The following is a 57,671-nucleotide window of genomic DNA, read 5'->3' on the forward strand; positions in this document are numbered from 1 at the left end:
GTTTTCTAATATGGAACAGACAACAGGATTGAACCTGTAACTCACTCGATAACGAGAACCAAGGTATCTGAAGTAAAAGAAGAAAGCGGCTTAGAGTTAACCGATGATCTATATAGATCCACAACATGTGATTGCTTATTCGGATGGAGAGGTTCGACAACAGTTTTCCATTTGTTCTGCTTGTTCCATTGTGGGAGGGAAATTAATATTGAGTTCCGAGTCAACTCAACTCAACTTTTTTGAAAAAGATGAGCTGAAACAATTAGAGATGCATCCTGCACAACGCATTCGCATTCGTGATTTCTTTCTAAACTCTGCAAAAACCTATATTCGGTAATGTAATAGCGAGGTGTACTTTTTGCCGAATTATTCGACCGAAATAATTTAAAAATTCAATCATTTTTAGGTGAGTATGAATCCATTGTCAAAGTTCGGTCGTCATGGATCACGCTCCATCTCCGAGTTGGACTACAATCGAAGTAGAAATGACGACCCAGCCGCTCGCAAAAGGGCTGTGGAACTCTGCTACGCCTCAAACAGTCCTCGCCCGGATTTTGCTAACACGGCTGGCTCTCGTAGCCCAACAGTCGTTCCGCTGCGAACCATTGCCTCCCTGTTCATCGTATGAATGCTTATTTGTTATCTTGTATAAATATGAGTTTTGAAATGACTTCTAGCAACAGCTAGATAACGAAGACCTAAGTCAATGCCCATGATTTTCTCATCTTGAGTCGATTCCACATTCCAAGTGATTGGAATCGCAAAATACCATTTCTTTTTCTTTTGATAGAGCTTTCCAGCTCCTTGTTTAACGGTTCCGTTGATGATTTTGTTCAACCATGCAACTTGGAAGTCGCTAATATGGTCAAAAACCATAACTTAGCTAAATCCATCACAGATGCTTCTTGGTCAGAATTTGTAACCATGTTGGAATACAAGGCGGAATGGTTCGGAAGAACCATTGTGAAAGTAGGGAAAACCTTCCCATCCAGCCAATTATGTTCTTGCTGTGGCTACAGAACAAAGAAGTGAAAACCTGAACCTTAGAAAGTGGGAATGCCCTGAATGTCATACAGAACATGACAGGGACATTAACGCTGCTACTAACATCTTGCAAGAAGGTATAAGATTAATTGCCGCTGGGATGGCGGTATAGCTTGGTTAATATCCCGTCAGTAGATGGGAGTTCCCAAGAATCCCCCACCTCTTAGCGTTAGCGTAGGTGGAGGGAGTATTCAATATATTCTGATCATCCAATCTTTATCGCTCCTCTAATCTGAAATATTCGGGAAATTCTTGCAAGGCAATATGCCAAGCTTGCTCATACTCTTGATCTGTTAGCTCTTGTAACTCCTCGTCAACAATGGCAAATAAGAATGGTTGTTTTTGGCTATCTTTTGCATCCTGATAAATACCGATTAATTGATTCTGATATGGGAAAGTAGCAACCAAATGGACCTGAAACAATTCCTGATCCATTTCTAGTGTTTGGAAGAAGACAGCTTCGATCTCTTGTAACACTCGCTCCCGATAAGTTTCACCAGGATATTTAACAGTGATGGACTCCTCATTGTCATCTTGGACAATATATATATCTTTTCTAAGCTCTTTTTTCCAAATGACAAGTAAATGTTTAATATGATAATGAAAAAATAAATATTGGTGTGGTGAAGAAAAATGTATATTCAAATAAACCCCTCCTGATTCTAGTAGTCTTATTTTATCAAATTATGTAATATAACCGAAATCATCATAGCTTTTTTTATTAGTGACCTAAGGAGTTTAAAAAGATGGAAGTGAAAATGATAGAAGCTGAGGATACATATCCATTGCGCCACAAAATATTGCGTCCAGGGGAACCGCTTGAGACATGTTGGTTTGATGGTGATTTTGCAGAAGAAACATTTCATTTGGGCATATATGATCAGAGCTTATTGGTTTGCATAGGGTCTTTTTATCAACACTCACATCATACGATTCATAGTGTAAAATCGTATCAGCTTCGAGGAATGGTTACAGAACCAGCATATCAAAAAAGGGGTTTTGGACGAGAGATCATTCAAGCTGCTAAAGTAATTTTAAAAGAACAGTCTGCTGAGCTGCTTTGGTGTAATGCTCGATTATCAGCACGTTTCTACTATCAAAAACTGGGTTTTCAAGAATATGGGGAGGTTTTCCAGAATCAATATGGAATTGATCATATTGTGATGTTTACAAAGTTGGATGCCATCAGTCCGCAATCTAGATTTTGCCTAGTCTAATTTAACAAGACCTCTTCCATATTAGATGAAGAGGTCTTTCACGAAAAATGAATTAGTCGTCTACGACTTGGATATAGCCAATCATTGGCCCTTGAGTAGTTGCATTTTGGTGATTATGACAAATGAGTGGATAGGTGCCTTCACGTGTTGGGGTGAATTCTACAGTAGTAACTTGACCTTTTTGTACAACACCTCGAACTTGCGTGTCAGGGATGGAAAAATGATGTTGCGCCCCATTTAGCCCATGTAAATGGAGACGAACAGGTTGCTCTTTCTTGACGACAATGGTTCCTGGATCCCAGCGATATACTTCAGTTCCATGGCTTTTAAATTCAACCGTGAATAAATGGAATTCTTGAACTGGCTTTAATTCACCTTGGCTAAAGCGATCTTTACCTAAGTATGATTGAAGAAGAAAAGCACCTAAAGCAAAGCATATGAGTAAATAGCCCCAGAAACGGTAGGATTTTAACAATTTAATCGACTTCCCTTCTGATGGAAAATGTTATGTTTATTTATCGACCAGAGAGTGATTTTTCATTCTTATTGTCAAGAGATTGACAGAATGATGTTTGTCGATCATGATATACTAGATAATAGAAGATCACGGAACGGAGGGTATCAAGATGCGTCCCGAAGAACATGAGAACAAAGAAAATGATTTTACCGATTTTCTTGCTGCCGCGACCGCAGCTACCGTCATTTTAATGGGTGTTTTTGTAATTGTAACGATTGTACAACTTGTGATGTAAGATACATAAAATGAACCGATCCGCATACTTTTGGATCGGTTTTATTGTGTAAGGTGGTGTATATGGGGATGAAAAAACAAAGTAAAACGATTCGTCAAGTGAAACCACGAACACAAGGTGTTACGATGGTGATGGATAAAGGTTTAGGGGTTCATGCTTTTACGGATTGGGCGGAAATGGTTGAAGAATATGTTGATTTTGTTAAGTTAGGATTTGGTACAGCAAGATTGCTCAAACAGGCGCACTTAACAAAGAAGCAGGTGATCGCCAAACAGTGCCAAATTAATCTTTATCCTGGTGGAACATTGTTTGAGTATTATGCTGCTCAAAATAAAGTTGAACGATATTTTGAACTAGTCATACAATGGGGATTTTCTTGGATTGAGATTTCAGATGGTTCTTACTCCTTTTCGAAAGAACAGCGGGAAAAATGGATAAAAGCAGCAAAGGAAAAAGGATTGCATGTGATAACAGAGATTGGGAAGAAAGAAGCTGGAGTCGTCATCCCTTGGAAAGATTGTTGTACCCAATATAGGCGTGATTTAGATGCAGGTGCTGATTATGTAATCATAGAAGGACGTGAGAGTGGAATGAACATTGGGATGTATGACCAAAATGGAGAACTTGATCATACATATGTGCAACAGATCATCAAACAAGTGGGTGGAGAACGAATGATTTGGGAGGCACCACTCAAAAAACAGCAAGTAGCTCTTCTGCATTTGATCGGTCAAAATGTAAATTTAGGAAATATCGCTCCAGATGAAGCATTATCGGTTGAGGCACTACGCCATGGTTTGAGAGCCGATACATTTGGATGGTGGTGATAAAGGCAATGAAAGTTTCCGCTGTTCCTTTTTATCAGGTATTAGATGTTTCAATGTGTCAAGATCGAACAGTCATTTTACTAGATATTTTCCGAGCTACTAGCTTTATTGTGACGGCAATCTGGAAAGGTTGCCAGTCCGTTATTCCTGTGGAGTCAGAAATAACTGCGTTTGAACTAGCTAAACCTGAAGATTTACTTGCAGGAGAATATATGGGGAAGCCGATTGCTAATTTTGATATTGATAATTCACCTACGGCTTTATTAAACATGAAACTAAATGAAAAACGAATCATTCAGAGTACGACAAATGGAACAAGAGCCATCCAAAGAGCGCAACAGGCTTCCTCCATCTTAATTGGTTCATTTTTAAATTTACAGGCTGTTGTTGATCAAGCAAGGCAATTAGAAAATGATATTTTATTACTCTGTGCAGGAACCAGGGGTCAGTTTTCTCTTGAAGATGGTTTGGCTGCAGGATTCATCATAAAGGGATTAATAGAAGGAAGTGCAAAGATTGAGCTGGATGATTTTGCTAAAATTCTATTAATAAAGGCTTCATCAGTTCAGTATGATTGGAGAGCATGGTGTTTGGAAGGAGTTGCTGGAAAGCGCTTACAGAGTCGAGGGAAGAAGTCTGATCTTGATTATTGTTTGAGATTGAATGATTGCGATATAGTGCCGCAAGGTAAATGGATAGAAATCTTCCAAAAGGATATAAAAAGAAACATTTGTATAATAGATTAAACGATTGTAAAATTATATATAAGATTTAAGACGTATTCTTGGGGGGAAGGGAAATGGGAAAACAGCTAAAGGAGACCCATTCTGAAGAAGTATCTGTTGTTAAAGATGAGTTTCAAGATCCCCAATCCACATCATCATTGGTTGTATTGGAAAATTTCGGCGATAAAATCCATCATCAGGATCAAAGTGATGAAATACCTCCAGTTTCATTAGAAGTTGCTGCACATGAAATTGATAGAGCGCAGCAAAATGCTAAGAAGTTAAATCAGATGGAACAAGATACGAAAAAAAATAACCCAGAGCAAACCAAACAAAATCTCTTAAAAGAGATGTTAAAGAGGGCTAAGGAAAAGAAAAAGCGGGCAGCTGAAAATCGAAAACAGACTGAGTTACGTTTAAAAAATCAGATGACTCATTTAGAAGAATTACTTCAAAACTTCTCCGCAAAACTTACCCATATTAGTCAATCAAGGAAGACCTCAGATAATTTAGCATCTTTTTTTGTTTTGGTCAAGAAGGTGAACCATCTTGTTGATACATTAATTGTCCTTTCCCAACGTGGCATAAAAGTTCCACGTGTCCCTTCAGTAAGTAGTGTTACACAAAATGTTCAATCTCATCAGATCAAACATCAACGAAATCAAATTAGGCAAAAAGGAAAGGAATCCCGTAAAAAGAAATACCCCAATTTTTCTTTTAGATTAAGTAAAATCACACAAAAAATCAGAGAAAAAACAGGGTTTATAAAGGATAGAGGGGGAGAAAGATCGAGGTAATAGAATATGGGTGAAAAGCAATCATTAAATGAAAAAATGAATATGCTGATTCCAGTCTATACTGGAGAATGGAATCAGCAGAATTTTACGCCTGATCAAATGCGTGAAGGATTGGAAGGATTAGAAGAACTCTCAAAGCAACTCGAAATCATTCATCATATTCGCGAACAACCTCTAGCGAACCAAGAGAGAATTTTAACAGAAATTTGTGAGTTGATCAAACCTTTAGCGGAAAAACTGTCAACATTAACGGTACAATTGGATGAACAAAAAGTTCAGCCTAAGGATCAAGCAGAAGATTATACAGATTTTTTACGGGTCTGGCCAGTTGAGGTTCACTATAAGGGAAAATTGTTGAGTGCTATAGAGAAAGACCATCCGAATAGAAAAAAAATACAGTTACAGGAATTATTTGAACGGGTTACTGAATCAGAGCAAGACTTTTTAGCTAATGCGAAAGAGATTCGTGCGATTGTTTCCAAAATAAGCAAAAGTTTATTAATGGTGAACAGTCAACTAAATCAAACCGTACAAGATGATGTGCGACAAGCCATAGAGCGACAAGCGATATTGGAGGTACATCGCTTTTTACAAGATGTGGGTCAACAATGTACTGATTATCAGATGATTAAGGAGAATCCTGAAACTTGGAAAGGCTTACGACTAGATGGGAATCTGGGTTTTCGTTCATCCGGTCAGCGTAAAGATGGACGATCTGAACGTTAAATGTTAAGATTTTTTTACTGAAAATTGAACAGCCTTTTATTTCGGGACGCTTTGGTCAATGAAGGGAGTTGGCAAAGCGTTCTTTTCTGCGCTATACTTGCAAATAGTGCAAGTGGTTCGCCCAAGAAAATGGGCGAAGCAATGATGGGAGGATAGGGAATGAATGTTCATGAATATCAAGGTAAACAAGTATTAAAACAGTATGGTGTAGATGTGCCAAATGGATACGTTGCTTTTACATCTGAGGAGGCAGTAGCAGCAGCTGAGAAGCTATCCGGTGATATAAAAGTAGTAAAAGCGCAAATTCATGCAGGAGGCCGTGGAAAAGCGGGTGGCGTGAAGTTAGCGAAGAATATAGACGAAGTTCGTACCTACGCGACAGAGTTACTAGGAAAGGTACTGGTCACGCACCAAACAGGACCAGAAGGAAAAGAGGTAAAGCGTCTTCTGATTGAAGAGGGCTGTCCAATTGAGAAAGAGTATTACATAGGTGTAGTAATAGATCGTTCAACGAACCGTGTTGTGATGATGGGTTCAGAAGAGGGTGGAACGGAGATTGAGGAAGTAGCAGAGAAAACACCCGAAAAGATTTTTCGCGAAGTGATCGATCCTGCTGTAGGATTGTTACCGTTCCAAGCGCGTAGACTCGCATACAATATTAATATTCCTATCGATAAAGTAAATAAAGCTGCTCGCTTCATGATGGCGCTTTATCAAGCATTTGTTGATAAGGATTGTTCTTTAGCAGAGATTAATCCACTTGTGACGACTTCTGATGGTCGTGTAATGGCATTAGATGCAAAGTTAAATTTTGATGCCAATGCCATTTTCCGTCATAAAGATATTGCTGAATTACGTGATCTTGATGAGGAAGACCCTAAAGAGATTGAGGCTTCAAAATATGATTTGAGCTACATTGCACTTGATGGAAATATAGGATGTATGGTTAACGGTGCTGGACTTGCCATGGCTACGATGGATATTATTAAGCATTTCGATGGAGAGCCTGCAAACTTTTTAGATGTTGGTGGAAGCGCAACAGCTGAAAAGGTAACGGAAGCATTTAAAATTATCCTGTCTGATCAAAACGTGAAAGGCATCTTTGTTAATATTTTTGGTGGAATCATGAAGTGTGATGTGATTGCAACAGGTGTTGTAGAAGCAGCAAAACAAGTAAAACTAGATCGACCCCTTGTGGTTCGACTTGAGGGAACAAATGTTGATCTTGGAAAAGAAATCTTACAGCAATCAAGGTTAGATATTATTGCTGCTGATTCAATGGCAGATGGCGCACAAAAGATTGTTGAACTAGTGAAATAAAATCTTGTTCATACGACAGTTTTCTAAGGATGAAAGGTGGGCTTTCGTTGAGTATTTTCGTAAATAAGGAGACCAAGGTCATTACTCAAGGGATTACGGGGGCTGCAGGTCTTTTCCATACAAAACAAGCAATTGAATATGGTACAAAAGTGGTTGGTGGGGTTACACCTGGTAAAGGTGGGACTGAGATTGAAGGCGTTCCTGTGTTTAATACGCTAGAACAAGCAGTAAGCGCAACTGGTGCAACTGCATCTGTCATTTATGTACCACCAGCATTTGCTGCTGATGCAATCATGGAAGCAGCAGATGCAGAGCTTGATTTAGTAGTTTGTATTACAGAAGGTATTCCTGTACTCGATATGGTAAAGGTGAAACGGTATCTGGAAGGGAAAAAGACACGTTTAGTTGGACCCAACTGTCCAGGGGTGATTACGCCTGGTGAATGTAAAATTGGAATTATGCCAGGATATATTCATTTGCCTGGAAAAGTAGGTATTGTATCACGTTCTGGAACTTTGACTTATGAGGCTGTTCATCAATTAACAACTCGAAACATCGGACAGTCGACAGCGGTTGGAATTGGTGGAGACCCAGTCAATGGTACCAACTTTATTGATTGTCTAGCTGCTTTTGAAGCAGATGAAGATACTGAAGCTGTTGTCATGATTGGAGAGATTGGTGGAACCGCAGAAGAAGAGGCAGCGGAGTGGATCAAATCCAACATGAGTAAACCTGTCGTCGGTTTTATTGGTGGCCAGACTGCACCTCCAGGAAAGAGAATGGGACATGCTGGTGCAATTATCTCTGGTGGAAAAGGAACAGCAGCAGAAAAAATTGCTACTTTGGAGCGTTGTGGTGTTACAGTAGCACCTACCCCTGCGGTAATTGGGGAGACATTGGTGAAGCGTTTAGAAAACGATGGTTTATTAGCCCGAGTTCAAAAAGAAGTGATCTAATCATTCATTATAAACATCTGGGGTTCCGACTACTTAAGTTAGGGACCCTATTTTATTCTGAGAGGAGGATATGCCTTGGATAAAAAGATGAGTCTTATATATTTACATCATCTTTCGAACTGGCATGTAATCAATCATTGTTGGAAAGCAGGTTGGCGTCCTGGTCAGGAGTTATCAAAAACTATCATAAATAGTTTGAATCATACGAAAATAAAACCGGATACAATCAAGAAGTTAACAACACAATATACAATTGAAAAAATGGAGCGGCTACAACGATATTTGGAGTCACAACTGATCGATGTGATGACGATTATGGATGATGATTATCCACCACAACTACGAGAAATTGCTCAACCGCCTTGGGTTCTTTACTTACGCGGGGATCGAACGTTACTTTCTTCGTCTTCTATGCTTGCAGTCGTCGGGTCAAGAAAACCTACCCACTATGGAGTCCAATCAACAAAGCTACTCGTAACTGAATTAGTTCAACATGGATATATCATCGTAAGTGGTTTGGCCTATGGCATCGATGCTACTGCACATTCAACTGCTCTAAAAGAACAAGGAAAAACAATCGCTGTATTAGGTAGCGGTATTGATGTGATATATCCAAGAAGAAATCAACAGCTTTATCATGAGATTATAGAGACAGGTTTAGTAATCTCGGAAGCTCCGACTGGTACAGCGCCGATTGCCGCCCTTTTCCCACAACGAAATCGCATTATTAGTGGTTTGTCACGCGGATGTCTTGTGATCGAGGCTGCTGCAAGGAGTGGTTCCCTCATAACGGCTTATCATAGTTTGGATCAAAATCGGGAAGTGTTTGCAGTGCCTGGACCGATTTCTTCATTACAAAGTGAAGGAACGCTTCAATTAATCCAGCAGGGAGCGAAATGTGTTATAAAATGCCAAGATATTTTAGAAGAATTTGAAGGATCGATGGTTGCTGCTACAATCGAAACAAAACAGTGTGAGTTGCCAATTATGGAGGATGATGAAGGTGTTTTGTATCAGCAAATACCCCATACTCCAATTGATTTAAGTCAATTATATGAAAAAGTGGCTGTTCATTTTACTTTTCCTCGCTTCCATCAAGCGATTCTTTCATTAGAGATGAAAGGGTATATTGAATCAGTTCCTGGAATGAAGGTAGTACGATGTAAATAAATAGTTTTATCGGAAGATCAGATTCCTGTACTCGCCTGAATAAGATAAAAAGATCATTTAGGATGCTAATTTTTGTATGCTTTGTTGATTGTTTGACAAGGCTAAAAACTGCTGGAATAATAGGAACATCTGATTTTTTGAGGGGAGGGCTTTTCTAGATGGCAGATTCATTGGTAATTGTCGAATCGCCTGCTAAAGCCAAAACCATTGGAAAGTATCTAGGGAAAAAATATATTGTGAAAGCTTCCATGGGGCATGTACGGGATTTGCCAAAAAGTCAGCTTGGCGTTGATGTGGAGAATTACTACTCTCCGAAATATATTACTGTTCGTGGAAAAGGAAATATCCTTACCGAACTTAAAAAAGCACGTAAAAAAGTGAAAAAAGTATATTTAGCGGCTGACCCCGATCGGGAAGGGGAGGCTATAGCTTGGCATTTAGCACATAGCTTAGATGTCCCCCTTACTGAAAAATGTCGAGTAGTGTTTAATGAAATTACAAAAGATGCCGTAAAAAACGCTTTTAAAACCCCTAGAAATATTGATATGGACCTTGTGAATGCGCAGCAGGCCAGGCGAATATTGGATCGATTAGTCGGTTATGGGATTAGTCCATTGCTTTGGAAAAAAGTGAAAAAAGGATTGAGCGCTGGGCGAGTACAATCGATTGCGGTTAAATTAGTGATTGATCGAGAGAAGGAAATTCGCCAATTTAAACCAGAAGAGTATTGGACAGTTACAGCTATATTAATCAAAAATTCTGATACCATTGAAGCGAAATTTGTTGGATATGGTAAAGAAAAGAAAGAACTAAAGAACGAAGAAGAAGTGCATAGATTACTTGAAGCAATTAAAGGGAAACGGTTCCGCGTCGAATCGATTAAAGAGAGTCAGCGACGTCGAAATCCTGCACCTCCTTTTATTACCAGTACACTTCAACAAGAAGCAGCACGTAAGCTTAGGTTTCGAGCACAAAAAACGATGGCAGTCGCTCAACAGCTTTACGAAGGAGTAGAACTTGGAAAACAAGGAAGTACGGGCTTGATTACTTATATGCGCACCGACTCAACCAGAATTTCAGCTACTGCACAAGAAGAGGCTGCGGGGTTTATTCGAGATACATATGGCGAAGCTTATCTTCCTAAGAAACCTCGTACAGCAAAAAAGAAATCAAATGCTCAAGATGCCCACGAGGCTGTACGTCCCACTTCAGTTTTACGGACACCTGCTTCTCTTAAAGAATATCTATCACGTGACCAATTACGACTTTATCGATTAATCTGGGAACGTTTTGTTGCAAGTCAAATGGCATCAGCAGTACTTGATGCAGTTGCGGTCGATATACGTGTAGGAGAAGCATGGTTCCGGGCGAATGGTTCGAAAATCAAGTTTCCTGGTTTTATGAAAGTATATGTAGAAGGTAGCGATGACCAAAAAGCGAAAGAGGAAAGTTTTTTACCTGCTTTAGAGGTTGGCGAATATTTAAAGAAAAAAGATATCGTTCCCAAGCAACATTTTACTCAGCCGCCTCCACGTTATACAGAAGCGCGCTTAGTGAAGACTTTAGAGGAGCAGGGGATTGGTCGACCGAGTACTTATGCACCTACGTTGCATACGATTCAACGAAGAGGCTATGTTTTGTTAGAAGAGAATCGCTTTATCCCCTCTGAGCTTGGAGAGATCGTGATTGGCTTGATGGAAGAATTTTTTCCAGAGATTTTAAATATTGAATTCACCGTAAATATGGAAGCAGATCTAGATCAGATAGAAGAAGGAAGATTAAATTGGGTTCACATTTTGGATCAATTTTATAAGCCATTTCAGCAGCGATTAGGGAAAGCTGAGGAAGAAATGGAAGAAGTAAAGGTAAAAGATGAGGTATCAGATGAGCTTTGTGAAAAATGTGGGAGTCCGATGGTATATAAATTAGGACGTTATGGGAAATTTTTAGCATGTTCTGCTTTCCCAGATTGCCGTAATACAAAACCGATTTTAAAGCAGATCGGTGTTAATTGTCCGAAATGCGAAAAAGGACAAGTGGTAGAGCGTAAAAGTACTAAGAGAAAACGTACTTTTTATGGATGTGATCAATTTCCTGAATGTGACTTTGTCTCATGGGATCGTCCAGTTCCGCAAAAATGTCCTCGGTGTGGTAGTCTGATGGTAGAGAAAAAGAAGAAAAATGGGACCTTAATTCAATGCACACAATGTAATAATGAAGAAGAACAAGAGAATTAAGTATTTAGCTTGATGGTAGATGGAGGTTATAAGGAATTGAGTCAACATCAGACATATGTCACTGTAATTGGGGCAGGATTAGCCGGTAGTGAGACTGCTTGGCAAATAGCCAAAAGGGGAGTACAGGTTCGGCTTTATGAGATGAGACCTGTAAAGCGAACACCTGCACACCGTTCTGATCAATTTGCCGAATTGGTATGTAGTAATTCTTTGCGAGCAAATGCACTTACAAATGCTGTAGGCATTTTAAAAGAGGAAATGAGACAGTTGGATTCATTGATCATGAAGTGTGCTGATCGTCATGCTGTACCTGCTGGAGGAGCATTGGCAGTAGATCGTGAAGCATTTTCAGCAGAGATCACTTCAACTCTGCGGCATCATCCGTTGATTGAAGTGCTGAATGAGGAAATGACAACTCTACCTACTGGGGTAACAGTAATCGCTACAGGGCCCCTTACTTCGCCAACTTTATCGACTAAGTTGCAGGAATTGACAGGGGAAGATTATCTATATTTTTACGATGCTGCTGCACCAATTGTGGAAAGAGAAAGTATAGATGATGAAAAGGTTTTTATTGCTTCTAGATATGATAAAGGAGAAGCTGCATATATTAATTGTCCGATGAATAAAGAGGAATTTGAACGATTTTACGAAGCATTAATTCATGCTGAAACCGCACCTTTGAAAGATTTCGAAAAAGAGATTTACTTTGAGGGTTGTATGCCAATTGAAGTTTTGGCAAAAAGAGGACCAAAGACTTTATTATTTGGAGCATTAAAGCCGGTAGGATTGACAGATCCTCGTACAGGAAGACGTCCTTATGCCGTAGTCCAATTGCGTCAAGATAACCAATCAGGTACACTTTTCAATATCGTTGGTTTTCAAACGCATCTGAAATGGGGAGCTCAGAAGGAAGTATTTCGTCTTATTCCAGGTCTGGAAAATGCGGAGATTGTTCGATATGGGGTCATGCATCGAAATACATTTATTAACTCACCACGTTTACTTAAACCAACGTATCAGTTTCGATCACGTGATGAATTGCTTTTTGCGGGGCAAATGACAGGTGTAGAAGGTTATGTGGAATCTGCTGCATCTGGCTTGATTGCTGGAATCAATGCCGCAAGAATGATGAGCAGACAAGAACCAGTTGTTCCACTACCAAGTACCGCAATGGGTAGCTTAGCTCATTATATTACGCAAGCTGATCCAAAGCATTTTCAACCGATGAATGCTAATTTTGGACTTTTTGAACCTTTAACAGAGCCATCGCGTTCTAAGAAAGAGAGAGCAGAGCAGTATGCGAAACGCGCCATTGAACATATTCAGCTTTTTGTAGGTCAAATTGATCATTCATGATATGACTGATCGTTAACTGAGTTTTGAAAATAGAGAAATCGCAGTTCCCATATAAAACAGTGTTCTAGTCATTGTAGATATGGGAATAGGAGGGTTCCGACATATGCAATCCATGCATGCAACAACTATCTTTGCGGTTCGGCATCGGGGCAAAGCAGCCATTGCTGGAGATGGTCAGGTTACATTTGGTAATCAAATGGTAATGAAGCATAAAGCGAAAAAAGTGCGTAGACTCTATAAAAATCAGGTGTTAGCTGGGTTTGCAGGTTCAGTTGCCGATGCCATTACATTGTTTGAAAAATTTGAAGCAAAGTTAGAAGAGTATCATGGTAACTTACCTCGAGCAGCAGTTGAGTTGGCAAAAGAATGGCGAGCAGATAAGATTTTGCGAAAATTAGAGGCGATGCTGATTGTACTCAATCAAGACCATATGTTATTAATTTCGGGAACTGGCGAAGTGATTGAGCCCGATGATGAAGTGATGGCGATTGGGTCAGGGGGTAGTTACGCTTTAGCGGCTGGACGCTCTTTGGTTCGTTATGCTAGTGATCTATCTGCAGCGGAGATCGCCAAAGCGGCGCTTACGATAGCAAGTGAGATTTGTGTATATACCAATGATCAGATTGTGTTGGAGGAGTTATCATGAATAATCCACAGGAAAAATGGACCCCTAAACAAATAGTAGCTGAGCTTGATCGTTTTATTATTGGGCAAGATCAAGCGAAACGTTCAGTAGCCGTTGCATTGCGGAATCGCTATCGCCGCAGCCTGCTGTCAAGGGAAATGCGTGAAGAGATCGTTCCTAAGAATATTCTTATGATTGGCCCAACAGGAGTTGGAAAAACTGAAATAGCTAGGCGATTAGCTAAGTTGGTTGGCGCACCTTTTATTAAATGTGAAGCAACCAAATTTACCGAAGTAGGCTATGTTGGTCGCGATGTTGAATCCATTATTCGTGATCTGGTAGAAACGGCTGTAAGAATGGTAAAAGCTGAAAAGATCGAACGAGTAAAACCTGAAGCAGCACAACTTGCAGAGGAGAGGATTGTAGAAATCCTTGTTCCAGGCAAACGTGCCAATCGTGGTTTTAAAAACCCTCTTGAGATGATTTTTTCTGCTGGTCCACAAGAAAAAACGGATCATGATGATCAACCAGGACTCAGAGAACGTCGGGAGCGTACGAAAGCACGTCTGAAAAACGGGGAACTGGAAGAGCAAATCATTGAAATTGAAGTAGAAGAACAATCATCTTCCATGTTTGATCTTTTTGCAGGTGCAGGGATCGAACAGATGGGGATGAATATGCAAGAGATGATGGGTCAGTTCTTGCCCAAGAAAAAGAGAAAGCGTCGCTTGACTGTCCGAGAAGCCCGTGAAATTCTGATCCAAGAAGAGGGTCAAAAGTTGATCGATATGGATCAAGTCACACAAGAATCGGTAGAACGTGTTGAGCAATCAGGGATTGTCTTTATCGATGAACTTGATAAAATTGCCGGAAAAGATCGATCAGGTCCGGATGTATCACGAGAAGGTGTTCAGCGCGATATTTTGCCGATCATAGAAGGGTCAACAGTTATGACAAAGTATGGGGCAGTGAAAACGGATCATATTTTGTTTATTGCAGCAGGTGCATTTCATGTGGCAAAACCATCTGATTTAATCCCTGAGTTACAAGGTCGTTTTCCAATTCGCGTGGAGCTCTCGGATTTGACTGGAGATGACTTTGTTCGAATCCTAACAGAGCCACAAAGTGCGTTAATTAAGCAATATACTGCCTTATTAGAGACAGAGAAGATTACAGTTGAATTCACGACTGAGGCGATTCGTGAGATAGCACATTTAGCAGCTGAAGTAAACCATACCATTGAAAATATTGGGGCTCGAAGGCTTCATACAATACTTGAGCGGCTTTTAGAAGAGTTATCTTTTGAAGCACCTGATCTTGGAGCAACAAATATTACAATCACACCTGAGTATGTGAAAGATCGTCTAAAGGATATTGTAGGGGATCGGGATTTAAGCCAATATATCCTGTAAGCCAATATCAGTATTCATTGGTTGTTTGTGAATTCTCTTCAAGAAAAGAGTGCTAACCTTTATATTTTTAATAGAGATCTTATGGTTTGTTAGAGAGCGTTATAAATTCCTGATTACTCTTGCGAAAGAACAAGGCTCTATGGTATATTCATCATTGTTGTAAAACACACGCTGAGGGATGTTATAGAGGGTTGCCACTCACATGGTTCTCTATAAACTATGATCTTAGCGGAGGTGCAAACCAAGGGAGGATTTTAAGATGGCAGTTGTATCAATGAAGCAACTATTAGAAGCAGGTGTTCATTTTGGACATCAAACAAGACGCTGGAACCCTAAGATGTCCAAATACATCTTTACTGAACGTAATGGGATTTACATTATTGATTTGCAAAAAACAGTAAAGATGATGGAGCAATCCTATCATTTTGTACGTGAGATTGCTCGTAATGGTGGAACCGTCTTATTTGTCGGAACTAAGAAGCAAGCTCAAGACGCTGTCAAAGAAGAAGCAATACGTTGTGATATGTTTTATGTAAATCATCGTTGGTTGGGTGGAACATTGACCAATTTCCAAACCATTCGTAAACGGATTGATCGATTGCATCAGTTGGAGCGGATGGAGGAAGATGGAACATTCGCAGTTTTGCCTAAAAAAGAAGTTGTCTTACTCAAAAAAGAACAGGCTAAACTTGAGAAGTTCTTGGGTGGAATTAAGCAGATGGAAAAACTTCCAGATGCAATCTTTATCATTGACCCGCGCAAAGAGCGAATTGCTGTTGCTGAAGCGAGAAAGTTGAATATACCCATTATCTCTATTGTGGATACAAATTGTGATCCAGATGAGATTGATCATATTATTCCTGGAAACGATGATGCGATTCGAGCAGTTCGACTTTTCACATCTAAAATTGCAGATGCTGTTTTAGAAGGAAAACAAGGCGAACAACAACAAAGCAGCAGTGCTTCTTAAAATAGACTCATCAAATAAGAATGGGGCGTAGGGCTCTGATTGAGTCTTCCCCCGTTTTTAGTAGTGTACAAGGAGGTTGACATATGACAGTTTCAGCATCGCTAGTAAAGGAACTCCGCACCAAGACTGGTGCAGGTTTTATGGATTGTAAAAAAGCACTTACAGAGACAAATGGTGATATTGAAAAAGCGATTTCATATCTTCGTGAAAAAGGAATTGCTTCAGCAGCCAAAAAAGCAGATCGTGTCGCTGCTGAAGGGATTGTTGAATCCTACATACATGCAGGCGGACGGATTGGTGTATTATTGGAAGTGAATTGTGAGACAGATTTTGTAGCAAAAAATGATAACTTCCGCGCGTTTGTTAAGGACGTAGCTATGCAAATCGCTGCTTTAGCTCCACAGTATGTTCGTCGAGAAGATGTGCCAGAAGACATATTAGCTAAAGAAAAAGAAGTGTATCGCCAACAAGCACTTGAAGAAGGAAAGCCTGAGAAATTTCTTGATAATATCATCAATGGTCGGTTGGACAAGTTTTATAAACAGGTGTGTTTGCTAGAACAAGAATTTGTCAAAAATGATCCAGATCATAAGGGTCGCACCATTGATCAATTGGTCAAAGAACAAATTGACTTAATCGGAGAGAACATTACAATTCGCCGTTTTGTTCGATACGAATTAGGCGAAGGAATTGAAAAACGCCAGGATAACTTCGTCGAAGAAGTGATGTCTCAAGTGAAAAAGGCTTAATGGCACATACCAAGGGACACATCAACGTGTCCCTTTTTTACAATTACAAGGCATAAACAAAGGGAGGAAATAAAATGGTGTCTGATGTAAAATCAAAGGCAAAAGAAAAAATGGATAAAACAATCCTTGTATTAAAACAGGATCTAGCAACAATTCGGGCTGGGAGAGCCAATCCAGCAATTTTGGATAAAGTAACAGTAGAATATTATGGAGCTGTCACTCCATTAAACCAAGTGGCGAATATTTCCAGTCCTGATCCGCGGAGCTTACTCATTCAACCTTGGGATCAGTCGATCCTTGCCGAAGTTGAAAAAGCAATTTTGCGTTCGGAACTCGGCTTTACACCTAGTAACGATGGTAATGTCATTCGCATTGTGATCCCTGCACTAACAGAAGAGCGTCGAAATGAATTGATAAAGGTTGTGAAGAAGACAGGAGAAGAATCAAAAGTTGTGATTCGTAATATTCGACGCGATGCCAATGATGGAATTAAGAAATTGGAAAAAAACGGAGACATTCCAGAAGATGATGCACGCCGAGGGCAGGACGAAATTCAGAAACTCACAGATCAATTTATAAAGGAAATCGACCGAATTATTGCTAATAAAGAAAAAGAAATGTTGGAGATATAGTGGAGAATCCTTCACCCACGGGGTGGGAAACTGTGGGTGAAGTTATGAATTGAAACAGGTTTCATAGCGGAGGAACTAATATGTTAAAATCGTTTAAACGACTTGTTAACCCGACAGCTAAGACAAAACGGGATGAAGAAGCGCTAATCTCGTCGATTAAGCAGCATCCACTACCCCAACATATTGCGATTATTACGGATGGAAATGGTCGATGGGCGCGAAAAAGGGGTCTGCCTCGTACGGCTGGTCATGCTGCTGGGATGATGCGGATACGTGAAATCATTCGAAGTGCAGATGAAATAGGTCTGCCAGTTTTAACATTCTATTCTTTTTCAACCGAGAACTGGAAACGACCTCGGAAAGAGGTTGAGTACTTAATGCGTTTGCCAATTGAGTTTTTAAAGAGTGACTTAAAAGAATTAATTGAGCGTAATGTGAAAGTACAGATGCTAGGTGATAAACAGCAAACTCCACAAGAAACTTATGCAGCATTGCTTGAATTTGAAAAACAGACTGCGCAGAATACAGGTTTGATTCTTAATTTTGCGATCAATTATGGATCGCGTGGCGAAATTATTCATGCAGTACAACAGATGATTCAAGATGCAAAAAATAATCAAATCGATGCAGATATGATTGATGAGTCGTTATTTAGTCAATATTTATTGACAAAGGGTTTACCTGATCCTGACATGGTCATTCGTACGAGTGGTGAAGTCAGAGTTAGTAATTTTCTTTTGTGGCAAATAGCTTATAGTGAGCTATGGTTTACAGATGCACTATGGCCGGATTTTACTTCTTATATGTTATTTGAAGCGATCCAGGAGTTTCAAAGTCGTACGCGTAGATATGGCGCCGTAACCTAAAGGCAGGAGAAGAGTGAATGAAGCAAAGGGTAATAACAGGAATCATCGGAGCCGCTGGATTCCTCTGCCTATTATGGTTAGGCGGATGGTGGTATAGTGTCCTGGTATTCATTTTAGCAACTGTTGCCTACTTGGAGTATTGTCGCATGAAGCGACTACGATGGGATATGCCACAAGTCCTGATCAATCTTTTGATCGTTTGGGCGTTGCTGTTAGCCGGATTAAAAAGGCAGCAAGTGCTTCCCCCTATATCTTTGTTTGATGAGATTAATATTCTTTTGATCGGTATGATCTTGCTTTTTATTCTTATGCTTTTTAGTAGTAATTCTTTTAACTTAGAACAGATGGCATTTCTATATGTAGGTTCAATATACATAGGTTTTGGTTTCTCATTTATGTTAGAGCTAATGTGGTCTGAAAATGGGACTTTTTTCTCTCTTTTGATCATTCTCGTAATCTGGGCAACGGATACAGGAGCATATTTTGTTGGAAAACATTTGGGCAAACATAAGTTATGGCCAGCAATTAGTCCAAATAAAACAATTGAAGGATCATTAGGCGGCATTGGGTTAGCATTAATCATTAGTGTACTCTTTGCAATAGCAGTACCTCAATTTTTACCGCTTTTCACCATTTTGGCATTTGGATTTACAATATCAGTAATTGGTCAAATTGGTGATTTGGTTGAATCAGCATGGAAACGAACTTCAGGGGTAAAGGATTCTGGAACACTTTTGCCCGGACATGGGGGAATTCTAGATCGATTCGATAGTCTCTTGTTTTCATTTATTATTTTACATTTTTTACAACAGATTTAGGGGAGGTACATTCGTTGCCAGAGCGAATTAGTATTCTAGGATCAACAGGTTCGATTGGTTGTAATACGCTTGAAGTGATCCGACAGCATCCAGAGGAATTTGAAGTAGTGGCATTGGCAGCAGGTACGAATGCTGATGAAATGGTTCAGCAGGTGAGTGATTTTTCACCAAAGATGGTTGTAATGGCCACAAAAGAAGCAGCGGAAAAAGTGAAAAGTGAAATAGATCAAAATGTACCAGTCTTTTACGGTACAGATGCATTAATCGAAGTTGCAACGCATCCTGATGCTACATATGTGGTCTCCTCAATTGTTGGGAGTATTGGTTTACCCCCTACTCTTGCTGCAATTGAAGCAGGAAAAAAAATTGGTTTGGCCAATAAAGAGACTCTGGTAACTGCAGGACATATTGTTGTTGATCTTGCAAGAAAAAAAGAAGTATCTTTAGTACCGATTGATAGTGAACATTCTGCTATCTACCAATGCTTAAATGGAGAGCAGAAGTCAGAGGTCAAACGATTGATCTTAACAGCCTCTGGAGGATCTTTTCGGGGTCTTTCCCGTGACCAGTTAACCAACGTAACGCCAAAAGATGCACTTAATCATCCTAACTGGTCGATGGGATCAAAAATTACAATCGATTCTGCTACAATGATGAATAAGGGATTAGAAGTGATTGAAGCTCATTGGTTGTTTGGCTTCCCATATCATCAAATTGAGGTAGTGCTTCATCCACAAAGCATCGTACATTCGATGGTTGAATTTGTAGATGGAGCGATCATGGCTCAATTAGGCACTCCTGATATGTGTGTCCCAATTTTATATGCGCTTACATCCCCCCATCGTAAATCTTTAACAAATGAGCGCTTAGATTTCACCCAAGCGACTCAATTAGATTTTCGACCTCTCGATTTTGAACGATATCCTTGCGTGCGCATGGCATATGAAGTGGGAAAAGTCGGGGGAACCTTGCCTGCTGTATTAAATGCAGCAAATGAAGTAGCTGTTGATCGATTTTTAACAGGGCAACTTTCCTTTTTAGGCATTGAGGAGGTTGTACAACAGGCGATAGAAGCACATAATGTGATAAAAGATCCTAGTCTTGAGGAGATCATGGACGCGGATCAGTGGGCAAGACAATTGGTGGGACAGTTGAAAAAATAAAGTTAAGGTAGTGAACGATCATATGCTTACAATCATCACATTTATTTTGATCTTGGGTTTGTTAGTCTTTATTCATGAAATGGGGCATTTTCTATTTGCTAAACGTGCTGGAATATTGGTACGAGAGTTTGCCTTAGGCTTTGGACCAAAGATTTTTGCTAAAAAAGTTGGCGAAACACTTTATGCGATTCGAATTCTACCCTTAGGTGGTTATGTTCGGATGGCAGGTGAGGATCCTGAGATTCACGAGTTGAAAACAGGAGTATCCGTATTTTTGCATTTAAACGCAGATCAAGAGGTTACTGAAGTCTATCTGTATGAGCCAAACGAAACATCAAACGATGAAGTTCAAATAGGAAGAATTTTACATTATGATTTTGAGCATGAACTTACCATTCAAATAGAGAATAGTCAAGAGCAAAAGCGTCAATTTTCTATGAATCCAAAGGCAACCATTCATTATAGCCCTAAGAATGTGATTCAGATTGCTCCATGGGATCGTCAGTTTGGTTCTAAAAAAGTAGGTCAGAAAGCGATGACTATCTTTGCAGGACCATTGTTTAATATTATTTTAACAGCTTTCCTTTTTACACTTTTTGTCGCAGTAGCTCCAATTCAAGATTTAACGATTGGAAAAGTTTTACCTAATTTGCCCGCCAAGCAAGTCGGCATTCAAGCTGGAGATAAGATCGTTGCTATTGATCATAGTCGGATTTGGACAAATGATTCGCTTCACTATTATTTATTGAGTACAAAGGGTAAAAGTTTTGATATCACTGTCGAACGTGCCGGGAAAAATCTTACTTTTCCTATTCAACCAGAAAAAACAAAAGAAAATAGGTACATGATTGGAGTGGCTTTTGCGCAGTCAAAGGTCGGGCCTGTGCAGGCTGTGATCGAAGGTGGGAAGTTGACTGTAGATTGGACACGGATTATGCTTGATAGCTTAGGGAAGTTAGTAACTGGTGATATGTCTATTAAAAGCTTGGGTGGACCAGTAGAGATGGGGCGTTCAACTGGTGAAGTGGCGAAAGCTGGATTACAGCCATTAATTAAATGGACAGCCTTACTTAGTTTGAACCTTGGTATTATCAATCTGTTGCCAATCCCTGCTCTAGATGGAAGTCGCTTACTCTTTATTGGTTTAGAAGCTATACGTGGAAAGCCTATCAATCCGAATAAAGAGAGTTTGGTTCATTTTGTTGGATTTGCTTTTTTGATGATGTTAATGCTGATCGTTACCTATAACGATATAGTTCGCATTTTCTTTGCTTAAAGATCGCCATAGCATAAAAGATAAACGCCTCACTCATAAAAGTGAGGCGTTTGTTTTATCCAAATGTGTTTATCGCTTTTGAAAAGTGATTGGTAATGAAGCTAAGCTGTAAACAAGTGTGCTTGGTTGTACGGATAAGCTGGCATGATCTTGTAAACGAATCTTTTCAATATGTTTAAACAACACCTCAAATGCTACTCGTGCCTCAAGTCTGGCAAGAGGGGCTCCAATGCAGTAATGGATTCCATGGCCAAAACTTGTCATTCCTTGAGTGTCGCGGTTAATATCAAAAATTTCAGGGTTCGGAAAGATAGTTGGATCATGATTTGCAGAACCAATCCACGCAATAACATACTCACCTTTTTTAATCTTTTGACCGTTAATTTCAGTATCTTGCTTTGTAATACGGAACATACTTTGCACAGGAGCTCGATAACGTAACACTTCATCGATTGCTCTTGGTAGATCACTAGGATTTTCGATCAACCGGTTTTGAAGTTCAGGATGTTCAATAAAAGTTAGCATAGCGCTGCTAATCAAATTTGCCGTGGTCTCATTACCAGCAATTAATAACACAATGCAAAAACCAATCACTTCATCGGTCGTTAAGTGTTGACCATCCGATTCTGCTTCAATCAATTCGCTGATTAGGTCATTTTGAGGAGTGACTTTTCTTTTTTCTACTAATTCCCTAAAGACATTTTCTAAGCTCTTTTGTGCAGAGAAATATGCTTTCACAGCCTCTTCAATGCTAACGCCTTCAATTTCGCCAGGATTAGAAGTTATGATTGTGGACCATTTGTGGACTTGAGGATGAGAATCGGATGGAACACCTAATAATTGACATATAACGCTTACAGGAATAGGGACTGCATATTCTTTGACAAATTCTATTTTTCCTGATTCCAAATGAGGCTGAAGTAGCTCTTCACATAGTGTTCGAACCCATGGTTCTAATTTGTTAATTACTTTAGGGATAAATGCTTTGGAAATAAGTGAACGCAATCTTCTATGTACAGGTGGGTCTCTTGAAATGAGCGCTTTACTTGCAAGATGATCATCACTCTGAGGGGCATATTCATTTGAAAATGTGTTGTATTCGCTCAGGACTCTCTTAACATCCTCATAACGGAAAACTTGCCAGGCGCCTTGATCACCCCAATTGAGCATGAACTCTGCATCATAATAAACGGGCATTTCTTGTTGCATTTTACGATACCACTTAAATGGGTCTAGTGATGGTGATGGGACCATGATGTGATCTCTCCTTAGCCCAATTTACGGATGGTGACTATTGCATATCCGAAGTAAAGGGTGATTATTTTTCTAATCTATACCCATATATAACGATTTTAATCATTTATGCTATAAAAATATTTTATTCCGGTATCGAGTCATAAGGATATAGGCTTTTTTCTTGTCCATAAAATATCGACATTTTCGCATCGAGTTGAGTAGCTAGCATATTTACTTTCTGTCCTGCAGGTGAATGGATAATTCGATCCATAGCATGAGCATCTTCGTATATAACATCGAAAATAAGCTGCACACTTTGCACATCTTGTGCTAATTCGGTGCTGATAGGGCTGATACTGGTTATATCAACACGAACAATTCCTGGAAGACTTAAAAAATATGGGCAAATTTCTTGGAAGAAAAAACGTTCAAACTCTTTCATATCTGCAATATCTGAAAACATAACAACAGCTTTATACATGTGTACGATATCCTTTCTTTATTATATTGCGGCTCGGAAGAGAGTGAATGCACTAAAAGAAATAATTTGTTAATAGATATATTGATACAATATATCTATGTAATTATACAAAAGTAACGTTTTAATATATATAATATTTTTGAAAATATCGTCTTAAAAATAATATCAGTATGTATCCCTAAATGGGAGACACACTGATATTTATTCATCTATGATTTATCGAATATTTCTGGCTTCCTCTTCGTATTCCTTCTCTTTCTTCTCGTCACGAAGTGCTACGCCCTCTACATACATGTTTACTTCCACTACATTTAATCCAGTCATATTATAAATCGCATTTTCAACAGCGAGCACTACGTCTTTATATATTTCGGGAACATTGCGACCATACTCAACAATTACTTTAAGATCTACAGCTACCTCTTGTTCTCCAACTTCTACAGCTACGCCTTTTGAAAGATTTTTTCGTCCAAGTCTTTCCGCAAAGCCCTCGACTACTCCGCCACTCATTGCTACAATACCATTGATTTCACTTGCAGAGATACCAGCAATCGTTTCAATGACTTCTGATGAAAATTTCAATCCTACACCTCGTTGTTTTTTTTCAGCCACCACATTACCTCCTTGTTAATTAACTATATAAATTATATTCGTTTTTGGAAGAATAAACTCCTTTTTTTCCACCGCTTTCAGAATAGTAGACAAAACGGAATTGCACTCGATTCTACGAGTGTGCTATAATGTTTTTGGCTATACTTAAGTGTAGATATCTCTGACATGAAAGAGTGGGTATGTGCCCACTCTTTGTACTTGTTGTGGGGGATTGATGTGGTTAGGAAAGAGGAGTGGATATAACTTGAGTCGCCAAGTAATCGAAATTGTGGAGAAGATCGCCAAGCCGATTGTCAAAGAAGAAGGGTTAGAATTATTCGATATTGAATACAGCAAGGAAGGTGCAAACTGGTTTTTGCGTGTCTTTATCGATTTACCTGGAGGAGCAGTAAATCTAGATCATTGTAGTAAAGTGAGTGAGAAGTTAAGCAAAGAGCTTGATCGAGTCGATCCGATCCCAACCGCATATATGTTAGAAGTTTCATCACCAGGTGCGGAAAGACCCTTAAAAAGAGAACATGATTTTCAACGTGCAATTGGCAAATATGTCTACCTTTCTACATATGCACCTGTTAAAGGTGAAAAAGAGTTTACTGGTACACTAAAATCGGTGGAGCAAGAGTCTTTAGTGGTAGAAGTAGAGGGAGAGAGGTATCAGATTCCACGTAGTCAAATTGCGAAGGCGAGACTAGCTATTCTTCTATAGTATTGAAAGGAGGAAACATTACGATGAATGCTGAGTTCATCGAGGCACTCAATCAGCTTGAGAAAGAAAAGGGAATTAGTAAAGATATTTTAATTGATGCAATAGAAGCCGCATTAATCTCAGGTTATAAGCGAAATTTTCATTCAGCACAAAATGTACGTGTTGATATCGATCGTCAGACTGGGGCAGTTCGGGTTTTTGCTCGAAAGACTGTTGTTGAAGAAGTGCTGGATCCAAGATTAGAGATATCATTAGATGCAGCTCGAGAGATCAATTCAGTGTACCAGTTAGATGATATTGTAGAGATCGAAGTTACTCCAGCCGATTTTGGGCGGATTGCTGCACAGACGGCAAAGCAAGTTGTGACTCAGCGAATTCGCGAAGCTGAACGGAGCATTGTATATCAAGATTTTATTGATCGTGAAGAGGATATTGTAACAGGTATCATTCAACGGGTTGATTCCCGTTATTATTATGTCGATTTAGGTAGAGTGGAAGCTCTGTTGCCGATTTCAGAGACATTACCAGGTGAGCGATTTCGTCATAGTGATCGAGTAAAAACATATATTACAAAGGTTGAAAAATCTACTAAGGGGCCTCAAATTTTTTTATCTAGGACACATCCAGGATTGCTGAAACGGTTATTTGAATTAGAAGTTCCTGAGATATATGATGGAGTGGTAGAGATTCGTTCCGTATCTCGGGAAGCAGGATATCGTTCAAAAGTGGCGGTTCATTCACGTGATGAAAATGTGGATGCAGTTGGAGCATGTGTAGGACCTCGTGGAGTACGTGTTCAAACGATTGTCAATGAACTTTGTGGTGAAAAGATTGATATTGTTCGATGGTCAGATAATATTGAAGAATGGATTGCTAACTCATTAAGTCCTTCGAAGGTCATTTCGGTCACAATCTATGAAGATGAGAAGATGGCGCAAGTGATTGTACCTGACCACCAATTATCTTTGGCAATTGGTAAAGAAGGGCAAAATGCTCGATTAGCAGCCAAGCTAACCAATTGGAAAATCGATATTAAGAGTGAATCAGAAAGTGAAGAGAAAATAGTTGAGTTACCAACTGATCATACGGAGGAAATATCACCTGCTGATGAGGAGGTGTGATCAATGAAACAACGAAAAGTTCCATTACGTAAGTGTGTGGTCACACAAGAGTTATTTCCTAAAAAGCATTTGATCCGCGTTGTTCGTACACCTGAAGGTGAAGTTATGATTGACCCAACTGGTAAGCAATCAGGTAGGGGAGCTTATCTTTCCGCCTCGGTAGAGACCATTCAGCTTGCTCAAAAAAGAAAATCACTAGAAAGAGCTCTGAAGACTTCAATTCCAGAAGCGTTATATGAGAAACTAGTGGAACATGTGAAGCGGTTGGAGCTTTATGGATAGATTCTTCCAAATACTAGGATTAGCAATGAGAGCCCGAAAAGTGACTTCCGGTGAAGAATTAGTATTGCGGGAACTTCGAACAGGCAGGCTCCATTTAGTCGTGATGACAGTTGACGCAGCAAAGAATACTGAAAAGAAGATTTTAGATAAATGTAAATCGTATGATGTTCAAGTACTTAGATATGGCACAAGAGAAGAGCTTGGAAGGGCAATCGGCAAATCAGAGCGTGTGGTCTTAGGGATAAATGATGTCGGCTTTGCTCGGATGATCAAAAGCTCGTTCAGTAATTGATGGGGGTGAGCGTTTTGAGTAAAATGCGTGTTTACGAATATGCAAAGCAGATGAATATGAGTAGTAAAGAAGTCCTGACAATTTTAGAACGGATGGATTTGAAAGTTAACAACCATATGAGTGTAATGGATGAAGGAATGATGCTTAAGGTGCAACAATTTTTTAAAAATGTAAAAAGTGGCGAGGAAAACAAACAAAAAAGTCAATCAGTAGAGCAAAAGAAGGGTCAAACTTCAACAATGACAACAACAAGTGGTAAAAAGCAGAGCAATCAAAATCAAACATCGAATGACCGTAGCCAGCAAACACAAAAAGATCGTAACAAAAGAGGGAAATCGCAGTCGCGTAATAGTAATCGTCCTAATAATGCAGGTCGTTTTGGAGGTAAGAATCACCGTAGAAGAGGGGACCGCCGCCAGTCCGGTTTCGTAAAGGAGAAACAAGCGCCTGTATTACCAAAAGAAATTCAAGTTACAGGTCCGCTTACTGTCGGTGAGTTTGCCAAACAGTTGCGTAAAGAAGCATCTGAAGTGATTCGGAAATTAATTTCGTTTGGTACAATGGCGGCGATTAATCAAGAAATCGATGTGGATACAATGATTTTATTGGGAGAAGAGTTTGGAATCAGAGTTGTCTATAAAGAGATTGTTGATGAATCTAATTTTGAAGAATTAGAGGAACATGATGATCCAAATGATCTCGTTGAACGTCCACCTGTGGTCACGATTATGGGACATGTTGATCATGGAAAGACCACATTGTTGGATACCATTCGAGAATCAAAGATAACATCAGGTGAGGCTGGCGGAATTACACAGCATATCGGTGCTTACCAAATTGAAAAAGATGGTCGGAAAATCACATTCCTCGATACACCTGGGCATGCTGCATTTACTACAATGCGCGCTCGTGGTGCTAAAGTAACGGATATCACAATTTTAGTAGTCGCAGCGGATGATGGTGTAATGCCACAGACGATTGAAGCGATTAACCACTCGAAAGCCGCAAATGTCCCAATAATTGTAGCCGTAAATAAAATGGATAAACCTGATGCTACTCCAGATCGTGTGATGCAACAGTTAACAGAATATGGAGTAGTACCAGAGGATTGGGGCGGAGAAAATATATTTGTGCCCATTTCAGCACTAAATGGAACAGGAATCGATGATCTATTAGAGATGGTTTTACTTCAAGCCGAAATATTAGAGCTAAAAGCGAACCCAGAAAAACCTGCTCGTGGTGTTGTGATTGAAGCTGAGTTGGATAAAGGGAAAGGAACCATTGGAACAGTTCTTGTCCAATCTGGGACATTGCGAGTTGGAGATGCTATTGTTGCAGGAAATCATTTTGGTAAAATTCGGGCGATGATCAATGATCGCGGCCGTCGAATTAAAGTGGCTTCACCATCTACTCCTGTGGGGATCTTAGGTCTTTCAGACGTACCAAATGCCGGTGATGCCTTTATGGTGTTTGAAGATGAGAAAAAGGCCCGTGCAATCGCTAGTCAAAGAGGATTGAAGGAGAAACAAGCAGCACAAGGTACACAGGCAAAAGTTACCTTAGATGATCTATTCAAGCAGATTCAAGAAGGTGAAATGAAAGAGTTAAATGTGATTATAAAAGCCGACGTACAAGGTTCTGCTGAAGCATTGCAAGGATCGCTAGAGAAAATTGATGTAGAAGGTGTTCGTGTAAAGATCATTCACTCGGGTGCAGGAGCAATCACAGAGTCAGATATTATTTTGGCCTCTGCTTCAAATGCAATCATAATTGGTTTTAATGTGCGACCTGAACCGAATGCTCGAGCTATGGCAGAACGTGAACAAGTTGATGTGCGTCTTCACCGAGTTATTTACAACGTGATTGAAGAAATCGAATCTGCAATGAAAGGATTGCTTGATCCTGAGTTTGAAGAGCGTGTCATTGGTTCGGTTGAAGTGCGGCAAATTTTTAAAGTTTCCCGTGTTGGAACCATCGGCGGCTGTTATGTTACTGAAGGGAAAATTGTTCGCAATGCGCATATTCGCTTAGTTCGGGATGGTATTGTCATTCATGAAGGGAAGTTAGATACGTTAAAACGTTTTAAAGATGACGCTAAAGAAGTAACCCAAGGTTATGAGTGCGGAATCACATTGGAAAATTATCATGATATTAAAGAGGGAGATGTGATTGAAGCATACGTAATAGAAGAAGTGAAACGTACTTGAGCTATCATGTAATCCTGCGAGAGTTCTCTTGCCGAGTGCATGGTGTGCATTCATTAAAAGAAAAACGTAGCTTAGTACAGAGTTTTAAGATGCGTGTGCGAAATCGGTGGAATCTTTCTATTGCTGAAGTGGATTATCAGGATCAGTGGCAAATGACGACTTTGGCTATTGTTGGGATTGGAAACAATAAGCAGAAAGTAGAACAAGAGCTAGATCGAGCTGCTCACTTGCTGGAGCAAGTTGCCCAATTAGAAATTATAAGCGACGAAATTACTCTCCTATGAGAGTCATCTAAGGAGGTGTCGGCTTTGGCCCGCATTCGAGTGAGCCGTGTCGGCGAACAAATCAAAAAGGAGTTATCGCAAGTTATCCAGAGGGAGATCAAAGACCCACGAATTGGATTTGTTACGGTGACTGGGGTTGAGATGAGTGGAGACCTACAAGTAGCAAAAGTTTTTATAAGTGTGATGGGGCAGGAAAATACGAAAGAAGAGTCTTTAGCCGCGCTAGAAAAAGCAAAAGGATATTTGCGTTCTGAAATTGGAAGAAGAATTCAGCTTCGTTATGTTCCTGAACTAACTTTTGTCATGGATTCCACGCTGGATCAGAGTGAACATATTGAACGTTTGTTACATGATGTTCAAAAGGAGAACGATCATGAATGAATGATCGCATAGAAAAGTTAGAACAAGCAATTTTAGCGAAAAAGCATTGGTTGGTTGTTTCACATCTTAATCCAGACGGTGACGCATTGGGTTCTACATTAGCGGTCAAACACATTTTGGAACAGTGGAATATCGAACATACATGTTTAAATCTGTCCCAAATTCCTAATAAGTATCAGATTTTACCTGGTATTGATCAGATTTATCAACCAACAAACCTGGATGAGACGTTTGATGCAGTCATATTTGTAGATGCAGCAGATCGTGAACGAATTGGGATAGCATGCGAACAATGTATAAAAGAGGATGCTTTTATCATCAACATTGATCATCATGCAACAAATGATCAATATGGTATGATCAATTGGGTTGAGACAGAGGCATCAGCAACAGCGGAGATTATTTATCAATGGGTAGAATATTCTAATAGAATCGATTGGAACTCTTTTCTAGCGACATCTGTTTATACAGGTATTTTAACTGATACGGGAGGATTTCGTTATTCAAATACCACTCCCGATGTGATGCGCTATGCATCAAACTTGTTAGAAAAAGGTGTTCAAGGTCATGAATTAGCGGATATTCTCCTAGAAACGACAACATTGCCTGCATTAGAGCTATTACAAAGAGCATTGACCCATTTGCAAGTGGATGGTTCCATTGCTTGGACTCAAATAGATCAACACGAGTTAAACGAGGCAAATGCTGTAGAATCCGATACTGCTGGCATTGTAAATTATGCACGTAACCTTGAAGGCGTAGATGTGGGTATCCTTTTTCGAGAAGTGGAACCTGATGTGATCAAAGTGAGCCTCCGATCAAGGTTGGAGACGGATGTAGCCTCGATTGCCAGTTATTTTGGTGGTGGTGGACACACAAGGGCGGCTGGATGTACAATTAAAGGCAAACTACCGCAAGTGGTTGAGCGTGTGATTAAACATGTACAGAAGGAACAGGGGCGTGCTTAAAGATGTTTCATGGTATTCTGCCTGTATGGAAACCAAAAGGGTGTACTTCACACGATGTGGTAGGAAAGATTAGGCGATGGTTCGGACAAAAAAGGGTCGGTCATACAGGCACGCTTGATCCTGAGGTGGAGGGCGTGCTTCCGATCTGTTTAGGGCAAGCTACACGCCTAGTTGAATATATACAATCCCTTCCTAAAACTTATTACGGAACGATGAAGTTAGGAATTGCTACAGATACAGAAGATCAAACTGGACAAACCATTGCTCAACAAAAGGTTGAAGAGTTGGATTATCAACAAGTTCTTAAAGTATTTGCCAAATTTACAGGAATCATTGAACAAATTCCCCCTATGTATTCAGCCATAAAGATCGATGGAAAGCCACTTTATACATTAGCTAGAGCTGGAAAGCAGATTCAACGAAAAGCAAGGAAAATTGAGCTTTATCAATTTGACTTACTAGATTTGCGTCGAGATGCTTATCCAGAAATAGACTTTCGAGTAACTTGCTCCAAAGGAACTTATATTCGTACACTTTGTGTTGATGTGGGAAAATCTTTAGGTGTTCCTGCGCATATGAAAAGTTTGTTACGAGAAAAAAGCGGTCCTTTTCATCTGAAAGATTGTTTAACTTTTGATGAGTTAGAGCAAACTGTCAAGACTGATCATTTAGATGAATACATTGTCCCATTAGATGAAGTGCTGGGGAATCTACCCTGTATACTCATTCCAGAATCAGAGATGAAACACGTTTATGATGGATGGGAAATATTGATTGAAGATTATTCTGGCAAATCTCCACTTGTACGTGTATATTCAGAGACAGGTGAGTTTGCTGCTATTTATCGACTTGATGAATTTGGTATGGCACGAGCGGAAAAAGTCTTTCGGGATGTGAACTAGACATGAAAACGATACATCTTACCTATCCTAATATTCATAAAGTTGATTCTTCTGTGATTGCTTTAGGATATTTTGATGGTGTACATCGCGGGCATCAAAAAGTGATTCAAACTGCAAAGAATTTAGCGAAAGAAAGGAAAGCTGCTTTGTCAGTGATGACTTTTCATCCTCATCCGAAAGTGGTGCTCGGTCAATTGAAGCATGTTCGTCATCTTACACCTCTCTCGGAAAAGGAACGTTTGTTTAAACAAATGGGCGTAGAGCAGCTTTTTATTGTGCAGTTCGATGAATTATTTTCTCAGTTGACTCCACAGAAATTTGTTGAACGAGTGCTCAGTCCTTTGGCTGTAAAAGGTGTTGTGACAGGGTTTAACTTTCATTTTGGAAAAGGTGGACAGGGAAGCGGGGAAGATTTAGCGAGAATCGGAGCAAATATATTTGAAACAAAAATCGTTTCGCCTGTATTGGATGATCAGCTACCGATCAGCAGTACTCGAATCCGTGATGCTTTATCAATTGGCGATGTTACTAGCGCAATGCGTTTGTTAGGGCGTGCTTATGCTTTTCATGGTCGAGTCGTTCATGGTGATCAAAGAGGTCGTGTCATTGGTTTTCCAACTGCTAATATTGAACCGAGCGATGCTTACTGGATTCCTAGCCGAGGGGTCTATATAGTGAAAGTAAAGAATGAACAAAGTCAATTTTATGGAATGATGAATATAGGCATTCGTCCTACTTTTGATCATCCTGAACCTCGTGAGGTTATTGAGGTTCATCTATTAGATTTTCAAGGTGATCTCTATGATCAACAATTAACTATCGAAGTTATTCATCATTTGCGGTCGGAGAGAAAATTTAGTTCAGTAGATCAATTGCTACAACAACTGAATATAGATCGAGAACAGACAGAGCAATGGATTTCTGTGCAGGCAAGTAAAGAATAGATAGCATATTTTTATTCCAATCACTGGTTTGCTTTCCAAAATATCAGTTTGCCTCGCTTTACACTTTCTCTTTAGGTATGCTATACTTTTTTCGTATTGGTCAAAACCTGGTCGCGGATGTACGAGTACCTCAACGTAAATCTGGGATCAAGGGGTTTTTAGATGAGGAGGTGAAGGGATGAGTTTATCCCTGGAGAAAAAACGTGAAATCATTGCTGAATATAAGACGCATGATTCAGATACAGGGTCGCCAGAAGTACAAGTTGCTATTTTGACGTATCGCATCAACGAATTAAATCAACATTTACGTGAGCATGATAAAGATCATCATTCTCGCCGTGGATTGCTTAAAATGGTTGGACATCGCCGTAACTTGTTGAATTATTTGAAGAAGCTAGATGTCACTCGCTATCGTACTCTGATTAAAAGGCTTGGATTGCGCAGATAGAAGCGGGCATTGTCCCAAAAGCGGGCTAATCCCCGCTTTTTTCCTTATGGAAATTTAGTAGAAGGAACATACTGTTAATGCGCAGAAGTATGGATTGTGCGCCTGTCTGTTTTTTAGAAAGGAAGTGATTCATAAATGGAACCTACAGTTTTTACAACACAGTTTGCAGGGCGCCAACTTTCAGTAGAGGTAGGGAAGTTTGCTGGTTTGGCAAATGGATCTGTGATGGTTCGCTACGGTGAGTCAGTGGTATTGGCAACTGCCACAGCATCGCAGGAGCCAAAGGACACCGACTTTTTTCCGCTAACAGTTAACTATGAAGAACGGCTGTACGCAGTGGGAAAGATACCAGGTGGTTTTATTAAACGTGAAGGGCGTCCTAGTGAAAAAGCTATTTTGGCTAGTCGATTGATTGATCGCCCCATTAGACCTCTTTTTCCAGACGGATTTCGAAATGAGGTGCAGGTTGTAACAACAGTGATGTCAGTTGATCAAGATTGTTCAACTGAGATTACAGCAATGGTGGGGGCATCTGTCGCGTTGACGATTTCGGATATTCCTTTTTCTGGACCGATCGCTGGTGTGATTATCGGGCGGATCGATGGTCAATTAGTCGTAAATCCAACCGTTGAAGAGATGGAAAAGTCTGATCTCCATTTAGTCGTAGCAGGTACATACGAGGGGATCAATATGGTAGAAGCTGGTTCTGATGAAGTAGCTGAAGAAGAGATTCTTGAAGCTATCTTGTTTGGGCATGAACAGATTAAAAAACTTGTTCAATTCCAAGAAGAAATCCAGCAAAAGGTTGGCAAAGAGAAAATGGTACCAGCTCTTTATCAATTTGAAAAAACTTTGGAAGATGAAGTACGTAATCAAGCTACAAAATCATTGACAGCGGCAGTTCAAGTTGTTGAGAAGCTAGCTCGCCAAGCTGCAATCGACCAGGTGAAAGAGGATATTTTAGCAAAATATCAAGAAAGATTTGGCGATCATTTTGATGATAAAGAAAAGGAATTGAATGCGATCCTTGACCAGATTGTCAAAGAAGAAGTTCGACGGCTGATTGTAGAGGAGTCCAAACGTCCAGATGGACGAACCCCTGAAGAGATTCGTCCACTATCGAGCGAGATTGAGATATTACCTCGTACACATGGATCAGGACTATTTCGACGTGGACAAACACAGGTACTTAGTGTGTGTACACTTGGTGCATTAGGTGATGTGCAAATTTTGGATGGGTTAGATTTGGAAGAATCTAAGCGTTTCATGCACCACTATAATTTCCCGCCTTTTAGTGTTGGTGATACACGTCCAATCCGTGCACCAGGTCGTCGGGAAATTGGTCATGGAGCCTTGGGTGAGCGAGCATTAGAAGCTGTTATCCCTTCAGAAGATGAATTTCCATATACAATTCGCTTGGTATCTGAGGTACTAGAATCAAACGGTTCCTCTTCTCAGGCTAGCATCTGTGCTTCAACACTTGCACTCATGCATGCTGGCGTTCCGATCAAGGCACCAGTTGCTGGGATTGCCATGGGCTTAGTGAAAGAGTCGGATCAAGTAGTCATTTTAACCGATATCCAGGGTATGGAAGACCACTTGGGAGATATGGATTTTAAAGTTGCTGGTACTGAAAAGGGTGTAACAGCTCTGCAAATGGATATTAAAATTTCAGACATTGATCGTTCAATTTTAGAACGAGCATTAAAGCAAGCTAGAGTAGGTAGAATGGAAATTTTGGAAAATATGCGAAGCTGTATTTCAGAACCTCGGACCGTGCTATCTCCATACGCCCCTAAAATTCTCACTTTAAGAATTCATCCTGATAAGATACGTGATGTAATTGGTCCTAGTGGGCGTGTAATTAATAAAATCATCGAAGAGACTGGTGTGAAAATCGATATAGAACAAGATGGCCGAATCTATATCGCATCTCCTGATTCTCAGAAAAACCAACAAGCTAAAGAGATTATTGAAGACTTAGTTCGTGAAGTAGTCGTAGGTGATATTTATCTGGGAACTGTGAAGCGGATTGAGAAATATGGAGCATTTATTGAACTGTTCCCTGGAAAAGAAGGGCTTTGCCATATCTCACAGCTAGATACTCAACGTGTAGCCAAGGTACAAGATGTAGTTAAAGTTGGTGATTCGATCACAGTCAAAGTGACAGAGATTGATGATCAAGGTCGCATTAATCTCTCACGTAAAGTTCTTCTGAAAAAAGAAGAATCTAAGAAGCCATCAAAGTCATAGCATAAGATGATCCGGCAAAGAGTCAGAGCGATCTGTCTCTTTTTTCATTTTTCAGGTCATACCGTTTTACCATAAGTCATAGATTGATAGAAAAATGGTTTCGGTGGAGGAACGGTATGATGAATTTCTTATTAAGAATATTCGGACTGGGGTTGACGGTAGTATTTGTTTTTTATATTGCTGAATCAGATACGATTAATGATTATATAACGTATGTAAAAGCAGGAAAAGTAGAATCCGTATTTTGGCAGGATCAGGGTGATAAAGATTTAAGAGCAGCTATTCATGCAGGAGCGAAAAAAAAGAATCGACCAGCAATTGATGCTAGAATCGATCCGGTATGGAAACTAATCCCTGGATATAATGGGATTCAAGTTGATGAAAATAAAACATTCCAAAAAACATGGCGAAAAAATAATCACAAGAAAATAGAATGGGTATATCGTGAAATAAAGCCAAAAATCACGATCAACCATTTTCAGCAAGTTCCGATATATCGAGGCAATGAACAAAAACGCTCTGTCGCTTTGATGATTAACGTAGCATGGGGAACAGAATTTTTACCTCAGATGTTGGAAATTTTAGAAAAGGAGCATGTAAAAGCCACCTTTTTCTTAGATGGTTCTTGGCTATCAAAGCATCAAGCAGACGCAAAGAAAATCTTACAAGCTGGACATGAGTTGGGAAATCATGCGTATTCTCATCCCCTTATGAGCCAAATATCTGAAGCTAGAATGGAAACAGAAATCGCCAAAACAGAAAAATTACTTGGTCAATGTTGTAAACAAAGAAGTCGATGGTTTGCCCCACCAGCAGGTGATTTTAATCAAACTGTGGTTGATGTAGCTGAAAGTCATCAGATGAAGACAGTTTTATGGACAGTTGACACAGTAGATTGGCGTAGAAGTACCTCAGTATCCGATATGACGAGGAAAATTGATGAAAAAGTGAGTAATGGAAGTCTGATTTTAACTCATCCGACAAATCGAACTGTAGAAGCTTTTCCAAAGTTGATTCAAATAATAAAGAAAAAAGGTTTGAAATTGGAGCGTGTTAGTGATGTTCTCTCTTCAAATAGGTAGATAAGGGCTGGAAAAAAGAGAAAAAAAATGATATTTTGGATTGAGCGTCAGGTGAGATCGTTAAACCTGAATGAGCATAAGAAAATGGAGGATCTCAGTGGTTGCTAAACATATATTAAGAAACGGTTTGCGTGTCGTTTCGGAATCAATTCCCCATGTTCGATCAGTTGCTTTGGGGATCTGGATTCATACTGGATCAGAAAATGAAACAGAAGGAAATAATGGTATTTCTCATTTTTTAGAACACATGTTATTTAAAGGAACGGAAAAAAGAAATGCGCGTCAACTTGCAGAAGCTTTTGATGAAATTGGTGGTCAAGTGAATGCATTTACATCAAAAGAGTTAACCTGCTTTTATGCAAAAGTTTTAGATCAGCATTTTTCCATAGCATTAGATATATTAACAGATATGTTTTTGCATTCTCAGCTATTAGCTGAAGAAGTTGAGCGGGAGAAAAAGGTGATCACTGAGGAGATTCGTATGGTAGAAGATACTCCTGATGATCAAATACATGACCTTTTGGCAAAGGCTTCTTATGGAAGCCATTCACTTGCTTATCCGATTCTTGGCTCAGTTGAGAATGTAAATCGCTTTTCGCGGGACGATTTAATGTTTTATCAACAGCAATTTTATCAACCAAAACGGGTGGTTGTAGCAGTAGCTGGAAATCTAGCAGATGATTATTTAGAGCAGATTGAGCAGGCTTTTCAGTCATTTAAGGAGCCTGATCTTTCACCATTACACGCAGCTTCCCGACCTATTTTTACACCTTCCGTTTATCATAAGAAGAAAGAGATTGAACAGACTCATATTTGCCTTGGTCTACCTGGTCTTGCCCTAGACGATGCACGAATCTATCATATGATTCTTCTCAATAATATCTTAGGTGGCAATATGAGTTCACGTCTCTTTCAGTTAATTCGTGAAGAGAAAGGGTTAGCCTACTCAGTTTTTTCTTTCCATTCTGCCCACCGCCAAACGGGTTTATTTACTCTTTATGCCGGTACAGCACATGGACAGGAAGATGAAGTGATTCAATGTATTTATCAGATTTTTGAACAGTTAGTTGCAAAAGGTTTTTCATCATCTGAGTTATGGAAAGCAAAAGAGCAGTTAAAGGCTAACCTAATGATGGGTTTAGAAAGCACACATAACCGGATGAGTCGCCTTGGGCGAAATGAAATATTATTGAATCGTCATTTAGAACTGGATGAAGTAGTTCAGATGGTGGAAGAGATATCGCTAGAAGAGCTAAATCAGTTAGCCAAAGAAGTGGTCACGGCACCAGCCTCATTGGCCATTGTTTCTCCAAGTGGGAAGGTACCAAAATCGTTTAGGAGAGATAGCATTGATACAAGTTTCGATCATTCAATTTGAACATGCAAAGGATTTACCATTACCAAGACAAATGTCTTCAGGAGCAAGCGGGTTCGATCTGGTCGCCGCAATTGATCAGCCTTTTAAGTTAGAGCCTGGAAAACGACATTTAATCCCGACGGGAATCGCCTGCTCAATGCCAAATGGGATAGAGGCACAAGTACGTCCCCGAAGTGGTTTGGCACTGAAGCATGGGGTTACGGTTTTAAATACACCTGGAACAATTGATGCCGATTACCGAGGAGAGATTGGCGTTATTTTAATCAACCATGGTGAAGAGCCTTTTCTCATTCAACGCGGCGATCGAATTGCCCAGCTTATATTCCAAGCAATTTCTCCCGTTGAACTGCAAATAGTAAATAAGTTGGAAGAGACTATGCGGGGTGCTGGCGGATTTGGTCATACCGGTATATAAAGAGGATTTGAAACAAAACTGCTGTATGATTTCAGCAGTTTTGTTTTTTTATAGGAAGATTGGTCATATGATTAGACGAGAACATGGTTGGAGGAGAAATTTATGCGTTGGAGTGAATTGATGACTAAAGAATGCATTGATTTGACAAATGCTGAGCGAGTTGGCGATTTTACACGTGCGGATCTACAGATTGACCCGAGAACAGGTCGGATTGAAGCGATTGTCATACCATCAACACGATCATGGTTTGGAAAAAAAGAAGAGGACCAGAAGCTGAGATGGTCGGCTATTCAGACGATAGGCGCAGATCTTGTCATTATTGATATGAGAAGAATTTGAGACTCCTCACGCATAAAAGCGTGGGATTCTTGGGTAGTTTGCGCACTCCATTCATTTCTGCTTTGTGCAACTCCCAAGCTAGGGGCTGACCCATCGGCCCATCCCATGCAGTGATACAACTTCTGTTGCATGTACCTACATGGGTGGCATACCTGTTACCAGTACGCTAGTTTCGGTTCCATCAATCACTCTTATGGTTTTACCAAGCGGGAGAGTTTAGTTCGCCGCTTGAACCTCATACCATAACGTACACAGGAACAAAACCTGCTACAAGCAGGATGAGCACCGCTCATGCGTTCGATTATACAAAAAATGGTTGCTCTTAGCAATCCCTTGAAAGGGATTACCGAGCAACGTCATCTTTCATCCCACGATTCAAACCGTGGGCTTTCAGCTGGCAGATTTCTGTAAACGATGTTGAACACCTTCAACCACCCATACATATGATGTAGCAAGGATATATGCCTTACTGTATCCACTGCTTGTCAGGGAAAGGGGTAGGGAATGAATGCTCACAGGCAAACATGTTGTCTTTCTTGGTGGAGATGCACGTCAATTAGAAGTGATAAAACGATTTATTGAATTGGATGCACAAGTAAGCCTAGTTGGCTTTGATAATTTACAAACACCACTTAGTGGAACGATGCAACGTGAATGGAATACTACTGTACTTGAAAAGGCGGATATTTTAATTCTCCCCATTGTAGGAACAGATGATCAGGGGAATGTTGCGAGTGTTTTCTGTTCTGACAATCTAACTTTAACTAGAAAACATATGCAAGCATTGCCTAAAGGAAGTCTAATATTTACTGGAATGGCACGACCTTACTTAACTCAGCTCTGTGCAGAATTTGACATTCACCTTTTTGAATTACTAGATCGAAATGACGTTGCAATCTATAATTCAATACCTACTGTTGAGGGTGCTTTAATGATGGCGATTCAACATACAGATATAACATTGCATCATGCAAATTGTGTTGTCTTAGGATTAGGGCGTGTGGGCTTATCGCTTGCCCGTGTATTACATGCAATTGGGGCAAAAGTAAGCGTTGGCGTACGATGTCCAGATGATATTGCTCGCGTTTTTGAGATGGGTCTCATACCTTTTCAAATCAAACAATTGGAACAACATGTCTCTCATGCGGATATCATATTTAATACTGTGCCAGCGCTTGTTGTCCAGACATCTGCGATTAATAAAATGCAACATGATGTTTTGATAATGGATCTTGCTACAAAACCAGGTGGAGTTGATTTTAAAGCTGCTGAAAAGAGGGGCATTAAAGCACTTCTTTGTCCCAGCCTTCCAGGCATCGTTGCTCCCAAGACGGCTGGGAAGATATTGGCTCAGGCGATTACAACGTTGATTGATGAAGTGATGATTAAGGAGGGCTTGGAAGCATGAATTTTCATGGAAAAACAATAGGTTTTGCTCTGACTGGATCACACTGTACACATGATGAAGTCTTACCGGAGATGAAACGATTGGTTTCCTTAGGCGCTGATGTTATTCCAATCCTGTCCCATACTGTAGCCACTGTTGATAGCCGTTTTGGAACTGCGGAAGATTGGAAGCAACGTGTGATTGAGATTACAGGGAATACACCGTTGATGACTGTTCCAGAAACAGAGCCATTAGGCCCTTCTCAAAAATTGGATTGCTTAGTGATTGCACCTTGTACGGGTAATACAATGGCTCGTCTTGCCAATGCATTGACAGATGGGCCAGTATTAATGGCGGCGAAAGCGCAAATTCGAACACATCGTCCTGTTGTTCTAGCCATTTCAACAAATGATGCATTAGGTTTTAATGCGGCTAATATAGCAAAGTTATTACCTGCAAAAGATTTTTACTTTGTCCCCTTTGGTCAGGATAATCCTGAAAAGAAACCAAAATCAATGGTTGCCCGTATGGAAATGATTCCAGAAACTTGTTTTGAGGCGATTGTTGGGAAACAAATTCAGCCATTAATAGTTGAAAAATACCGTGACTTAACCTCATAATAGAGAATGAAATTTTAACGTAGATGTTTAAGCCCTAGGATCATGATCCAAGGCGTTAAGGGCTTACAATAGAGCTTGTTGCAAGTTCAAGAAACAGCCGCAGCAGTTCTGTAGAAATTATGGTTCTTTGGGAGGAGTTAAGAGATGTCAGACAATGAATATCGTGTAGCCGTTGTAGGTGCAACAGGTGCTGTTGGAGAACAGATGATTAAGTATTTAGAGCAACGTAATTTTCCTGTAAAAGAATTACGACCTTTAGCTAGTAAACGTTCAACTGGAAAAACTGTCATGTTTCAGGGACGTGAAGTAAAAGTTCAAGAGACGACACCTGATGCGTTTGAGGGGATTGATATTGCTCTATTTAGCGCTGGCGGAAGTGTGAGTAAAGCGATTGCAAAAGAAGCTGTGGCACGCGGTGCTTTAGTAATCGATAACTCGAACGCTTTTCGGATGGACCCAGAAGTACCATTGGTTGTACCTGAGGTGAATCCAGAAGCAATTGCCCAAAACAAGGGAATTATTGCAAATCCTAACTGTTCGACTATTCAAATGGTTGTAGCACTGAAGCCCTTATATGATCAATTTGGCATCGAACGCATCATTGTCTCAACGTATCAGGCTGTTTCTGGCGCTGGTATGAACGCTAGTAAAGAATTAGATGCACAGACACAGGCGTTTATCAGTGGTGATCAAGTACCAACTCAAATTTTACCAGTTGGAAGCTTAGATAATCATTATCAACTAGCTTTTAATGTGATTCCACAAGTTGATGTTGGTCAAGAAAATGGATTTACATTAGAAGAAATGAAAATGGTTCGTGAAACAAAGAAAATTTTTAATGATGATCAGATAGGTGTAACAGCTACATGTGTACGTGTACCGGTGCAGAGAGGGCATAGTGAATCAGTTTATGTTGAGTTAAAACAAGATTATCAGTTAGAGGAAGTAAAAGATTTATTAGCAAAACAACCAGGTGTGATCGTTCAGGATGATATAGAGCAACAGATCTATCCCATGCCACTTGAAACAGCAGATCGTCCTGAAGTTTTTATTGGTCGAATTCGCCGTGATTTAACTCATGATCGCGGACTGAATCTATGGGTTGTATCCGATAACCTACTAAAAGGTGCGGCTACAAATGCGATTCAAATCGCCGAAGCGTATATTGCGAGCAAGAGATAAGAAGGGATCAAAAGATGAATATTCTTGTACAAAAGTTTGGAGGTACTTCTGTAGCATCTGATGAGATGCGAGAGCATGTTGTTCATCATATTCGCCGTGAGTTGGCATCAGGGTATCGGATTGTCGTTGTCGTATCGGCGATGGGTCGAAGTGGTGATCCCTATGCAACAGATACTTTGTTAAGTATGGTAGGTGGAGAAAAAGCCAATTTGTCATCACGTGAACTTGATTTGCTGGTTAGTTGTGGTGAAGTTATTTCAGCTAGTAAACTAGCTAGTCTACTAAAAAGCTATGGCATTGATAGTTGTGTGATGACCGGTGGACAAGCGGGCATTGTGACAGATAATCGCTTTATGGATGCTAGAATCCTAGCGATTCATCCTAATCAAATAGAAGCAGAGCTTGAATTAGGAAAAGTGGTAGTTGTAGCAGGATTCCAAGGACAAACTGCAAAAGGAGAAGTTACAACGCTGGGTAGAGGAGGAAGTGACACCACGGCAACAGCGCTTGGGGTCGCTCTGCACGCGGAACGTGTAGACATATATACTGACGTCGAAGGAATTATGACTGCAGATCCACGAATAGTTGCCGATGCAGCACCACTTGAAATGGTAACCTATACAGAAATGTGTAATCTCGCTTTTCAAGGAGCAAAAGTGATTCATCCTCGTGCAGTCGAGATCGCGATGCAAACGAATGTCCCGATTCGGGTGCGTTCTACTTTTTCTGATCATCCAGGAACACTCGTTGTAAGCACACCTGAACAGCATACGTTTGCTAGCGAAGTCCAAGAGCGCTTGATCACAGGAATTACACAGCGCGACCAAGTAACACAAATACGTGTAGCAACCAAAGATGGAAATTATGATATTCAACGTAAGGTTTTTCGAGCAATGGCCGATCAAGGTATTAGTGTTGATTTCATTAGTGTAAATCCAAGTGGAATTGCCTATACCGTCTATGATGAATATGCTGATCATGCGGAAATGATTTTACGGAGTCTTGATTTGGAGCCAGAGTTACGCCGCCATTGTGCGAAGGTATCGACCGTTGGCGCAGGAATTGCAGGTGTACCTGGAGTCATGGCACAAATATTAGAAGCATTGACAGAAGAAGATATTCAGATCCTTCAATCAGCCGATTCGCATACAACGATATGGGTTTTAGTGCGTGGTGAAGATATGATTCGTTCAGTTCAGGCACTACATCGCCATTTTCAATTGCATCAAGCCAATAAATTTAGTGAAGAGTTAGGAGGAATCGCATGTTCGGGCGCGTAATCACGGCAATGGCTACCCCATTTACAAAAACAGGGGAAATCGATTGGATTCAATTAGAAAAATTAATTGAGCACTTGATCAAAACAGGCTCAGATAGCCTTGTTGTAAGCGGAACAACTGCTGAATCACCCACTTTAACACATAGTGAGAAATTGGAGTTGTTTCGTTTTGCAGTAAAAACTGCTGCTGGGCGTGTAAAAATCATTGCTGGAACAGGAAGTAATAATACACAACAAAGTATTGAATTATCCCGCCAAGCGGCGGCTTGTGATGTAGATGCATTGATGTTAGTCGCTCCTTATTACAATAAACCATCACAAGAAGCGATGATTCAACACTTTCAAGCAATTGCGGAAAGAACAGAATTACCAATTGTACTCTATAATGTCCCAGGAAGAACAAGCTCAAATCTATTACCAGCTACAGTCGCTCAACTGGCTGAGCATCAAAATATTGTAGCTGTCAAAGAAGCATCAGGTGACATAGATCAAATTTCGCTATTGGCACGACTTTTACCAGATGATGTCGTGATTTATAGTGGCGATGATTCTTTGACACTGCCTATTTTATCGATTGGTGGAGTAGGGGTAATCAGTGTAGCGAGTCATTTATTTGGTCTTGAATTACAAGAAATGATCCAATCCTACGAGCAAGGAAATGTAAAACGTGCGTTAGAGTTGCACCAACAACTTTATCCTGCATTCAAAGGTCTATTTTTGACAAGTAGCCCTGCGCCATTGAAGTATGCAATGTCTGAGCTAGGATTATGTGAGCCTACATTGCGACTACCCTTAATTGAATTAAACCAGCAAGAAAAAGAAGCAGTTAAGGAATGGCTTTATTCTTTGCGGTAGGTTAGTCCCTTTTTGGGCAAAATGGCTCAAGAAGGGCTTTTCTTTTTGTTTATTCTGTTGCATAGTGCTTTTCAAATCGTATATAATGTAAATAAGTGAGATATGTGCGGTCAAGGGTGACTACAATTGAATATAGGAGGTTACGTTTTTGGCAAAAAACCTACGAGGCAAATTAATGATCTTTGCTCTCGGTGGGTTGGATGAAATCGGAAAAAATATGTATGTCGTCCAATATGAGGACGATTTGATTGTAATTGACTCAGGATTAATGTTTCCTGAGGAAGGGATGTTAGGAATTGATATCGTGATTCCTGATGTTACCTATTTGGTTGAAAATCAGCAGAAAATACGAGGTATATTTTTAACTCATGGACATGAAGACCATATTGGTGCATTATCGTATGTTTTAAGAAAGGTACGTGCTCCAATTTATGCTACACGGTTAACAATGGGTCTTGTTGAACATAAATTACGAGAAGCGCACTTACTCAATGATACAAAACGGATTGTTGTTGATAGCCATTCAGTTGTAAAGTTAGGTGTATTTCGTGTGTCATTTTTTGCCACCAATCATAGTATTCCAGATTCGGTGGGAGTCTGCGTTGATACACCAGAAGGAACCGTTGTTCATACAGGAGATTTTAAATTTGATATGACTCCCGTTAATGGACAAATGGCTGATATGCATAAAATGGCAGAAATAGGAAAAAAAGGCGTTATTTGTCTTTTGTCGGATAGTACAAATGCAGAACGACCTGGTTTTATTGGATCGGAACGATCAGTAGGCGAAGGATTAGACGAAGTTTTCCGCAAGGCGAAACAACGTATTATCGTTGCAACTTTTGCCTCTAATATTCATCGGATTCAACAGGTTGTAGATGCTTGCTTTGCTCATGGACGCAAATTAGCAGTCGTAGGACGTAGTATGATTAACGTAGTAAACATTGCGTCAGAGTTAGGCTATTTACAGATTCCTTCAGATATGATCATTGATCCAGATGAGATTAACCGCTTACCTGCTCATCGGGTCGCTGTGATGTCTACAGGAAGCCAAGGAGAAGCAATGTCTGCTCTTACTCGGATGGCTAATGCATCCCATCGTAAAGTAGAGATACTCCCTGGAGATACCGTTGTAATCGCTGCTACTCCGATTCCGGGAAATGAGCGGATGATTGGTCGAACCATCGATCAACTCTTTCGAATTGGTGCCCACGTTGTATATAGTAAAACAGCTCATGTTCATGTATCAGGTCATGGTGCCCAAGAAGATTTAAAATTAATGCTGAATCTGCTGAAACCAAAATATTTTATTCCGATTCATGGAGAGTATCGTATGTTACTCGCCCATGCCCAACTCGCTGAATCTGTCGGTGTAAAACCAGAGAATATCTTTGTTTGCGATAATGGAGACACAGTTGAAGTATCTGGTGGGAAAGCTCGTTATGGAGCCAAAATTCACACTGGCAAAGTATTAATCGATGGACTTGGTGTAGGAGATGTAGGAAACATCGTCCTACGAGATCGCAAATTACTTTCACAAGACGGCATATTAGTAGTCGTAGTTACCCTTAGTAAAAAGCACGGTCATATTCTATCTGGACCAGACATTATTTCTCGCGGTTTTGTCTACGTTCGTGAATCTGAACAATTATTAGATGAAGCAAATCGAGTCGTTAATCTAACGATGGAAAGATGTATGAAAGAGAAAATTAGTGAATGGGCATCACTTAAAACAAGTATCCGTGATTCACTTAGCAAATTTCTCTATGAACGCACCCGCCGCCGCCCAATGATCCTTCCGATCATCATGGAGGTATAATTGGAGATCGATTTCAAAAAGCTGCAATCCCTTGATGCGTAAGGGTTTGTGGCTTTTTGTATTTTGAGAAAGTTGATTTGACCACATTGAGATTTTATTTGTTTTCGGTTACTGCATGAGTAAATGTGTCAAGAGTTACGGGATTTCCTATCTGACTAGTGCAAATGAAGAAATGGATGTTGTGACTTTTAATTGAAGAAGATGAAGTGGAGATGATCAGATGAAGCTGTCTATCTCCCTTGATTTGCATCCTGATCAAACGATGGAAGAGATTTTTACGCAGTGGATGGAAGACTATGAAGCAACGGGCGATGGCTATTTAGAGATAATCAAGGATCAAGATATTGTAGTTGGCTTTGAGCATACTCCTGCTTATTTGATGCGAAGACATAAGGATGAGATTCGCGATGTACAAGTGAGAGGACATAAAAGCGATGGTTTAAGAAGATTGGAGCATAGACAATTTAAGCGAGGAACAGCAAGCATATGAAGTCTCCAGATTGTGAACTATACTTCCCAGTCGGACTATTACGGGTTATTCGATATTCTGTCCGCACCCGAGATGAACAGAGGGACACACAGATTTACCAGATGCTGTTTCAGATGGGGGGAATTACGCTGAATCAGATTCGAGAGAATTTGGGTGAAGAGAGAATGGAGCATTCTTTGATGGATCAGACATTTATCGGTGGTGTACCTTTGGAACAGCTTCAATCTGTAAGCTGGTCAAGTGTGGGTATATTTCTTCTACGATCGAGGGAAGAAGACTTTTTATTGATGAGTTTGTCAAAGAGATTACCAATGATTTTACACAGCAGATAGTAGAAGCCGCCCAGCGGGAACAAAAGTGGGGTCGATTCATTACGCTGCAAGAGTTGCGAGAACATGGGATACAGGTGAATTTTACTGAGTTTGATCCTTGGGACAGCAAGTTGGTTACTAGGGAAGGTGTATACGTTTAGCCAATCCTCGATTGAAGCATTAGTCGGAGATGTCGCAGAATCGCTTAGTCGATCTTATGAACAAGGTTTAGGGATTCGAGATGCAGCAAATGAATTACGTGAAGTATTTCAAGGATTGAAGGGATCTCGTTTGCGTTTGATTGCTCGAACCGAAATCAACCAAGCTCAAAATGAAAGCGCACAGCGAACAATGGAAGGGTTTGGGGTGCAGTATAAACAGTGGCTCACAGCCAGAGATTCACGCGTGCGTGGGCATGATCCAAGGGATAAAGCGAATCATATTAAGCTGCATGGAGAAGTCGTAGGCATCCATGAACGGTTTTCCAATGGACTTTATATTCCAGGAGATCGAACGGGTCCAATAGTCGAGTGGATCAATTGTAGATGTAGGGTTAGACCCTATTTTTCCAACTCCCATGGAAGAAGCTAATGGTAATAGAGTCCTTAGTAAATTAATTGTAAATTAGAATTCAATAGAATGAGGTTCTTTTCGATTATCTTTTTTCACATCGTTGGTATTTAGGTATCTTTCAAACATATCAATGATAAAAAGAAATCGTTCAGCTTCTCGAAATACATGATCTGCTAGTAAGGGATGAATGATGCTCTTGATTCGGCATGCCTCGATTAATTCTCGTGCTGTTTTCTTAAAATCTCGTAGTGATTTAACTGATACTCGATTCTGATCTAAAAATTGACCAAGTAATGGACCTGTTTGTGATTGAGGTTTCATTGAATCTAAATCTCTTGCTTGATTTAGTAATTGATCAAACTCGAAACTGAAGTTTCTTGATTGCTCTACTAGTTGACGTTCAGAGGGATCAAGTAAATGGCTAATAAATTTTGCATGGTCAGCCATAATTCTTAAAAAGAACACATTTTCATAAATAATCGCATCAGATATCGGTTCTAATGTCCCCGTATTAAGCTCTTTAAGACGTTTTCTAAAATAATTAGCCTCTCTACTCACATGGTCGATTAATAAAGGGAAGTTGTTTGCACCAGGCAGCTTACATCTTAGAACTAATCCTAATACTTTTCTTTTAAAAGCCCAAATATGTGTTGCGGCATTATAAACTTTTGAATTAAAACGATGGATGGTTTTTGGGTCTGTTTCTTCTGAATAAGCATGGGATTTGTTTTCAATGCTTTCGAAAATACTATAAAACTCGTCTGCCTCCTGAATCAATTGGGTATCTTCACATCGGAAACCGAGCTTTAAGAAGAGTGAGTGCTCTTTCATGATTCGTGACCAAAATCGTATTTCGTCTAACGAACGGACTACAAATGGATCAGACATGACTTCACCCCATTTTCGATTAATAATGTTCTATGTATATTCAATATTTCTAAGTAAATTACATAAATAGAGAGGAGAGGTAGTATGACAGAACTTACAGCGCCATTGGTTCTGAAGAACAAAGAAAAGAAAATCGTCTATGGTCCTGTGCTTATTCCAGATGAACCAGATCATGACAGTGATCTTGTTTTAGCAGAGAAGATCGAAGAAGTAGCTCATAAATTTCATGAACTTTACGGAAATATCGATCTCCAAAACTCATTAAATAACGTGGGGAAAGTACGAGGGGGTCATACTGCCATTCATAACTTCTCCTTTGCCTTTGTGGTGATGGTTCATGATCTCAATGCAACACAAGGTAAAGATTCAGCCGATGATTTGGCTTTTTTGGTCTATGATGTGATCTCGACAGACGGACGCTAAATGGAGTTGTTTATGATGTGCGTCCTTTGAATGTTGAACCTAGCTATGAAGCAGTTGCCAATAGTAATGTCTATTGGTCAGTGTAGAATTTGCCTTTCGGATTCAGAGAAAAGAGTGAAAAACAACCTTATTTGTTTTGGGATAATAAGGTTGCTGTGTTCATTATTTTCTTTTTAAGTATGTTTGAATTTGTAAATAAAATTGTTCGGCTTCATTTGAGGAAGAGAATGCTCGAATCGGTATAATGTGAGCCATGATTGGATTAATGAACACATAGAAATATTGTTTGTTTCTTTCAATTCTTTCTAGTCCTGACCATTGGGTAAACCCATTGCTTACTGGACTTTGATAGGTTAAACCTTCTCCATCGATTTTCACTGTATGAGGTCCTAGTTCGAGTTTGTTAGGATTTTTTTTGATCCAATAATGGATATTTAAGTGGGATGTAATGATGGAAAACAGTAATGCAATCAAAAGCATTATGATATCAATTGAAATTTCTTCCCATATTGATAATAACAATGGTTCTTCTTGAAATGTATAAAATCCAATATACATGAAAAGGGCAAAGTATGGAAAATAACTATGGAAAAACATAACTCTCGGTTTTTTAAGCATAAACCTTTGGAATATTGCATTGTCTTTTATGTCCATGTTAAATGAAATATTCATATAACACCCGCTTTTTAAAGAGAATTAAGTATATATTATATATTCTTTAAATTTATGATGAAATAGATTTGGTAGAGAAGGCTTGTGAATATTTTTATACATATTTCCCCGAAGAGCTTTTCGAGGGGCGTTTATAGTCGAGGTAGAAATGGGGTTTTTCTCAACGGTACAACTAGAAAAGTTCTGGGGAAGTGCGACAGGTCCGAATCCTAGCACCCTTTCTGAGCATGCTCTCACCATCGACGTAGGCTCAAATTTTGATATCTTGATTCCACGTTTTGTCTATACTTCGATGACGCAGCTTCTTGAAGGTCGGGAACGGATTGAACAAACTGCCACACTACGCGGATTAGTCGCTAGTGATGGAGTGGGACCCATTGAGTTTTCCGTTACCAATAATAAAGTGAATTACTAAAAAAATAATATTTATCTTTGTTTGATATTGGGTGCTGGTATTCGATATGAGCCGAGAACAGGATAATGATCTTTTAACTTCAACAATTTAGTTTCCAGATTTTTTGATGTCACGGCGCTTGGATTCCCTCTAACATAGCTTTTGAATGTTTCTCGTGCTTGTTGATTCTTTGAAGATGCCCCTTTTTTTAAAGCAGATGAGCCATAACTGAAAGGAATACTGGCTAATACTGAAATTAGTGCAGTGCCAATCCCAATTCTGGCTTCTGATGAATTCTCTAGTTTTTGTTCAACAGCAGGAGTTCTGGATGCTTCAATCATATTACTGACTGCATAAACATCTGAGCCTAAACTCACTGCAAGTAATGCTATACCAGCCCAACTAACAATATGAGATGTAACGCGTAAACCCTTTGATTGTCTTGAAAGAGCATAGGCTCTATTTAATGTTTGATCAGAACGATTCAGTTTACTCAATTTTCTCACCTCGCTTTTTAATTATATACTAATACTCTGTATCCTCTAAATGAATTTAAATCGAAGGAGAGAGGTTTAGTGCAAGTTAAATTAACACCTGCAATGCTGGCAGGAAAAGACTATACAGAAACCGTTCAAATCCAAGTAGGAGATCAAACCTATGAAATTGAGATACGTCCCTTAACGCATTTAGAGAAGGCACAGGTGCAAGCCATTGAGACGGCATCGATCAAAGTGAATAACAAGAGTAGCAAAATCACCTCGCAAGCAATGGAAATGGAAGCGGGAAAAGTAATTCTGGATCAAGTAAAGGGTCCATCTTAAAAATGATTGAGCTTGCGACAGTGGATGAGGCATGGACTGAGCAATCGATTGGAAATGACGTTGACATTAGTCCAAAATAATTTATTGGTGATTATTTTATCTGAACAATCGTACTAATGGAGATATAAGGTGATAAAAAATATAAGATTATGCAGATAATTAGAACATTAAAACGAGGTGATTTTTGTGTTATGGGAACGTGTATATGAGGATGATTTTTATCTACATTGGGACTATGGTGCAGTTACACCCGAATTGGTCGCGTTGATAGCAGCTTCTGGTTTACCGTCGAAAGACGAAACAGCCTTGGATATCGGTTGTGGAAGTGGATATGAATCAATTTTTCTTGCTCAAATTGGCTTTCGGACAATCGGTATAGATCTTTCGAAAGAAGCAATCAAAATAGCGAAAAACAATGCTCAACAATGTAAGTTGGATATTGATTTTCGTGAAGAGAATGTATTGGCATTAGAATTGGATGACGAGTCTATTGATTTCGCAAACGACAGAGGTTGCTTTCACATCATTTCAGAAGCAGATCGACCACAATACGCAAAAGAATTATATCGGGTTTTAAAGCCAGGAGGAAAGCTGTTTATACGTGGTCTTGCCCAATTGACTGAGGAAGTTTATCAAATGGGCAAGCACATGCTTTCTCAATTGCCCGAACTGGATGGAGTGATCCCGCCAGTTCCTATAAGTAAAGCCATGATTGAAGAGTGCTTTAATCCAAAACATTTTCAGCAGGGACCATTGTTACCTTTTGTTTTTGTAGGTCAAAAGCAAATACAATTTCCGGGTCATATGGTTGTGATACAAAAGAGGAACTAGTTCAGATATCAATTTCAACTTGGAAAAAGGGGCCCTTAGGTCATTCGATGACCTTTTGGGATAGCCCCGCTAACTATAACATTAAACACTCATATCACGTTTGCGATAAAATACATATGTCCCCACCGTCAATAGCACTGACGCCGCAAAGGTAAGCGCCACGGTGAGCACATCAAGCCGATCGCCTTGCACCATCAAGGCATAGTCAAAGTATTTGAACGGCGACAACACATTTAACACATCGAGATTGGATGTAAGATCGGTAATCTTTCCGATAAAAAATGAAAGAAGCAATACTCCTACCGCCAATGAGCCAGACGACTTAGGATTGTGCAGGGTAGCAGCAAAAAAGGCGCCAAGGGTTACAAACAAGAGTTGTACGAGCAGGAGGCTGAAGAAAAATGTTAGCAATTCGCTCGTGATTGCTTTACCATCGTTAAATTGCTTTGTAAAAAAGTCAGATGCCACAAAGGTGATCGTATTTAAGATGAGGATATTTACGAGTGCGGCGCATAGTTTTGCCGTGATGATGCTTGCTCGCGAGAGCGGTTTGACGAGTAGAAATTCCGTTGTTTTGTCGCGCTCTTCTTTAGCAATAATGCCACTGCCGAGCAAGACTGCGTGAATGGCGAGTGCTAGCTCAATATAAAGAAAGAGCATCGCAAAAAATCCTGCCATCATCGTCACATCAAAATCGTTGATCCCCAGTAACGCCCGCACCGATTCCGGCAAGCTTTTAATCGCTTCGCTCCCTGCGCCACCAGCGGAATATGCTGTGTATTTGGCCATGCCACTAGCGACGAGCAACACCATACAAATACTCCAAATGATCAGTGCTTTGGTGTTAGCCTTTATTTCTTGCCAAAAAACATTCATCGTTCACCCCTCCTTTAGATTGCATCAATATCTTTTCGTGTAAACACGAGATAGCTGATCACCAAGCAAACGAGAAACACGACTGCTGTTGCCAGAAGATATGGCCACTCCAATGTGCCATGATCGAGTATATAGCCGACATCAAAGTATTGAAATGGCGAGAAAAAGCGGAAGAGCTCTCCTCTGTCTTTGCCAAATAATGCAAAAAGCATGTAAAACCCGATAACGACGCCAAGAGTGATCGGCAATACTGCTTTTAATTTGCGGAAGAATACCGAGATCGCGAGACCTAGTGCGAAAAAGATCAACTGGATAAATACAAGTGTCACATTGATGAGGAAAAATAGCTGGCGATCAAACGCACCAACATCGATCACTTGCAGCAAGCCAATGAGCGCTGCAAAAAAAACGATATCGATCAACAAAATCATCGTTAGCGCCGCGAACACTTTGGATGTGACGATCGCCGAGCGTGAAACTGGTTTGACGAGTAAGAAATCTGCTGTTCGCTCGCTCATTTCTTTCGATAAAATGGAGAGCCCCAGTTGCATGCTCTGCACTGCACCACACAACACAATAAAACTAAACACCATCGGGTAAAAGCCTAGCAACGTTGAAAGGCGTTCAAGATTGATGCCAAGCAATGCACGCACTGTTGGCGGATAGCCGCTGATCAGTTCCTTAAACGCCGTGACATCTTTGGCGACACCAGGATAGAGTGAAAGATAGAGCGCGGCTAAAGCGACGAGCGCAAAAGCCCAGATGAATGATGATTTGCGGAGCGAGCGTAACTCGTGAACATACATATTCATCGGATTTACCCTTCTTTCTCATAGTAGTGCAAAAAGATTTCTTCGAGATCAGGATCTTCGACAGATAAATTGATAAGTTCTAGTTGTGCTAGTTTTTCAGTGATCACATTGATATTGCCTTTGTAAATAAAACTGACCGAATTGCCCGCCTGCTTGAGATCGCTGACTCCATCAAGCGCAAATACGTCTTTATCGACATCGGTTTTCGTTTCGATTACAACACGCTTGTAGCTGTGCTCTTTTAATACGCTCATACGCTCGAGTTGTATAATTTTCCCTTTTTTGATAAAAGCGACGCGATCACACAGCCGTTGCACTTCGCTCAAAATGTGTGAAGAAAAGAACACTGTTGCGCCTTTTTTGTTTTCTGCTTCGATGAGCTCAAAAAAGCGCTGTTGCATTAACGGATCTAGACCGCTCGTCGGTTCATCGAGGATGATCAATTTGGGTTCATGTAACAGTCCTTGGACAATACCAACTTTTTTCTTGTTCCCAAATGAAAGGTCGTTGATTTTCTTTTTGAGATCGAGATCCAATACTTTTGCAAGTTCTTGTATACGTTTATTACAATCTTTTTTATAAAACGACGCCGAATACTTCAACAGATCAACCACTCGCATGTTGTCGTAATAGAACACTTCCGAAGGCAAATAGCCCACTTCTTTGCGCACTTCCGGATGCTGCACGCTGTTTTTGCCAAAAATCGTCGCGCTCCCAGACGTCGGTTTGATCAATCCCAGTAACGTGCGGATGGTCGTCGATTTCCCTGCTCCATTGGGTCCAATAAAACCAAAAATCTCACCTTGTTCGATCGCAATATTGACATCGATAATACCACGTTCAGCGCCATACTGTTTGGTGAGATTTTTTAATTCGATTGCATACATGCGCTCAATCCTCCTGATTCTCTTTGTAAAAAGCGGTTTTTAGCAACTGCAAACCTCTTTTGTACTCGTCATACGCAGCATCGATATGTCCATCTTCCAAATTGGATACATGCCGAAAACAGCCTTCTGCCATCCAGAGCAACATTTTATAGACGAGCTTTGGATCGACATCTTCGCGAAACTTAGATGCATCCATCCCGGTAAAGGCAATACTCTCGCGAAATTTCTCCGCTTCGCCATTCACCATCGAAGCTTGAATCATTGGCTTGATCTCGCTATCTTGCTCCTCATACATACTCCACAAAAACGTACCAATCGAGGGTTGTTTTTTCATCGCTTCAAACTTAATATTGCCTACTAACTCGATACGGTCAAAAAAATCGTCGATGTGAGGGTCAAATTTGTGTTTGATTTCGTGAAAAAGGGTGTTGGCGCAGTGCTCGATCAAATAGAGATAGAGTTGTTTTTTGGTTCCAAAGTAGTGAAAGACCATCGCTTTTGAAATGCCCGCCGCTGTGGCAATATCACGGATCGATGTCTTTTTGTATCCATTCGCTCCAAAAGAAGCCAATGCTGCATCGACGATTTTCTGTTGTTTTTCCGTTGCTAAGTTGAAAAATTTCTCCATCTGCGTCACCTCACTTAAACGAAATTGCTCTCATAAACCGAATCGGTTTATTGTTGTCAGTGTACTCCTATTAACCGATTCGGTCAATACTTATTCGAATTTTTATTCAGTTTAGACGGGATTTGAACGTAGCGGTCAAAATATATAAAGAGGAACCGATTTAGAGGCATGCTTTTTGCTCCATTAGAAAGGAACTTTATCGCTTGTGTGCATATTATATAGAAATAGGGATATTTTTCTTCTGAGGAAGGGACTTGTGTAAAGAAAGCGAACAGATTGTACCTCATACGACGTTAATGATTGGCTAATGATTGGTTTATGGGTGGAATTCATGCTTCTATCAACTTAGAAAATTGACCATTTTTTTGGGCAGTTTTTTTTTGTTTATGCAGCATTGTGAACTGCGATGGTAATTCCAAACATTTTGTCCAATGTGGTGTTGCATAAGTTGTTAAGTCGATGTTTCTTTTTATTTTCATCTGCTTATAAAATGCGAGTGTGAAAGCCCACTTTTTCATTCGCGAATGAGAACGAGTGTACTAGTAATAGGTACGCCGCTCATGTGAATACATGCAACTAGCGTTGTAGAACTGCATGGGACGTGCTGATGGGACAGCCCCTAGCTTAGGAGTTGCAAGAAGCAGAAATGAATTGAATGCGCTAACGACTCAAGAATCCCACGCTTTCAAGCGTGTGGAGTCTCAACCCAACTATACTTAGTCATACCTTTTGATTTGTACACTGCAAAAGAGTAGCCGAGAGCACTATCAACAATCCGGAGCTTTACGGGGTTGATCAGATCTTGCAAAATACTAAATTATCTGGTATCAAAAATGTCGAATTTTCGACCATACGCTCTTAGCGCACCGATTTTGGAATAGCAACAACTTTACGCTGAACAAGTCGGTCCAACACGACTTGGGTGACGGACTTGTTGTGTTTTTCCACGATTGAGGTCAGCAGTTCGTTGCCGAACATATTGTTGAGTCTTTCAGCGAACGGCGCCCATGGCTGGTTATGCATTCCTTGCTCTTTCATAAGAACGGCATTCTCGATCTACTGGTAGAACGAGTTTCGACCTAGTTGATGGTGGACACGATTTCGTTATGCACGATGAGGTCCATCAGACAGTCGGGCAGGAAGTTGCTGACACCGATCGCCTTGATTTTGCCTTCGCGATACAGGTCTTCCATAGCGTACCAAGTGCTGTAGTAATCGCCGAAAGGTTGGTGAATAAGGTGCAGATCGAGATAGTCTAGCTGTACCTTATTCAAGGATTTGGAAAACACCCGCTTGGCACTTTCGTAGCCAGCATCTTGAATCCAGAGCATTGGAAGCCTTGATCTGGAATGAAGGATGGCTCCATACATCTCTTTGTTGTATGAGTTTTTCAAGTGTATCCATAACTAATCTCAAATCGTTTTGATTGGATAAGTGCCAAACGACAATTTCATTGTTGAACAGTTGGATCGCTGAGAAATAATAAAAGCGTTGATTCATCGATACATTAGTGATGTCAGTAACGTACAGGTGATTGGGTTTATCATAAGAAAATCCATCGAGGGGAATACGATGTGCTTTCGGCGCTAGGCTCCATACTTCACCTAGAACTAACCAAAATTATGAACAATGATATAATTATGGTTGAAGGTCGTTATCTTTATTCGTTCTAGTAGAGGAGGATTTTTCATCTCGAACCTGAACGGGATTCGATTTGACTCGAAGCGACGGCCATGTCCGAACCGTTTATTGCGGTTATAAGCTTACTATAAGGGAGATCATGCATGCTTTCAGAGTCTAACAAAAGGGGACTGAAGACATTGCTCATCAGCACGATCGCAAGTATGATCGGCATGCTAATGATCATCTGTCTCCTAGTCTATTGCATCGGCTCTACAGAGGAAGTGTCCCTGCCCTTCCCCGTCGTTCTCACCGGCAGCATCATCCAGATCATCATCTTCTCCATCCAGGTCAGCATGGTGGGGAGGGTGGTGATATCCCAGTTGCCAAGACAGGAGGAGGACGAGTCGTCCTCCTGAAGAAGACACTAGTCAAGCACAAGGACAGGCTTCTTGATTAGTTGCCTGACATCATAGTCCGTGTCTACTCGAGAGTCAACAATAGCACACTTGCCACAATGTGGTTGTGTGCTATTGTGTTTTCATAATTGAGGTATAGGGGGATACGGCATGAATTCGTTCTTTTTGGGCCACTCGGAAAAATTGTACGCTTAGACTCATTTCATAATTGTATTTGTGAAGATAACGTATTCTGTTATGTGCTTCCAAATATAATTATAGAATCTAGATTATCGATCTTTATTTACAGAATATTATAAATTATGAGGTGGAGTTGTAGAATTATTGGATATAACCTTGGGATGAGGGTGAATATAACAGCAAGGGTATCTATACTAATTGTATATGTACATTAGAAATGGTTTTAAGAAGTTACAGCAGATTGTTTTATCCCTTTCATCTATTCTCAAGGGAATTTTTAATAAATACAAAAAGAGCCAACAGCGAATGAACGGTTCTTGCGTTCCATTTCATTGCCTGGCTCTTTTGTGTGTGGCGTCAGGAGATGACAAACCTTCTGACGCCGATGATGTTCCCCTTGCTGTCAAGGACGGCACTCTCTGAACTGTAGTCGGGGGCCATCACTCCTGTTATGAATTTCTTCCCAAAGTTCCGAGAATCTTGAGAGTCCTCCTCTTCAGAACTATGCTTGGATTCCAAGCGAAGCATATTCTCGAGATTGTGTATTACAATAGCGTTGAGAACTTCTCTCGATACGATGTAAGTCACGTTCCACTGCTCCGGAAGCCCTACGATCTCGTACCTGAGCGAGACTTGTGGGACATTCATGCGAGCCGTGTCGCACCAGATACTGCTTTCGCGTGGATTCGCAGTGGCTGTCACAGAAACAACACCCTCGGGGGGATAGGATGCGACCATCTCGCCATTCTCGCTGAAGAGGTTGACGATTTCGGAAGTGAGGTTCACGATCTTACCCACAGTAGCTCCTTAGAGTCGGCAAGAGCTCTTTAGCTCAAGCTCGATGCCCCCTATTACTGGCTGGTAACCAACAGAAAGATTCTGTTTCTTAAACTGTTGAAGACCATTGCGATTTGTTTTTATGATAGGTTAAAATGCTAGGTTGGTCAAACAAAGTTGTACATTAGATCGACCATCTTATTCTTCTTTTTCGAAGAGATGTTCAAAAATACTTGAAGTGTAATGTACCATGATAAAAATGAATTCGGTCAACAAATAACGCGACATCTGCTCTATATCTTGCAGGATATGAAAAAAATGATTTCCATAGGAAGCTAGAAGAGCTGCATAATCAACTGCTGGTTCATCAAGATGGTCGACTACTCTTTAAAGTTCTCGATCCTGATCTCGACCAATCGGAGGACCACCAGCATCTCTATGAAAATCTCCTTCTGGTAATTGTATTTGTGGAGCTGATGTATTCTGCTGTGTGCTCTCCATTTCATCTTGTATATCTTGGAATTTCCTTTCGATTAGATATGCATTAAATTTAACAACAGGCATGACTGCTTCCATAAAATCACGTATCTCATTTGATGGAGTTGCTGATGTGTCATTTACTAGTTGCTGTGTCCTCATTTGTGAAAACAATGAATCCGCTAATACGACCGATTGAGTCATATCACTTTTGTTCTCTTGGGATGTGAAAAATGACTTTGCTAGGTCAAGGTCCGATGATCGCAGTGAATAATCTCCGGCAGCTACTTTAGCTAGGGTAACAATTGATTGATCACGCTTACTCAGTTGGTTGCCTGGATCATTTCCTTTGATTACTTCAAGTAATGAAGAAATTTGATGTTTAGTTTGAATGGAAGCGAGATTGCCTATTTTGTTTGATAAATAGAATCCAGGTCTAGAATCCTTGTACGCTGGCGAAAAGTCAATCGCTTTCCAT

66 protein-coding genes and 3 pseudogenes (1 of these 69 running past the window's edge) are annotated in these 57,671 nt (G+C 40.2%); 52 read left to right on the forward strand and 17 right to left on the reverse strand.

What is annotated here, in order from left to right:
* Positions 1-103 precede the first annotated feature (103 nt).
* Positions 104-337 (forward strand): NUDIX hydrolase, encoded by a 234-nt coding sequence (locus BUB71_RS16275; RefSeq protein WP_073157313.1) that lies wholly within the window; start codon positions 104-106, stop codon positions 335-337.
* 338 nt (positions 338-675) lie between these two features.
* Here the strand turns inward: BUB71_RS16275 and BUB71_RS16280 are convergent.
* Positions 676-852: pseudogene (locus tag BUB71_RS16280) on the reverse strand (acryloyl-CoA reductase); the annotation flags it as partial.
* Between BUB71_RS16280 and BUB71_RS20090 the strand changes: the two are divergent.
* Positions 844-1,156, forward strand: a pseudogene (locus BUB71_RS20090) (RNA-guided endonuclease TnpB family protein); the annotation flags it as partial. The pseudogenes BUB71_RS16280 and BUB71_RS20090 overlap by 9 nt on opposite strands.
* Positions 1,157-1,260: 104 nt before the next feature.
* Here the strand turns inward: BUB71_RS20090 and BUB71_RS16290 are convergent.
* Positions 1,261-1,689 carry a hypothetical protein gene (locus tag BUB71_RS16290; RefSeq protein WP_073157321.1) on the reverse strand — a complete coding sequence of 143 codons (429 nt, stop codon included), beginning with the start codon at positions 1,687-1,689 and terminating at the stop codon, positions 1,261-1,263.
* A gap of 101 nt (positions 1,690-1,790) precedes the next feature.
* Here BUB71_RS16290 and BUB71_RS16295 point away from each other — a divergent pair, with 101 nt between their 5' ends.
* Entirely contained in the window at positions 1,791-2,261 is a 471-nt protein-coding gene (locus BUB71_RS16295) for a GNAT family N-acetyltransferase (RefSeq protein WP_073157325.1), read from the forward strand.
* Between the two features lie 52 nt (positions 2,262-2,313).
* On the opposite strand, the gene BUB71_RS16300 is transcribed toward BUB71_RS16295, so the two are convergent.
* Positions 2,314-2,736, reverse strand: coding sequence for a cupredoxin domain-containing protein (locus BUB71_RS16300; RefSeq protein WP_073157330.1), 423 nt, complete (start codon positions 2,734-2,736; stop codon positions 2,314-2,316).
* Between the two features lie 151 nt (positions 2,737-2,887).
* On the opposite strand from BUB71_RS16300, the gene BUB71_RS20245 reads away from it, so the two are divergent.
* The 19 genes from BUB71_RS20245 to rseP all read left to right on the forward strand — a co-directional run bounded on the left by BUB71_RS20245 (position 2,888) and on the right by rseP (position 21,641).
* Positions 2,888-3,013 (forward strand): hypothetical protein, encoded by a 126-nt coding sequence (locus BUB71_RS20245; protein WP_281248220.1) that lies wholly within the window; start codon positions 2,888-2,890, stop codon positions 3,011-3,013.
* Between the two features lie 68 nt (positions 3,014-3,081).
* Entirely contained in the window at positions 3,082-3,840 is a 759-nt protein-coding gene (comA, locus tag BUB71_RS16305) for a phosphosulfolactate synthase (protein WP_175552404.1), read from the forward strand.
* Positions 3,841-3,848: 8 nt separating this feature from the next.
* Positions 3,849-4,586 (forward strand): 2-phosphosulfolactate phosphatase, encoded by a 738-nt coding sequence (locus BUB71_RS16310; protein WP_073157338.1) that lies wholly within the window; start codon positions 3,849-3,851, stop codon positions 4,584-4,586.
* A gap of 53 nt (positions 4,587-4,639) precedes the next feature.
* Positions 4,640-5,362: a hypothetical protein gene (locus BUB71_RS16315; RefSeq protein WP_073157341.1), complete on the forward strand. Its 723-nt coding sequence runs from the start codon at positions 4,640-4,642 to the stop codon at positions 5,360-5,362.
* Between the two features lie 6 nt (positions 5,363-5,368).
* Positions 5,369-6,088, forward strand: coding sequence for a DUF72 domain-containing protein (locus tag BUB71_RS16320; protein ID WP_073157345.1), 720 nt, complete (start codon positions 5,369-5,371; stop codon positions 6,086-6,088).
* Positions 6,089-6,247: 159 nt separating this feature from the next.
* A complete protein-coding gene (sucC, locus tag BUB71_RS16325; protein WP_073157350.1) occupies positions 6,248-7,408 on the forward strand; it encodes an ADP-forming succinate--CoA ligase subunit beta in 1,161 nt (386 codons plus the stop codon).
* Positions 7,409-7,455: 47 nt separating this feature from the next.
* The gene (gene sucD, locus BUB71_RS16330; protein ID WP_073157353.1) at positions 7,456-8,364 is read left to right on the forward strand and encodes a succinate--CoA ligase subunit alpha; all 909 of its coding nucleotides are present in this window, start codon (positions 7,456-7,458) and stop codon (positions 8,362-8,364) included.
* A gap of 75 nt (positions 8,365-8,439) precedes the next feature.
* A complete protein-coding gene (dprA, locus tag BUB71_RS16335) occupies positions 8,440-9,534 on the forward strand; it encodes a DNA-processing protein DprA (RefSeq protein WP_073157356.1) in 1,095 nt (364 codons plus the stop codon).
* Between the two features lie 158 nt (positions 9,535-9,692).
* Positions 9,693-11,771: a type I DNA topoisomerase gene (topA, locus tag BUB71_RS16340; RefSeq protein WP_073157360.1), complete on the forward strand. Its 2,079-nt coding sequence runs from the start codon at positions 9,693-9,695 to the stop codon at positions 11,769-11,771.
* Positions 11,772-11,807: 36 nt separating this feature from the next.
* Positions 11,808-13,130, forward strand: coding sequence for an FADH(2)-oxidizing methylenetetrahydrofolate--tRNA-(uracil(54)-C(5))-methyltransferase TrmFO (trmFO, locus tag BUB71_RS16345; protein ID WP_245815682.1), 1,323 nt, complete (start codon positions 11,808-11,810; stop codon positions 13,128-13,130).
* 103 nt (positions 13,131-13,233) lie between these two features.
* On the forward strand, positions 13,234-13,776 hold the full coding sequence (gene hslV / locus BUB71_RS16350) for an ATP-dependent protease subunit HslV (protein WP_073157367.1): 543 nt from the start codon (positions 13,234-13,236) through the stop codon (positions 13,774-13,776).
* The gene (hslU, locus tag BUB71_RS16355) at positions 13,773-15,167 is read left to right on the forward strand and encodes an ATP-dependent protease ATPase subunit HslU (protein ID WP_073157370.1); all 1,395 of its coding nucleotides are present in this window, start codon (positions 13,773-13,775) and stop codon (positions 15,165-15,167) included. The genes hslV and hslU overlap by 4 nt, the downstream gene beginning before the upstream one ends.
* Before the next feature lie 259 nt (positions 15,168-15,426).
* Positions 15,427-16,137, forward strand: a complete 711-nt coding sequence (rpsB, locus tag BUB71_RS16360; protein ID WP_073157373.1) for a 30S ribosomal protein S2 — start codon at positions 15,427-15,429, stop codon at positions 16,135-16,137.
* Positions 16,138-16,220: 83 nt separating this feature from the next.
* Entirely contained in the window at positions 16,221-16,886 is a 666-nt protein-coding gene (gene tsf / locus BUB71_RS16365; protein WP_073157376.1) for a translation elongation factor Ts, read from the forward strand.
* Positions 16,887-16,960: 74 nt separating this feature from the next.
* Entirely contained in the window at positions 16,961-17,518 is a 558-nt protein-coding gene (frr, locus tag BUB71_RS16370) for a ribosome recycling factor (protein WP_073157380.1), read from the forward strand.
* A gap of 80 nt (positions 17,519-17,598) precedes the next feature.
* A complete protein-coding gene (locus tag BUB71_RS16375) occupies positions 17,599-18,384 on the forward strand; it encodes an isoprenyl transferase (RefSeq protein WP_073157383.1) in 786 nt (261 codons plus the stop codon).
* 17 nt (positions 18,385-18,401) lie between these two features.
* Positions 18,402-19,202 (forward strand): phosphatidate cytidylyltransferase, encoded by an 801-nt coding sequence (locus BUB71_RS16380; RefSeq protein WP_073157387.1) that lies wholly within the window; start codon positions 18,402-18,404, stop codon positions 19,200-19,202.
* A 14-nt stretch (positions 19,203-19,216) separates the two neighbouring features.
* Positions 19,217-20,365, forward strand: coding sequence for a 1-deoxy-D-xylulose-5-phosphate reductoisomerase (locus tag BUB71_RS16385; RefSeq protein ID WP_073157390.1), 1,149 nt, complete (start codon positions 19,217-19,219; stop codon positions 20,363-20,365).
* Positions 20,366-20,387: 22 nt separating this feature from the next.
* Positions 20,388-21,641: an RIP metalloprotease RseP gene (gene rseP, locus BUB71_RS16390; protein ID WP_073157393.1), complete on the forward strand. Its 1,254-nt coding sequence runs from the start codon at positions 20,388-20,390 to the stop codon at positions 21,639-21,641.
* Between the two features lie 69 nt (positions 21,642-21,710).
* On the opposite strand, the gene BUB71_RS16395 is transcribed toward rseP, so the two are convergent.
* From BUB71_RS16395 to BUB71_RS16405, 3 genes are all read right to left on the reverse strand, one after another.
* Positions 21,711-22,895, reverse strand: a complete 1,185-nt coding sequence (locus BUB71_RS16395; protein ID WP_073157397.1) for a cytochrome P450 — start codon at positions 22,893-22,895, stop codon at positions 21,711-21,713.
* Between the two features lie 124 nt (positions 22,896-23,019).
* Positions 23,020-23,358, reverse strand: coding sequence for a hypothetical protein (locus BUB71_RS16400; protein ID WP_073157402.1), 339 nt, complete (start codon positions 23,356-23,358; stop codon positions 23,020-23,022).
* Between the two features lie 216 nt (positions 23,359-23,574).
* Positions 23,575-23,970: an Asp23/Gls24 family envelope stress response protein gene (locus BUB71_RS16405; protein ID WP_217653569.1), complete on the reverse strand. Its 396-nt coding sequence runs from the start codon at positions 23,968-23,970 to the stop codon at positions 23,575-23,577.
* Positions 23,971-24,214: 244 nt separating this feature from the next.
* On the opposite strand from BUB71_RS16405, the gene rimP reads away from it, so the two are divergent.
* The 25 genes from rimP to BUB71_RS16530 all read left to right on the forward strand — a co-directional run bounded on the left by rimP (position 24,215) and on the right by BUB71_RS16530 (position 46,506).
* The gene (gene rimP, locus BUB71_RS16410; protein ID WP_073157411.1) at positions 24,215-24,676 is read left to right on the forward strand and encodes a ribosome maturation factor RimP; all 462 of its coding nucleotides are present in this window, start codon (positions 24,215-24,217) and stop codon (positions 24,674-24,676) included.
* 23 nt (positions 24,677-24,699) lie between these two features.
* Positions 24,700-25,797, forward strand: a complete 1,098-nt coding sequence (gene nusA / locus BUB71_RS16415; RefSeq protein WP_073157416.1) for a transcription termination factor NusA — start codon at positions 24,700-24,702, stop codon at positions 25,795-25,797.
* Between the two features lie 3 nt (positions 25,798-25,800).
* Positions 25,801-26,079 carry an RNase P modulator RnpM gene (gene rnpM, locus BUB71_RS16420; RefSeq protein ID WP_073157420.1) on the forward strand — a complete coding sequence of 93 codons (279 nt, stop codon included), beginning with the start codon at positions 25,801-25,803 and terminating at the stop codon, positions 26,077-26,079.
* The gene (locus tag BUB71_RS16425; RefSeq protein WP_073157423.1) at positions 26,072-26,371 is read left to right on the forward strand and encodes a L7Ae/L30e/S12e/Gadd45 family ribosomal protein; all 300 of its coding nucleotides are present in this window, start codon (positions 26,072-26,074) and stop codon (positions 26,369-26,371) included. The genes rnpM and BUB71_RS16425 overlap by 8 nt, the downstream gene beginning before the upstream one ends.
* Positions 26,372-26,385: 14 nt before the next feature.
* Entirely contained in the window at positions 26,386-28,578 is a 2,193-nt protein-coding gene (gene infB, locus BUB71_RS16430; protein ID WP_073157426.1) for a translation initiation factor IF-2, read from the forward strand.
* On the forward strand, positions 28,575-28,862 hold the full coding sequence (locus BUB71_RS16435; RefSeq protein ID WP_175552406.1) for a DUF503 domain-containing protein: 288 nt from the start codon (positions 28,575-28,577) through the stop codon (positions 28,860-28,862). The genes infB and BUB71_RS16435 overlap by 4 nt, the downstream gene beginning before the upstream one ends.
* A gap of 24 nt (positions 28,863-28,886) precedes the next feature.
* Positions 28,887-29,243 (forward strand): 30S ribosome-binding factor RbfA, encoded by a 357-nt coding sequence (gene rbfA, locus BUB71_RS16440; RefSeq protein ID WP_073157431.1) that lies wholly within the window; start codon positions 28,887-28,889, stop codon positions 29,241-29,243.
* Complete coding sequence (locus BUB71_RS16445; RefSeq protein ID WP_073157434.1) at positions 29,240-30,211, forward strand: DHH family phosphoesterase; 972 nt, start codon at positions 29,240-29,242, stop codon at positions 30,209-30,211. Before rbfA ends, BUB71_RS16445 begins: the two co-directional genes overlap by 4 nt.
* Positions 30,212-30,213: 2 nt before the next feature.
* Complete coding sequence (gene truB, locus BUB71_RS16450) at positions 30,214-31,113, forward strand: tRNA pseudouridine(55) synthase TruB (RefSeq protein ID WP_073157437.1); 900 nt, start codon at positions 30,214-30,216, stop codon at positions 31,111-31,113.
* 2 nt (positions 31,114-31,115) lie between these two features.
* Positions 31,116-32,057, forward strand: coding sequence for a bifunctional riboflavin kinase/FAD synthetase (locus BUB71_RS16455; RefSeq protein WP_073157439.1), 942 nt, complete (start codon positions 31,116-31,118; stop codon positions 32,055-32,057).
* Positions 32,058-32,235: 178 nt separating this feature from the next.
* Positions 32,236-32,505 carry a 30S ribosomal protein S15 gene (gene rpsO, locus BUB71_RS16460; protein WP_073157442.1) on the forward strand — a complete coding sequence of 90 codons (270 nt, stop codon included), beginning with the start codon at positions 32,236-32,238 and terminating at the stop codon, positions 32,503-32,505.
* A gap of 135 nt (positions 32,506-32,640) precedes the next feature.
* Entirely contained in the window at positions 32,641-34,758 is a 2,118-nt protein-coding gene (pnp, locus tag BUB71_RS16465; protein ID WP_073157446.1) for a polyribonucleotide nucleotidyltransferase, read from the forward strand.
* Positions 34,759-34,874: 116 nt separating this feature from the next.
* Entirely contained in the window at positions 34,875-35,840 is a 966-nt protein-coding gene (locus tag BUB71_RS16470; protein WP_139279157.1) for a polysaccharide deacetylase family protein, read from the forward strand.
* Positions 35,841-35,937: 97 nt separating this feature from the next.
* On the forward strand, positions 35,938-37,218 hold the full coding sequence (locus BUB71_RS16475; RefSeq protein ID WP_073157450.1) for a M16 family metallopeptidase: 1,281 nt from the start codon (positions 35,938-35,940) through the stop codon (positions 37,216-37,218).
* Complete coding sequence (gene dut, locus BUB71_RS16480) at positions 37,190-37,633, forward strand: dUTP diphosphatase (protein WP_073157454.1); 444 nt, start codon at positions 37,190-37,192, stop codon at positions 37,631-37,633. Before BUB71_RS16475 ends, dut begins: the two co-directional genes overlap by 29 nt.
* A 102-nt stretch (positions 37,634-37,735) precedes the next feature.
* Positions 37,736-37,972, forward strand: a complete 237-nt coding sequence (locus tag BUB71_RS16485) for a YlmC/YmxH family sporulation protein (protein ID WP_073157457.1) — start codon at positions 37,736-37,738, stop codon at positions 37,970-37,972.
* A 508-nt stretch (positions 37,973-38,480) separates the two neighbouring features.
* The gene (dpsA, locus tag BUB71_RS16490) at positions 38,481-39,380 is read left to right on the forward strand and encodes a dipicolinate synthase subunit DpsA (protein ID WP_073157460.1); all 900 of its coding nucleotides are present in this window, start codon (positions 38,481-38,483) and stop codon (positions 39,378-39,380) included.
* The gene (locus BUB71_RS16495; protein ID WP_073157463.1) at positions 39,377-39,979 is read left to right on the forward strand and encodes a dipicolinate synthase subunit B; all 603 of its coding nucleotides are present in this window, start codon (positions 39,377-39,379) and stop codon (positions 39,977-39,979) included. Before dpsA ends, BUB71_RS16495 begins: the two co-directional genes overlap by 4 nt.
* Before the next feature lie 144 nt (positions 39,980-40,123).
* The gene (locus BUB71_RS16500) at positions 40,124-41,161 is read left to right on the forward strand and encodes an aspartate-semialdehyde dehydrogenase (RefSeq protein ID WP_073157466.1); all 1,038 of its coding nucleotides are present in this window, start codon (positions 40,124-40,126) and stop codon (positions 41,159-41,161) included.
* Between the two features lie 14 nt (positions 41,162-41,175).
* Positions 41,176-42,441: an aspartate kinase gene (gene dapG / locus BUB71_RS16505; protein ID WP_073157470.1), complete on the forward strand. Its 1,266-nt coding sequence runs from the start codon at positions 41,176-41,178 to the stop codon at positions 42,439-42,441.
* Positions 42,426-43,295, forward strand: coding sequence for a 4-hydroxy-tetrahydrodipicolinate synthase (gene dapA, locus BUB71_RS16510; RefSeq protein WP_073157473.1), 870 nt, complete (start codon positions 42,426-42,428; stop codon positions 43,293-43,295). Before dapG ends, dapA begins: the two co-directional genes overlap by 16 nt.
* 148 nt (positions 43,296-43,443) lie before the next feature.
* Entirely contained in the window at positions 43,444-45,114 is a 1,671-nt protein-coding gene (locus tag BUB71_RS16515) for a ribonuclease J (RefSeq protein WP_073157476.1), read from the forward strand.
* Positions 45,115-45,334: 220 nt separating this feature from the next.
* Entirely contained in the window at positions 45,335-45,604 is a 270-nt protein-coding gene (locus BUB71_RS16520) for a hypothetical protein (RefSeq protein ID WP_073157479.1), read from the forward strand.
* Positions 45,601-45,936, forward strand: coding sequence for a hypothetical protein (locus tag BUB71_RS16525; RefSeq protein WP_073157481.1), 336 nt, complete (start codon positions 45,601-45,603; stop codon positions 45,934-45,936). The genes BUB71_RS16520 and BUB71_RS16525 overlap by 4 nt, the downstream gene beginning before the upstream one ends.
* 90 nt (positions 45,937-46,026) lie before the next feature.
* Positions 46,027-46,506, forward strand: coding sequence for a phage head morphogenesis protein (locus BUB71_RS16530; RefSeq protein ID WP_175552407.1), 480 nt, complete (start codon positions 46,027-46,029; stop codon positions 46,504-46,506).
* 33 nt (positions 46,507-46,539) lie between these two features.
* Here the strand turns inward: BUB71_RS16530 and BUB71_RS16535 are convergent, their stop codons facing one another.
* A complete protein-coding gene (locus tag BUB71_RS16535) occupies positions 46,540-47,376 on the reverse strand; it encodes a DUF2935 domain-containing protein (protein ID WP_073157485.1) in 837 nt (278 codons plus the stop codon).
* 84 nt (positions 47,377-47,460) lie between these two features.
* Here BUB71_RS16535 and BUB71_RS16540 point away from each other — a divergent pair, with 84 nt between their 5' ends.
* Entirely contained in the window at positions 47,461-47,799 is a 339-nt protein-coding gene (locus BUB71_RS16540) for an XkdF-like putative serine protease domain-containing protein (RefSeq protein ID WP_245815684.1), read from the forward strand.
* Between the two features lie 162 nt (positions 47,800-47,961).
* Here the strand turns inward: BUB71_RS16540 and BUB71_RS16545 are convergent, their stop codons facing one another.
* On the reverse strand, positions 47,962-48,471 hold the full coding sequence (locus BUB71_RS16545; RefSeq protein WP_073157489.1) for a YcxB family protein: 510 nt from the start codon (positions 48,469-48,471) through the stop codon (positions 47,962-47,964).
* 148 nt (positions 48,472-48,619) lie between these two features.
* On the opposite strand from BUB71_RS16545, the gene BUB71_RS16550 reads away from it, so the two are divergent.
* Complete coding sequence (locus BUB71_RS16550; RefSeq protein WP_073157494.1) at positions 48,620-48,886, forward strand: hypothetical protein; 267 nt, start codon at positions 48,620-48,622, stop codon at positions 48,884-48,886.
* Between the two features lie 11 nt (positions 48,887-48,897).
* On the opposite strand, the gene BUB71_RS16555 is transcribed toward BUB71_RS16550, so the two are convergent.
* The gene (locus BUB71_RS16555) at positions 48,898-49,362 is read right to left on the reverse strand and encodes a hypothetical protein (RefSeq protein WP_073157497.1); all 465 of its coding nucleotides are present in this window, start codon (positions 49,360-49,362) and stop codon (positions 48,898-48,900) included.
* A gap of 78 nt (positions 49,363-49,440) precedes the next feature.
* Between BUB71_RS16555 and BUB71_RS16560 the strand changes: the two genes are divergently transcribed.
* Both BUB71_RS16560 and BUB71_RS16565 read left to right on the forward strand, forming a co-directional pair.
* Entirely contained in the window at positions 49,441-49,686 is a 246-nt protein-coding gene (locus BUB71_RS16560) for a hypothetical protein (protein WP_073157501.1), read from the forward strand.
* Between the two features lie 186 nt (positions 49,687-49,872).
* Positions 49,873-50,517 carry a class I SAM-dependent methyltransferase gene (locus tag BUB71_RS16565; protein ID WP_073157504.1) on the forward strand — a complete coding sequence of 215 codons (645 nt, stop codon included), beginning with the start codon at positions 49,873-49,875 and terminating at the stop codon, positions 50,515-50,517.
* An 81-nt stretch (positions 50,518-50,598) separates the two neighbouring features.
* Here the strand turns inward: BUB71_RS16565 and BUB71_RS16570 are convergent, their stop codons facing one another.
* The 6 genes and pseudogenes from BUB71_RS16570 to BUB71_RS20400 all read right to left on the reverse strand — a co-directional run bounded on the left by BUB71_RS16570 (position 50,599) and on the right by BUB71_RS20400 (position 55,289).
* Positions 50,599-51,393: an ABC transporter permease subunit gene (locus BUB71_RS16570; protein ID WP_073157507.1), complete on the reverse strand. Its 795-nt coding sequence runs from the start codon at positions 51,391-51,393 to the stop codon at positions 50,599-50,601.
* Between the two features lie 14 nt (positions 51,394-51,407).
* Positions 51,408-52,205 carry an ABC transporter permease subunit gene (locus BUB71_RS16575; RefSeq protein ID WP_073157511.1) on the reverse strand — a complete coding sequence of 266 codons (798 nt, stop codon included), beginning with the start codon at positions 52,203-52,205 and terminating at the stop codon, positions 51,408-51,410.
* 5 nt (positions 52,206-52,210) lie between these two features.
* Complete coding sequence (locus BUB71_RS16580; RefSeq protein ID WP_073157514.1) at positions 52,211-53,092, reverse strand: ABC transporter ATP-binding protein; 882 nt, start codon at positions 53,090-53,092, stop codon at positions 52,211-52,213.
* 4 nt (positions 53,093-53,096) lie between these two features.
* The gene (locus BUB71_RS16585) at positions 53,097-53,720 is read right to left on the reverse strand and encodes a TetR/AcrR family transcriptional regulator (protein WP_073157518.1); all 624 of its coding nucleotides are present in this window, start codon (positions 53,718-53,720) and stop codon (positions 53,097-53,099) included.
* Between the two features lie 861 nt (positions 53,721-54,581).
* Positions 54,582-55,048: pseudogene (locus BUB71_RS18945) on the reverse strand (aldo/keto reductase); the annotation flags it as partial.
* On the reverse strand, positions 54,987-55,289 hold the full coding sequence (locus tag BUB71_RS20400; RefSeq protein WP_422785155.1) for a DDE-type integrase/transposase/recombinase: 303 nt from the start codon (positions 55,287-55,289) through the stop codon (positions 54,987-54,989). The pseudogene BUB71_RS18945 and the gene BUB71_RS20400, both read right to left, overlap by 62 nt.
* Before the next feature lie 215 nt (positions 55,290-55,504).
* Between BUB71_RS20400 and BUB71_RS19260 the strand changes: the two genes are divergently transcribed.
* Entirely contained in the window at positions 55,505-55,759 is a 255-nt protein-coding gene (locus BUB71_RS19260; RefSeq protein ID WP_139279159.1) for a hypothetical protein, read from the forward strand.
* Between the two features lie 537 nt (positions 55,760-56,296).
* Here BUB71_RS19260 and BUB71_RS16600 read toward each other — a convergent pair.
* Together BUB71_RS16600 and BUB71_RS16605 are read right to left on the reverse strand one after the other, a co-directional pair.
* Complete coding sequence (locus BUB71_RS16600; RefSeq protein ID WP_073157530.1) at positions 56,297-56,737, reverse strand: hypothetical protein; 441 nt, start codon at positions 56,735-56,737, stop codon at positions 56,297-56,299.
* 366 nt (positions 56,738-57,103) lie between these two features.
* A protein-coding gene (locus BUB71_RS16605) for a hypothetical protein (protein WP_073157533.1) crosses the window boundary here: on the reverse strand, positions 57,104-57,671 show its 3' portion. 257 nt of this gene lie beyond the right edge of the window; 568 of the gene's 825 nt are visible here — the last part of the coding sequence; the start codon falls outside the window, past its right edge — the gene reads right to left on this strand; it ends in the stop codon at positions 57,104-57,106.

It is taken from the genome of Seinonella peptonophila (assembly GCF_900129355.1).
GTDB classification, from domain to species: domain Bacteria; phylum Bacillota; class Bacilli; order Thermoactinomycetales; family Thermoactinomycetaceae; genus Seinonella; species Seinonella peptonophila.

Coding starts and splice junctions, on each gene's coding strand:
- BUB71_RS16275 (WP_073157313.1), top strand. CDS start 104: ATGATCTATATAGATCCACAACATGTGATTGCTTATTCGGATGGAGAG.
- BUB71_RS16295 (WP_073157325.1), top strand. CDS start 1,791: ATGGAAGTGAAAATGATAGAAGCTGAGGATACATATCCATTGCGCCAC.
- BUB71_RS20245 (WP_281248220.1), top strand. CDS start 2,888: ATGCGTCCCGAAGAACATGAGAACAAAGAAAATGATTTTACCGATTTT.
- comA (WP_175552404.1), top strand. CDS start 3,082: ATGAAAAAACAAAGTAAAACGATTCGTCAAGTGAAACCACGAACACAA.
- BUB71_RS16310 (WP_073157338.1), top strand. CDS start 3,849: ATGAAAGTTTCCGCTGTTCCTTTTTATCAGGTATTAGATGTTTCAATG.
- BUB71_RS16315 (WP_073157341.1), top strand. CDS start 4,640: ATGGGAAAACAGCTAAAGGAGACCCATTCTGAAGAAGTATCTGTTGTT.
- BUB71_RS16320 (WP_073157345.1), top strand. CDS start 5,369: ATGGGTGAAAAGCAATCATTAAATGAAAAAATGAATATGCTGATTCCA.
- sucC (WP_073157350.1), top strand. CDS start 6,248: ATGAATGTTCATGAATATCAAGGTAAACAAGTATTAAAACAGTATGGT.
- topA (WP_073157360.1), top strand. CDS start 9,693: ATGGCAGATTCATTGGTAATTGTCGAATCGCCTGCTAAAGCCAAAACC.
- hslV (WP_073157367.1), top strand. CDS start 13,234: ATGCAATCCATGCATGCAACAACTATCTTTGCGGTTCGGCATCGGGGC.
- hslU (WP_073157370.1), top strand. CDS start 13,773: ATGAATAATCCACAGGAAAAATGGACCCCTAAACAAATAGTAGCTGAG.
- rpsB (WP_073157373.1), top strand. CDS start 15,427: ATGGCAGTTGTATCAATGAAGCAACTATTAGAAGCAGGTGTTCATTTT.
- tsf (WP_073157376.1), top strand. CDS start 16,221: ATGACAGTTTCAGCATCGCTAGTAAAGGAACTCCGCACCAAGACTGGT.
- frr (WP_073157380.1), top strand. CDS start 16,961: ATGGTGTCTGATGTAAAATCAAAGGCAAAAGAAAAAATGGATAAAACA.
- BUB71_RS16375 (WP_073157383.1), top strand. CDS start 17,599: ATGTTAAAATCGTTTAAACGACTTGTTAACCCGACAGCTAAGACAAAA.
- BUB71_RS16380 (WP_073157387.1), top strand. CDS start 18,402: ATGAAGCAAAGGGTAATAACAGGAATCATCGGAGCCGCTGGATTCCTC.
- rseP (WP_073157393.1), top strand. CDS start 20,388: ATGCTTACAATCATCACATTTATTTTGATCTTGGGTTTGTTAGTCTTT.
- BUB71_RS16395 (WP_073157397.1), bottom strand. CDS start 22,895: ATGGTCCCATCACCATCACTAGACCCATTTAAGTGGTATCGTAAAATG.
- BUB71_RS16400 (WP_073157402.1), bottom strand. CDS start 23,358: ATGTATAAAGCTGTTGTTATGTTTTCAGATATTGCAGATATGAAAGAG.
- nusA (WP_073157416.1), top strand. CDS start 24,700: ATGAATGCTGAGTTCATCGAGGCACTCAATCAGCTTGAGAAAGAAAAG.
- rnpM (WP_073157420.1), top strand. CDS start 25,801: ATGAAACAACGAAAAGTTCCATTACGTAAGTGTGTGGTCACACAAGAG.
- BUB71_RS16425 (WP_073157423.1), top strand. CDS start 26,072: ATGGATAGATTCTTCCAAATACTAGGATTAGCAATGAGAGCCCGAAAA.
- BUB71_RS16445 (WP_073157434.1), top strand. CDS start 29,240: ATGAATGATCGCATAGAAAAGTTAGAACAAGCAATTTTAGCGAAAAAG.
- truB (WP_073157437.1), top strand. CDS start 30,214: ATGTTTCATGGTATTCTGCCTGTATGGAAACCAAAAGGGTGTACTTCA.
- BUB71_RS16455 (WP_073157439.1), top strand. CDS start 31,116: ATGAAAACGATACATCTTACCTATCCTAATATTCATAAAGTTGATTCT.
- rpsO (WP_073157442.1), top strand. CDS start 32,236: ATGAGTTTATCCCTGGAGAAAAAACGTGAAATCATTGCTGAATATAAG.
- pnp (WP_073157446.1), top strand. CDS start 32,641: ATGGAACCTACAGTTTTTACAACACAGTTTGCAGGGCGCCAACTTTCA.
- BUB71_RS16470 (WP_139279157.1), top strand. CDS start 34,875: ATGATGAATTTCTTATTAAGAATATTCGGACTGGGGTTGACGGTAGTA.
- BUB71_RS16485 (WP_073157457.1), top strand. CDS start 37,736: ATGCGTTGGAGTGAATTGATGACTAAAGAATGCATTGATTTGACAAAT.
- dpsA (WP_073157460.1), top strand. CDS start 38,481: ATGCTCACAGGCAAACATGTTGTCTTTCTTGGTGGAGATGCACGTCAA.
- BUB71_RS16495 (WP_073157463.1), top strand. CDS start 39,377: ATGAATTTTCATGGAAAAACAATAGGTTTTGCTCTGACTGGATCACAC.
- BUB71_RS16500 (WP_073157466.1), top strand. CDS start 40,124: ATGTCAGACAATGAATATCGTGTAGCCGTTGTAGGTGCAACAGGTGCT.
- dapG (WP_073157470.1), top strand. CDS start 41,176: ATGAATATTCTTGTACAAAAGTTTGGAGGTACTTCTGTAGCATCTGAT.
- dapA (WP_073157473.1), top strand. CDS start 42,426: ATGTTCGGGCGCGTAATCACGGCAATGGCTACCCCATTTACAAAAACA.
- BUB71_RS16520 (WP_073157479.1), top strand. CDS start 45,335: ATGAAGCTGTCTATCTCCCTTGATTTGCATCCTGATCAAACGATGGAA.
- BUB71_RS16525 (WP_073157481.1), top strand. CDS start 45,601: ATGAAGTCTCCAGATTGTGAACTATACTTCCCAGTCGGACTATTACGG.
- BUB71_RS16535 (WP_073157485.1), bottom strand. CDS start 47,376: ATGTCTGATCCATTTGTAGTCCGTTCGTTAGACGAAATACGATTTTGG.
- BUB71_RS16540 (WP_245815684.1), top strand. CDS start 47,461: ATGACAGAACTTACAGCGCCATTGGTTCTGAAGAACAAAGAAAAGAAA.
- BUB71_RS16545 (WP_073157489.1), bottom strand. CDS start 48,471: ATGAATATTTCATTTAACATGGACATAAAAGACAATGCAATATTCCAA.
- BUB71_RS16550 (WP_073157494.1), top strand. CDS start 48,620: ATGGGGTTTTTCTCAACGGTACAACTAGAAAAGTTCTGGGGAAGTGCG.
- BUB71_RS16570 (WP_073157507.1), bottom strand. CDS start 51,393: ATGAATGTTTTTTGGCAAGAAATAAAGGCTAACACCAAAGCACTGATC.
- BUB71_RS16575 (WP_073157511.1), bottom strand. CDS start 52,205: ATGAATATGTATGTTCACGAGTTACGCTCGCTCCGCAAATCATCATTC.
- BUB71_RS16580 (WP_073157514.1), bottom strand. CDS start 53,092: ATGTATGCAATCGAATTAAAAAATCTCACCAAACAGTATGGCGCTGAA.
- BUB71_RS16585 (WP_073157518.1), bottom strand. CDS start 53,720: ATGGAGAAATTTTTCAACTTAGCAACGGAAAAACAACAGAAAATCGTC.
- BUB71_RS19260 (WP_139279159.1), top strand. CDS start 55,505: ATGCTTTCAGAGTCTAACAAAAGGGGACTGAAGACATTGCTCATCAGC.